General features: G+C 69.5%; 47 protein-coding genes and 2 pseudogenes (1 of these 49 running past the window's edge). 18 read left to right on the forward strand and 31 right to left on the reverse strand.

What is annotated here, in order from left to right; all coding sequences use genetic code 11:
* Positions 1 to 150 precede the first annotated feature (150 nt).
* The 5 genes from AC5P09_RS30320 (at position 151) to AC5P09_RS30340 (ending at position 5,279) form a co-directional block, all read left to right on the forward strand.
* Positions 151 to 768 (forward strand): response regulator, encoded by a 618-nt coding sequence (locus tag AC5P09_RS30320; RefSeq protein WP_493876933.1) that lies wholly within the window; start codon positions 151 to 153, stop codon positions 766 to 768.
* 137 nt (positions 769 to 905) lie between these two features.
* Positions 906 to 1,841, forward strand: coding sequence for an SGNH/GDSL hydrolase family protein (locus tag AC5P09_RS30325; protein ID WP_493876934.1), 936 nt, complete (start codon positions 906 to 908; stop codon positions 1,839 to 1,841).
* 113 nt (positions 1,842 to 1,954) lie between these two features.
* Positions 1,955 to 2,713 carry a response regulator transcription factor gene (locus AC5P09_RS30330; protein WP_493876935.1) on the forward strand — a complete coding sequence of 253 codons (759 nt, stop codon included), beginning with the start codon at positions 1,955 to 1,957 and terminating at the stop codon, positions 2,711 to 2,713.
* Positions 2,714 to 3,393: 680 nt separating this feature from the next.
* Positions 3,394 to 4,626, forward strand: a complete 1,233-nt coding sequence (locus AC5P09_RS30335) for a sensor histidine kinase (RefSeq protein ID WP_493876936.1) — start codon at positions 3,394 to 3,396, stop codon at positions 4,624 to 4,626.
* Complete coding sequence (locus tag AC5P09_RS30340) at positions 4,623 to 5,279, forward strand: response regulator (RefSeq protein ID WP_493876937.1); 657 nt, start codon at positions 4,623 to 4,625, stop codon at positions 5,277 to 5,279. Before AC5P09_RS30335 ends, AC5P09_RS30340 begins: the two co-directional genes overlap by 4 nt.
* Here the strand turns inward: AC5P09_RS30340 and AC5P09_RS30345 are convergent.
* Positions 5,266 to 5,928 carry a DedA family protein gene (locus AC5P09_RS30345; RefSeq protein WP_493876938.1) on the reverse strand — a complete coding sequence of 221 codons (663 nt, stop codon included), beginning with the start codon at positions 5,926 to 5,928 and terminating at the stop codon, positions 5,266 to 5,268. The two genes, AC5P09_RS30340 and AC5P09_RS30345, sit on opposite strands and share 14 nt — an antisense overlap.
* Positions 5,925 to 6,653, reverse strand: coding sequence for a class I SAM-dependent methyltransferase (locus tag AC5P09_RS30350; RefSeq protein ID WP_493876939.1), 729 nt, complete (start codon positions 6,651 to 6,653; stop codon positions 5,925 to 5,927). Before AC5P09_RS30350 ends, AC5P09_RS30345 begins: the two co-directional genes overlap by 4 nt.
* A 132-nt stretch (positions 6,654 to 6,785) precedes the next feature.
* On the opposite strand from AC5P09_RS30350, the gene AC5P09_RS30355 reads away from it, so the two are divergent.
* Together AC5P09_RS30355 and AC5P09_RS30360 are read left to right on the forward strand one after the other, a co-directional pair.
* On the forward strand, positions 6,786 to 7,937 hold the full coding sequence (locus AC5P09_RS30355; RefSeq protein WP_493876940.1) for a sensor histidine kinase: 1,152 nt from the start codon (positions 6,786 to 6,788) through the stop codon (positions 7,935 to 7,937).
* Positions 7,934 to 8,584: a response regulator gene (locus tag AC5P09_RS30360; protein WP_493876941.1), complete on the forward strand. Its 651-nt coding sequence runs from the start codon at positions 7,934 to 7,936 to the stop codon at positions 8,582 to 8,584. Before AC5P09_RS30355 ends, AC5P09_RS30360 begins: the two co-directional genes overlap by 4 nt.
* A gap of 107 nt (positions 8,585 to 8,691) precedes the next feature.
* Here the strand turns inward: AC5P09_RS30360 and AC5P09_RS30365 are convergent, their stop codons facing one another.
* A complete protein-coding gene (locus tag AC5P09_RS30365) occupies positions 8,692 to 9,588 on the reverse strand; it encodes an AraC family transcriptional regulator (RefSeq protein WP_493876942.1) in 897 nt (298 codons plus the stop codon).
* 87 nt (positions 9,589 to 9,675) lie between these two features.
* On the opposite strand from AC5P09_RS30365, the gene AC5P09_RS30370 reads away from it, so the two are divergent.
* Together AC5P09_RS30370 and AC5P09_RS30375 are read left to right on the forward strand one after the other, a co-directional pair.
* Positions 9,676 to 10,686 (forward strand): aldo/keto reductase, encoded by a 1,011-nt coding sequence (locus tag AC5P09_RS30370; RefSeq protein ID WP_493876943.1) that lies wholly within the window; start codon positions 9,676 to 9,678, stop codon positions 10,684 to 10,686.
* Positions 10,687 to 11,066: 380 nt separating this feature from the next.
* Complete coding sequence (locus AC5P09_RS30375) at positions 11,067 to 11,888, forward strand: alpha/beta hydrolase (RefSeq protein WP_493876944.1); 822 nt, start codon at positions 11,067 to 11,069, stop codon at positions 11,886 to 11,888.
* A 144-nt stretch (positions 11,889 to 12,032) separates the two neighbouring features.
* Here AC5P09_RS30375 and AC5P09_RS30380 read toward each other — a convergent pair whose 3' ends face one another.
* From AC5P09_RS30380 to AC5P09_RS30415, 8 genes and pseudogenes are all read right to left on the reverse strand, one after another.
* Positions 12,033 to 13,505: an MFS transporter gene (locus AC5P09_RS30380; RefSeq protein WP_493876945.1), complete on the reverse strand. Its 1,473-nt coding sequence runs from the start codon at positions 13,503 to 13,505 to the stop codon at positions 12,033 to 12,035.
* A 678-nt stretch (positions 13,506 to 14,183) separates the two neighbouring features.
* On the reverse strand, positions 14,184 to 14,864 hold the full coding sequence (locus AC5P09_RS30385; RefSeq protein WP_493876946.1) for a DedA family protein: 681 nt from the start codon (positions 14,862 to 14,864) through the stop codon (positions 14,184 to 14,186).
* Positions 14,865 to 14,994: 130 nt separating this feature from the next.
* A pseudogene (locus tag AC5P09_RS30390) lies at positions 14,995 to 16,374 on the reverse strand (MFS transporter).
* 139 nt (positions 16,375 to 16,513) lie between these two features.
* Entirely contained in the window at positions 16,514 to 17,689 is a 1,176-nt protein-coding gene (locus AC5P09_RS30395; RefSeq protein WP_493876947.1) for an NAD(P)/FAD-dependent oxidoreductase, read from the reverse strand.
* A complete protein-coding gene (locus tag AC5P09_RS30400; RefSeq protein WP_493876948.1) occupies positions 17,686 to 17,883 on the reverse strand; it encodes a ferredoxin in 198 nt (65 codons plus the stop codon). The genes AC5P09_RS30395 and AC5P09_RS30400 overlap by 4 nt, the downstream gene beginning before the upstream one ends.
* A gap of 85 nt (positions 17,884 to 17,968) precedes the next feature.
* On the reverse strand, positions 17,969 to 19,195 hold the full coding sequence (locus AC5P09_RS30405) for a cytochrome P450 (RefSeq protein WP_493876949.1): 1,227 nt from the start codon (positions 19,193 to 19,195) through the stop codon (positions 17,969 to 17,971).
* Positions 19,196 to 19,259: 64 nt separating this feature from the next.
* Positions 19,260 to 20,225 carry an SDR family NAD(P)-dependent oxidoreductase gene (locus AC5P09_RS30410; protein ID WP_493876950.1) on the reverse strand — a complete coding sequence of 322 codons (966 nt, stop codon included), beginning with the start codon at positions 20,223 to 20,225 and terminating at the stop codon, positions 19,260 to 19,262.
* A 143-nt stretch (positions 20,226 to 20,368) separates the two neighbouring features.
* Positions 20,369 to 21,574 (reverse strand): cytochrome P450, encoded by a 1,206-nt coding sequence (locus AC5P09_RS30415; protein ID WP_493876951.1) that lies wholly within the window; start codon positions 21,572 to 21,574, stop codon positions 20,369 to 20,371.
* A gap of 237 nt (positions 21,575 to 21,811) precedes the next feature.
* Here AC5P09_RS30415 and AC5P09_RS30420 point away from each other — a divergent pair, with 237 nt between their 5' ends.
* Entirely contained in the window at positions 21,812 to 22,441 is a 630-nt protein-coding gene (locus tag AC5P09_RS30420) for a TetR/AcrR family transcriptional regulator (RefSeq protein ID WP_493876952.1), read from the forward strand.
* A 237-nt stretch (positions 22,442 to 22,678) separates the two neighbouring features.
* Here the strand turns inward: AC5P09_RS30420 and AC5P09_RS30425 are convergent, their stop codons facing one another.
* The 12 genes and pseudogenes from AC5P09_RS30425 to AC5P09_RS30480 all read right to left on the reverse strand — a co-directional run bounded on the left by AC5P09_RS30425 (position 22,679) and on the right by AC5P09_RS30480 (position 40,348).
* Positions 22,679 to 23,185, reverse strand: a complete 507-nt coding sequence (locus tag AC5P09_RS30425) for a nitroreductase family deazaflavin-dependent oxidoreductase (protein ID WP_493876953.1) — start codon at positions 23,183 to 23,185, stop codon at positions 22,679 to 22,681.
* Positions 23,186 to 23,547: 362 nt separating this feature from the next.
* Positions 23,548 to 23,832 carry a glutamate synthase-related protein gene (locus tag AC5P09_RS30430; RefSeq protein ID WP_493876954.1) on the reverse strand — a complete coding sequence of 95 codons (285 nt, stop codon included), beginning with the start codon at positions 23,830 to 23,832 and terminating at the stop codon, positions 23,548 to 23,550.
* Positions 23,833 to 23,880: 48 nt separating this feature from the next.
* A pseudogene (locus AC5P09_RS30435) lies at positions 23,881 to 24,903 on the reverse strand (glycoside hydrolase family 43 protein); the annotation flags it as partial.
* Between the two features lie 12 nt (positions 24,904 to 24,915).
* Positions 24,916 to 27,297 (reverse strand): glycosyl hydrolase family 95 catalytic domain-containing protein, encoded by a 2,382-nt coding sequence (locus AC5P09_RS30440; protein WP_493876955.1) that lies wholly within the window; start codon positions 27,295 to 27,297, stop codon positions 24,916 to 24,918.
* Between the two features lie 75 nt (positions 27,298 to 27,372).
* The gene (locus AC5P09_RS30445) at positions 27,373 to 29,151 is read right to left on the reverse strand and encodes a putative Ig domain-containing protein (protein ID WP_493876956.1); all 1,779 of its coding nucleotides are present in this window, start codon (positions 29,149 to 29,151) and stop codon (positions 27,373 to 27,375) included.
* A gap of 53 nt (positions 29,152 to 29,204) precedes the next feature.
* Positions 29,205 to 31,181, reverse strand: coding sequence for a glycoside hydrolase family 31 protein (locus tag AC5P09_RS30450; protein WP_493876957.1), 1,977 nt, complete (start codon positions 31,179 to 31,181; stop codon positions 29,205 to 29,207).
* A 101-nt stretch (positions 31,182 to 31,282) separates the two neighbouring features.
* Positions 31,283 to 32,956 (reverse strand): type 2 periplasmic-binding domain-containing protein, encoded by a 1,674-nt coding sequence (locus AC5P09_RS30455; protein ID WP_493876958.1) that lies wholly within the window; start codon positions 32,954 to 32,956, stop codon positions 31,283 to 31,285.
* A gap of 55 nt (positions 32,957 to 33,011) precedes the next feature.
* Positions 33,012 to 34,016, reverse strand: coding sequence for a carbohydrate ABC transporter permease (locus AC5P09_RS30460; protein WP_493876959.1), 1,005 nt, complete (start codon positions 34,014 to 34,016; stop codon positions 33,012 to 33,014).
* Positions 34,013 to 34,924: an ABC transporter permease gene (locus tag AC5P09_RS30465; RefSeq protein ID WP_493876991.1), complete on the reverse strand. Its 912-nt coding sequence runs from the start codon at positions 34,922 to 34,924 to the stop codon at positions 34,013 to 34,015. Before AC5P09_RS30465 ends, AC5P09_RS30460 begins: the two co-directional genes overlap by 4 nt.
* Positions 34,925 to 35,193: 269 nt before the next feature.
* On the reverse strand, positions 35,194 to 37,734 hold the full coding sequence (locus tag AC5P09_RS30470; RefSeq protein ID WP_493876960.1) for a glycoside hydrolase family 2 protein: 2,541 nt from the start codon (positions 37,732 to 37,734) through the stop codon (positions 35,194 to 35,196).
* Between the two features lie 249 nt (positions 37,735 to 37,983).
* Positions 37,984 to 38,970: a LacI family DNA-binding transcriptional regulator gene (locus AC5P09_RS30475; protein ID WP_493876961.1), complete on the reverse strand. Its 987-nt coding sequence runs from the start codon at positions 38,968 to 38,970 to the stop codon at positions 37,984 to 37,986.
* A 280-nt stretch (positions 38,971 to 39,250) separates the two neighbouring features.
* A complete protein-coding gene (locus AC5P09_RS30480) occupies positions 39,251 to 40,348 on the reverse strand; it encodes an integrase core domain-containing protein (RefSeq protein ID WP_493876962.1) in 1,098 nt (365 codons plus the stop codon).
* An 86-nt stretch (positions 40,349 to 40,434) separates the two neighbouring features.
* Between AC5P09_RS30480 and AC5P09_RS30485 the strand changes: the two genes are divergently transcribed.
* The 5 genes from AC5P09_RS30485 (at position 40,435) to AC5P09_RS30505 (ending at position 46,021) form a co-directional block, all read left to right on the forward strand.
* Positions 40,435 to 42,915 (forward strand): hypothetical protein, encoded by a 2,481-nt coding sequence (locus AC5P09_RS30485; protein WP_493876963.1) that lies wholly within the window; start codon positions 40,435 to 40,437, stop codon positions 42,913 to 42,915.
* Positions 42,916 to 42,974: 59 nt separating this feature from the next.
* Positions 42,975 to 43,742, forward strand: coding sequence for a hypothetical protein (locus AC5P09_RS30490; protein WP_493876964.1), 768 nt, complete (start codon positions 42,975 to 42,977; stop codon positions 43,740 to 43,742).
* Between the two features lie 63 nt (positions 43,743 to 43,805).
* A complete protein-coding gene (locus tag AC5P09_RS30495; protein ID WP_493876965.1) occupies positions 43,806 to 44,642 on the forward strand; it encodes a hypothetical protein in 837 nt (278 codons plus the stop codon).
* Between the two features lie 134 nt (positions 44,643 to 44,776).
* A complete protein-coding gene (locus AC5P09_RS30500) occupies positions 44,777 to 45,481 on the forward strand; it encodes a PE-PGRS family protein (RefSeq protein WP_493876966.1) in 705 nt (234 codons plus the stop codon).
* 237 nt (positions 45,482 to 45,718) lie between these two features.
* Entirely contained in the window at positions 45,719 to 46,021 is a 303-nt protein-coding gene (locus AC5P09_RS30505; RefSeq protein WP_493876967.1) for a hypothetical protein, read from the forward strand.
* On the opposite strand, the gene AC5P09_RS30510 is transcribed toward AC5P09_RS30505, so the two are convergent.
* Genes AC5P09_RS30510 through AC5P09_RS30520 form a run of 3 tightly spaced genes read right to left on the reverse strand, consistent with a single transcriptional unit; the run spans position 45,988 to position 48,003 of the window.
* A complete protein-coding gene (locus AC5P09_RS30510; protein WP_493876968.1) occupies positions 45,988 to 46,611 on the reverse strand; it encodes a hypothetical protein in 624 nt (207 codons plus the stop codon). The two genes, AC5P09_RS30505 and AC5P09_RS30510, sit on opposite strands and share 34 nt — an antisense overlap.
* 9 nt (positions 46,612 to 46,620) lie before the next feature.
* Positions 46,621 to 47,271, reverse strand: coding sequence for an MBL fold metallo-hydrolase (locus tag AC5P09_RS30515; RefSeq protein WP_493876969.1), 651 nt, complete (start codon positions 47,269 to 47,271; stop codon positions 46,621 to 46,623).
* Between the two features lie 45 nt (positions 47,272 to 47,316).
* Positions 47,317 to 48,003, reverse strand: coding sequence for a maleylpyruvate isomerase family mycothiol-dependent enzyme (locus AC5P09_RS30520; protein WP_493876970.1), 687 nt, complete (start codon positions 48,001 to 48,003; stop codon positions 47,317 to 47,319).
* A 224-nt stretch (positions 48,004 to 48,227) separates the two neighbouring features.
* Here AC5P09_RS30520 and uvrA point away from each other — a divergent pair, with 224 nt between their 5' ends.
* From uvrA to AC5P09_RS30535, 3 genes are all read left to right on the forward strand, one after another.
* Positions 48,228 to 51,281 carry an excinuclease ABC subunit UvrA gene (gene uvrA / locus AC5P09_RS30525; RefSeq protein ID WP_493876971.1) on the forward strand — a complete coding sequence of 1,018 codons (3,054 nt, stop codon included), beginning with the start codon at positions 48,228 to 48,230 and terminating at the stop codon, positions 51,279 to 51,281.
* A gap of 210 nt (positions 51,282 to 51,491) precedes the next feature.
* The gene (locus AC5P09_RS30530; RefSeq protein ID WP_493876992.1) at positions 51,492 to 51,959 is read left to right on the forward strand and encodes a DUF4231 domain-containing protein; all 468 of its coding nucleotides are present in this window, start codon (positions 51,492 to 51,494) and stop codon (positions 51,957 to 51,959) included.
* The gene (locus tag AC5P09_RS30535; RefSeq protein WP_493876972.1) at positions 51,956 to 53,908 is read left to right on the forward strand and encodes a tetratricopeptide repeat-containing protein; all 1,953 of its coding nucleotides are present in this window, start codon (positions 51,956 to 51,958) and stop codon (positions 53,906 to 53,908) included. Before AC5P09_RS30530 ends, AC5P09_RS30535 begins: the two co-directional genes overlap by 4 nt.
* Before the next feature lie 33 nt (positions 53,909 to 53,941).
* On the opposite strand, the gene AC5P09_RS30540 is transcribed toward AC5P09_RS30535, so the two are convergent.
* The 5 genes from AC5P09_RS30540 to AC5P09_RS30560 form a co-directional block, all read right to left on the reverse strand.
* Positions 53,942 to 54,847: a carbohydrate kinase family protein gene (locus AC5P09_RS30540; protein WP_493876973.1), complete on the reverse strand. Its 906-nt coding sequence runs from the start codon at positions 54,845 to 54,847 to the stop codon at positions 53,942 to 53,944.
* Positions 54,844 to 55,989 carry a LacI family DNA-binding transcriptional regulator gene (locus tag AC5P09_RS30545; protein WP_493876974.1) on the reverse strand — a complete coding sequence of 382 codons (1,146 nt, stop codon included), beginning with the start codon at positions 55,987 to 55,989 and terminating at the stop codon, positions 54,844 to 54,846. The genes AC5P09_RS30540 and AC5P09_RS30545 overlap by 4 nt, the downstream gene beginning before the upstream one ends.
* A gap of 192 nt (positions 55,990 to 56,181) precedes the next feature.
* Positions 56,182 to 57,138 carry a hypothetical protein gene (locus AC5P09_RS30550; RefSeq protein ID WP_493876975.1) on the reverse strand — a complete coding sequence of 319 codons (957 nt, stop codon included), beginning with the start codon at positions 57,136 to 57,138 and terminating at the stop codon, positions 56,182 to 56,184.
* 201 nt (positions 57,139 to 57,339) lie between these two features.
* Positions 57,340 to 57,486: a hypothetical protein gene (locus AC5P09_RS30555; protein WP_493876976.1), complete on the reverse strand. Its 147-nt coding sequence runs from the start codon at positions 57,484 to 57,486 to the stop codon at positions 57,340 to 57,342.
* Positions 57,483 to 57,671: the 3' portion of a response regulator transcription factor gene (locus AC5P09_RS30560; RefSeq protein WP_493876977.1), read on the reverse strand. It continues 12 nt past the right edge of the window; 189 of the gene's 201 nt are visible here — the last part of the coding sequence; its start codon lies beyond the right edge, outside the window; its stop codon occupies positions 57,483 to 57,485. Before AC5P09_RS30560 ends, AC5P09_RS30555 begins: the two co-directional genes overlap by 4 nt.

Raw genomic sequence — 57,671 nt, forward strand, 5'->3', positions numbered from 1 at the left:
GACGAAGCGACCGCATGGTCGCACCACGCACACCTCCAAGCCGCTTGACCTCTAACGGCATGGAGTGTCTGACACCGTTCTCATCGCCGGCGACCAGGCCCTGCAGCGGCCTGGGCTTCAGCATGCTGCTGGAGGCCCAGCCCGACCTCAGTGTCGTCGGCGAGGCCGCGGGCGGCAGCGCAGCAGTCCGTACGGCCGCCGAACTCCGCCGATGTCGTCCTGCCGGATGTCCGCATGCCCGGCATGGACGGTATCGAGACCACACGGCACATCGTCGAGTCCGGCGGACCTCCCGGGTCCCTGGTGCTGACCATTTCGGAACTGCACGAGTACGCCTACAGCGCGGTGCGCACCGGAGCCGGCGGGTTCCGGCTCGCGGACGCCCGCTCGGACGAACTCCTGGTGGGGATCAGGTCGGTCGCGCGCGGCTACGCCGTGGACGCGCCCGCCATCCCGCGCCGCCTGCTGGATACCTCATCGCGCGGATCGCCTGGCCCGGGCTCGGCACCGCCCCGACCCGCGTCTGACCGGCCTGCCCGGCGCGAGCGCGAGGCCCTGGCCGATATCGCCGCCTGGCTCGGATCGGCGTACGACCCACAACACGGGACTCGCCCGGCCGACCTGACCGCACCTCCGCCCCGAGTCGACGCGCCTTCCTACCGCGGTACTACTCGGCGCTGCCGTACTCGGTCCCGTGGTGCCGACGACAAGCGCGTTTTCCCGCCTAGTTTGACGGCAGGGTCGCAAACGGCCTCGTCCCCGCCGTGATCCGGACGAGCCCTCTTCCTCCCCAAGCCGGCCCTGCCGGTCCCGCTCCCGACACCGCCGCCCACCGTGCACAGCCCCCTGCGCGCCGCGGTGCCCGCCCAGCAGTTGGTCATCTGTGACGACGACAGGAGAAACCCATGGGACCGTATGCACGCGGAGGTCTGGCCGGGATCATGAGCTGCGGTGTTCTACTCACCGCCGTCCTCATCGGACGGCCGGACGGCAACGACGACAGCTCCAGGGACGAGCGACCGCAGCCGGGGCCCTACGCCGCTCTCGGTGACTCCTACACCTCCGGCCCGAAAATCCCCCGACAGTCCGGGACACCGGCCGGCTGCGACCGCTCCGACCACAACTACCCCGCACTGGTGGCACGCCAACTCGGCGTCAAAGCCTCCCACTTCCGTGATGTCAGCTGCAGCGGCGCCACCATCACCGACCTCACCGCGCCGCAGAAGACGTCCAACGGCACCAACCCCGCCCAGCTTTCGGCCCTCTCGAAACGGACCCGGCTGGTCACCCTCGGCATCGGCGGCAACGACATCGGCTTCGGCTCGACGGTCACGAAATGCGTCACGAGGGGGGCGATGTACCGCGCGACCGGCAGCGGCCGCCTCTTCTCCGACAACGCGCCCTGCAAGAAGCAGTACGTCGACGGGAGCGCCGACGAAGTGAGACAGAAGATCCAGGCGACCGGACGGCAGCTTTCCGTGGCGCTGGCCGAGATCGAACGGCGTGCGCCGAAGGCCCGGGTCTACGTCGTCGGCTATCCGGCGATCCTGCCCGCCGAAGGGAAAGGCTGCGGCGGGGAGCTGCCCCTCGCGCCCGGTGACGCGACCTACCTGCACGACAAGGAGAAGCAGCTCAACACCATGCTGCGCGAGCAGGCCGAGGCCGCCGGAGCGACGTACGTCGACACATACTCCCCGTCCGTCGGCCACGACGCCTGCTCCGCAGAGAACACCCGCTGGATCGAGCCCCTGCGGCCCAGCAGCCCGGCCGCCGCCGTACACCCGAACGTGCGCGGCGAGCAAGGCATGGCCAACGCCGTGCTCCGCGCGATCGGCGACTGAACGCCCGGAGGACACGGGGGACTTCCAGCCGCCGGCGACCGGCCCATCCGATCAACCCCGCCCCATCGCGCTCGTCGCCGGCATGGCCCCCACACAGGAAGAACCCCGGCAGCATGCCCACCGTTCTCATCGTCAACGACCAGGAGCTGCAACGCCTCGGCTACCGCCTCCTGCTGGATTCCGAGCCCGACCTGAGCCCGGTCGGCGAGGCGGCCGGCTGTGCCGAGGCGGTCCGAATGGCGGCCGCGCTCCGCCCGGACGTCGTCCTCATGGACATCCTCAAGCCCAGCGCAGACTCGATCGAGACCCTCCGCCGCATCGCGCACGGCGACGGCCCGCCCCGCCCCCGCGTACTGGTGCTTTCCCCTGTCGGGCTCGACGGGTACGCCTGGGCCGCGCTGGCGGCAGGCGCCGACGCCCTGCTCCCGGAAGACACCGCCCCGCACGAGCTGACTGCGGCCATCCGCGCGGTGGCGGCCGGAGGCGCCGTCATCCCAGCGGCTCTCACCTGTCGGCTCATCGACACCATCCGACGACGGCCGCCTACCTTCGCCCCCCTTCCGACGGAGCGGCTCGGCGTGCTCACCGAGCGTGAACGCCAGGTCCTTGCCGCCGTGGCCTCCGGCTGGAGCACCACCGAGATAGCCGAACACCTGTCTCTCGCCCCGACCACCGTGAAGTCCCACGTCAGCCGCATCCTGACCAAGATCGGCGCCCGCAGCCGGGTCCAGGCCGTTGCCTTCGCCTACGAGTCGGGCCTGACCGCGCCGCACACCACTCGCTCGCCGCTTCCTCCGCCCGGCCGCGCTCGCACCGACCCCGTGAGGCAGACCGTGGACCCCTCCTCACGCCGCGAGGAGGATGAACCCTAGTACCCCGGTACTAGCCGGTGTCGCCGCATTCCCTCCCGCAGTGCCGTAGCGCCAGTCGATACCGCTTCTAGGTTGAAGCCCGGGCCGGGTCAGGCCCGTCCACGCATTGACCTCTTCTCCTGGCGGGAGCAATTCCGTGGCCACCGTCCTCCACCGACTCAAGCCGGTCAGCGTTTCACTCACGATCACTGGTCGTCACGTTGTGGATCACCGTCCTGGCATCCGCGATCGTGCGCTCGGCGCCTGGCGCCCTGGTCGGCCATCGTGGCCGTCTTGAGACTCGCCGTGGCATCGGACTCCGCCTCGCCTCCGCCGTGTTCGAGGGCGAGAACCCGCGCCACCCACTCGAAGCCCAGCACGACGCCCACCCCACGGCCGCCTTCTCCCCGGATTCGGCCCTCGGCTCCGGCGGCGCGGGCGCTGACCAGGGCAAGACGACCCCCGAACCGAGCCGTTGTCAGCCGTACGATCACGGAAGAGCGGTCGGCCCCGGTCGGTGCTCTCCCCCAGTCGCCGCTCGTCGGTCCATTCCCCCGGAATCGGCGAGCGGCTCGCCTGCACCGCGAAGGGCACAGACCTTGACTCCCACGCCCCCACGGGATTCCCGGCCCGGTCGACACGTCCCCAGCCGGCCCGAGCTGCCCGAGGCACTGACGAGCGATGCTGAGCAGCGTGTGATTGTGTCCATCATCGCCCGGCTGTCTTCCTGGCGGTGGGCGGACCGGGCCCACCCACAGGTCCGGCGGTGGGGCGTACCACTGTTCTGCGCCGCCCTGGGTCTGCCATCCATACTCAATGCCGCCGGCGAATCCGGGGTCGCCGAAGAGCTGGTCCTCACCGTCGCCCTAGCTGTTCCCCTGCTGTGGCGGGAGCGCAGGCCCATGCTGGTTTTCGCGCTCACCACTGCCACCGCCGTGCTGACGACCTACACAGGGTCCCTCCACGGCGCCAACGCCAGTGCCGACGTCGCCCGCCTCGTGGCCCTGTTCAACGTGGGCCGCTTCGGCACCCCCCGTCAGCTGCTCCTCGCCGTCGCCATCGCCCTGGCACAACTGGTCGCCTGGGTCGCCACGTCCTGGAGCAGCGGTCAGCTGAAATACGTCACACACCCGGAACCCGCCATGCTGCTGGGGATGGTAACGGTGACGGCCGTGGCCGGCCTCGGCCTGGCCACCCGCCTGGTCAACGTCGTCATCGCCGCCCTGCAGAAGGAGAAGGAGCAGCAGGCCCGCCTCGCCGTCGCCCAGGAACGCACCCGTGTCTCGAAGGAGATGCACGACATCCTCGGCCACACCCTCGCCGTGATCGTCGGTCTCGCCGACGGCGCCGCGGGCCTGACCGAGACAAAGCCCAAGCGCGGCGCCGAGACCCTGCAGATCATCGCCGACAGCGGGCGCGGCGCCCTCGCCGAACTGCGCCGCCTTCTCGCCGTCATCGGCGACGACAACGACCGGCCGCACGATGCCCCGCTCGCCCCGCAGCCCGGCCTGGCCGACCTCGATCCGCTGATCGAACGCGTCCGTGCCGCCGGCCCGGCCGTCGCCCTCAGCACCGAGGGCGACCTCACCGCGCTGGCCCCCGGTCTCCAGCTCGCCGTCTACCGCATTGTCCAGGAAGCCCTAACCAACACCCTCAAATACGTCGCCGCCGACACCTCCATCAGCGTCCGGGTAACCGTCGGCTCCGGCACGGTCCACGTCGTCGTCGAGGACACCGGCCCTCTCCGTGCACCCCGCTCGCGGAGACGGAGCGCCAGAAGCAGCCGCGGTCTGGTCGGCATGCGCGAGCGCGCGGCCATCTACCAGGGCCAGGTCACCGCCGGACCCAACCGCGAAGGCGGCTGGAGTGTCCACGCCCGCCTCCTGACCACCCCGCCCGTCACCACGAGGAAACCGGAGAACCCCCGCACATGACCACCGTCCTCATCGTCGACGACCAGGCCCTGCAACGCCTCGGCTTCAGCATGCTCCTGGAACAGCACCCCGACCTCACCCTCATCGGTGAAGCCACCCACGGCGCCGAAGCCGTCCGCAAGGCCGCCGAGCTCAAGCCCGACGTCGTCCTCATGGACGTCCGCATGCCCGGCATGGACGGCATCGAGGCCACCAGACGCATCGTCGAGTCCGGCGGCCGCTCCCGCATCTTGGTGCTGACCACCTTCGACCTCGACGAATACGCCTACGACGCCCTGCGCGCCGGAGCATCCGGGTTCCTGCTCAAAGACGCCCTGCCCGACGAACTCGTCGCCGGCATCCGCGCGGTGGCCGCCGGAGACGCCGTCATCTCCCCCGGCCTGACCCGCAAGCTCATCGACGCCTTCGGCAGCCGTCTGCCGGGCCACACACCCGAACAGCAACGGCAGCTGGCCCGCCTCACCAACCGCGAACGCGAGGTCCTCACCGCCATCGCGACCGGCTGGAGCAACACCGAGATCGCCGAGCGCCTCTCCCTCGCCGAGTCCACCGTCAAGTCACATGTGAGCAGCATCCTCACCAAGATCGGAGTCCGGGACCGGGTCCAAGCCGTGATCTTCGCCTACGACACCGGCCTCGTCAGACCTGCCTGAACATGGCGGAGGGCTGCGTAGCGGGCTCGGGCGCCGGTTCCTGGGCTTCAGGAAGCGGGCGGCGCTTCCTTCGCCACAGCAGCGCGCCCCCGATCGTCATCAGAGCGGCCAGGGCGAAGGCCGGGCCGCCCAGCGTGAGGACGCGCTGGAGAGAGGTCGCGGCGACGTATCCGACACCTGCTTCCGCTGTGGCCCACACGCAGGCGGCGACGACGCTGTACGGGGCGATGCGTCGGTAGGGCAGGCGGGTGACGCCCGCGGAGTGCGGGGCGAGGGTGCGCACCACCGGCAGGAAGCGGGCCAAGAAGACCGCTCGGCCGCCGTGGCGGGTCATCAGCGTCTCGGCCCGGCCCCAGGCGGCACCCGGAATGCGACGGCCCATGCGGCCTCCGCGCAGCCGGTCACCGAGGAACCTACCGGTGCGATGGGCGAGGAAGTCACCCGCCACTACGGCGCCGGCCGCGGCAGCAATGAGGAAGAGAAGGCTGATGTGGCCGGTGCGGGCCAGCGCGCCGGCGGTCAGGAGCAGGGTGAGCGTGGGGACGAAAGCGCCGACGAGAAGGATCGACTCGGCCAGGACCGCAGCAATCACCACCGCGTACGCCGCGGTCGGCGGGAGGTGGCCGAGGATGTCGGAGAGCGCGTTCACCGCCTCGCCCCGTCGAACTGCGGCTCGGGGTGGTCCGCGGAGACGAGGAGGGGTCGTTGCAGGTGCCAGACGCAGGCGGGGGGAAGGTTGGCCCATACCGTCCAGCGGCCTGTGGCGTAGGTGCGCTGGTAGGCGGCCATGATCTCGTCCACGGCGGCGTGGCGGCGGGCTTCGGCCCGCGAAGCCGTGAAAGCGCGGGCTTTACGCGTGCCCAGGTAGGCGAAGTAGGTGAGTATGCCGCCGGGGTGGAGGAGTTCCATGTAGTGGGCCATGATGCGCTCGACCTGCACGGGCGTGAAGTTGGTCAGCGGCAGCCCCGAGACGATCACGTCGTAGCGCTGGTCGGTGTCGAATTGCTCGACGTAAGTCTGGCGCACGGTCACCTGACCGGGCCTGCCTGCCAGGTGCGGGTGCGTGGTGACGAGATGGCGCAGTCGCGAGGCGAAACGCGGGTTGGCCTCGACGATGTCCAGGCGGCTGCCCCGGGAAAGCTGCGGTATCAGGGCCCGAGTGACCGGACCGGTGCCGGCACCGGCTTCCAGCACTGCCAGTGGACGGGACGCCTGGGCACGTACGGGGTCGGTGAGCATGCGGGCCAGGGCCTTGCCGCTGGGGGCTATAGCGCCCGTGGTGCGCAGATCACGGGCCGCTTCGATCAGGAACGTCCAGCCTTCGGCATTGCGCTGCGCCAGGACACGGTCGTGGGAGGTGGTCCAGTCGTTCATGGAATTGACGCTAGAAAGCGGCGCCCGGTATCGGATCCTCCGTTCTGCGACGGCTTCCCCCTACGAAAGTCGGGGGTGGACATCGCCGATCGTCGGACGGAAAGGAGCAGGAGTCTGCCTAGGATCACGAAGGTGAACAGGAGCAGGGCCCCGAGGTGGGCAGCGGTCGTCGGACGCGTAGGACTCGTGGCGTTTCTCGCGCTGGCCGCCGCGGTGAACGGCGCATCGATCAGCGGCGGTCAGTACCTGGTGCCGGTCATCGCCTCGGCAATGGTGTGCGCGGTGGCCCTGCTCGTGCCGCGGCTGCGATGGCCTCTCGCGCCGTTCCTGGTCACCGCGGTCACCACGTGGTGGGGATGGCTCACGGTGCCGCTGCTGGGAATCGTCATGTTCGACCTGGCCGTGGCCCGCCGGATGCAGGTGGCGGTGGGCTGCGCCGTCGTTGCGCTGGGCGCCAATCTGCTCGGCTGGCCGGAAACCCGGGTGTGGGCTGAACAGCGGTACGTGTCCGCGCTGTTGGTGCTGCTCTTCGCCGTCGTCGTCGGACTGTGGCTCGGTAACCGTCGGCGTCTGGTCCAGGCACTGGCCTCCGACGTGGAGCATCTGCGCGTCGAGGCGCAGCTGCGCGAAGAGGCCGCACGGGTCTCGGAACGATCCCGTATCGCCGCCGAGATGCATGACGTTCTCGCGCACCGGCTCAGTCTGATCGCCCTGCACACCGGTGTGCTGACCACCAGGAGCGACACGCTGCCCCCGCCGGTCGCCGAGCGACTCGGCCTGCTGCGGACGACGTCCGTCGAAGCCCTCGCCGACCTGCGCGATGTGCTCGGTGCCCTGCGCGAGCCCGACGCCACGCAGACACGTGCCGCACTCACACCGGTCGTGAGAGAAGTACGGGAGCTGGTCGAAGAAGCCCGTGCCGCCGGCCAGCACGTCGAGCTGACCTCCGACGGCCTTTCGGGTCAGGCGCCCACCACCCACCGGCTGGCCGTGTACCGCATCGTCCAGGAAGCACTGACCAACGCCCGCAAGCACGCCGACGGGGCCGCGGTGACGGTACGCGTCGACTACCGGCCGCCGGCCACACGCGTCGAGGTCACCAACACCCCCGGCACTCCCCGCACGGACACCGTCGGCAGCGGCTACGGACTCATCGGCCTGCGGGAACGCGTCACCACCCTCGGCGGCCACCTGAGCGCCGGACCGGCCGGCGCGGGCGCCTGGCGCGTGGCCGCCCGCATCCCCCAACCCGCCGCCATCGAACAGAACGGCACCCGCACATGATCCGCGCCATGATCGTCGACGACGATGCCCTGGTCCGCCTCGGCCTAGCCGACCTCCTCGACGGCGACCCGGGCATCGAAGTGGTCGCCCAGGCGGCAGATGGCCTCCAGGCCATCGAGCAGGCCACCGCCCACCGCATCGATGTCGCCCTCGTCGACGTACGCATGCCCCGCATGGACGGCATCACCGCCACCACCCGGCTACGAGCCCTGCCCCACCCTCCGAAGGTGATCACCCTGACCACCTTCGACCTCGACGAGTACGTCTACGACGCCCTCGCCGCCGGAGCCGACGGATTCCTGCTCAAGGACACCGACCCCGCCGAAATCCTGCGCGCCATACACCTGGTGGCCGCCGGCTCGGCCATGCTCCACCCCACCGCGGCCCGCCGCCTCATCGACCGCTACCACGCCACCAACCAACCCCAGGCCACCGCCGCCCAGGCCCGCCTCGACCGGCTCACCCCCCGCGAACGCGACGTACTCGCCCTGCTCGCCCAGGGCGACACCAACGCCGACATCGCCAGCCGCCTCGCCATGCGCGAGAGCACCGTCAAGGCCCACGTCAGCCGCATCCTGACCGTGCTGGAGGTCACCAACCGCGTCCAAGCCGCCCTCGTGGCCCGCGACGCCGGCCTCGCCACCTGACTGCCTTGCCGGGCCGTATGACGTCGAGCCGATCCCTGGCGCAAGCCTGGCTACGCCCTTGGAATGACCCCGCCCTGTACTCACACTCGGTGTCTGGCTTCCTGGACCTATGCCAGCCGTGTTGTGGCCGTGCGGTTGTGGGTGAGTCGAGTGCGTAGCCGGGCGGCGTCCTGGCCCGGCGGGAGGCCGTAGGTGCTGCGGTACTCGCGGTTGAACTGGGTGGCGCTCACGTATCCGACCGCCTGAGCGATCTGGGCCGCGGTGGCGTCGCCGGCGACCAGGCGCCGCCGCGCCTCCTGGAGCCGCAGGTTTTTCTGGTACTTGAGCGGGCTCATGCCGGTGGCCGCTTTGAAGTGCCGGTGCAGGCTGGCGGGGCTCATGCGCGCCGCGGCGGCGATCGCGTCGATGCTGAGCGGCTCGGTGTAGTGCTCGCATATCCATCGGGCCACCTCGCGCACCCGGGTCGTAGCCGAGTCTGACAGCGACCACTGGCGCAGGACGGGGCCGAGGGAGCTGCGCAGCAGCCGGTAGAGGATCTCGCTTTCGATCCGGGCGGCGAGGGGGCGGATGTCTTCGGGGCTGTCGAGGAGCTGGACCCAGCGGGTGACCGCGTCGACGAGTTCCGGTGTCATCGGCGCGTGGACCTGGCCCCCGGCGGACAGCGGGGCGCTCTGACCGGTCTCGTCGAGCTCGACGAGCAGCTCGGTGAGTGCCTGGTCGTCGGGTTGCATGACGGCGGCCCGGTAGGGCACCTGCTCCAGCTCGACGGTGACGGGCAGGTCGATCGTGGTGAGGTGCATCTCGCCGGGGTGCGCCACCTGGCTGAGTTCTCCCGCAGTGGTGCGTTTCACGCCGCCGGCGACGAAGCAGATCATCGGTTCGTACAGCACGTCGAAGGGCTCGACGGGCTCTTCGACCGAGGCCAGGAAGAGCCGGGGGACAGCGGTGTCCGAACCCAGTCCCACGCAGTGACGGTCGATTGCCGCGGCGAGTCGGTCCAGCACGACGCACTCCTTCACTGACAGGATCAGGCAATTCTATGCGATTGGTGCCCCATGACCTCCGGGTGCCGTGTCCCTAGCGTTGAGGGCATGGCACAGCACACCACGAACCTGCCCTTGCGCGCCCTCGGCGGCCAGGGCCTCAAGGCCGGGACGATCGGCCTGGGCACGATGGGCATGACGATGGCCTACGGGGCTTCGGACGATCAGAGCAGCATCGCCACCATCAACCGGGCCTACGAACTCGGGGTGACCCTCTTCGACACGACTGAGCTGTACGGCTTGGGCAGCGGCAGTAACGAGCAGCTCCTCGGGCGCGCCGTGAAGAGCTTCCGCGGCGACATCCTGATCGCGACCAAGTTCGGTTTCGATCTCTCCGATCCAACCAGGCTCGGAGCTGCCCTGGATAGCCGCCCCGAGCACATCCGCGAGGTCACCGAGAACAGCTTGCGCCACCTGGGCACCGACCACATCGACGTGCTGTACCAGCACCGCGTCGACCCGGATGTCCCCATCGAGGACGTGGCGGGTACGGTCGGCGAGCTGATCGCCGAAGGCAAGGTCCGCTACCTCGGCCTGAGCGAGGCCGGCCCCGAAACCATCCGCCGCGCCCACGCCGTCCACCCGGTCTCGGTGCTCCAGACCGAGTACTCGGTGTTCGAGCGAGCCGTGGAGGCCGACGTCCTGCCGGTCGTCCGGGAACTGGGCATCGGCTTCGTGCCCTGTTCTCCGCTGGGCCGCGGCTTCCTCACCGGCGCCGTCAAGCCGGCCGCCGAATACTCCGCCTACGACATGCGCGGCAAGGACGACCGCTGGCAGCCCGGCAACTACGAGAAGAACCTCGCCGCGATCCGCGAGCTGACCGCGCTGGCGAAGAGCAAGGGCATCACGGTCACCCAGCTGGCACTGGCCTGGCTGCTCGCACAGGGCGACGACATCGTGCCCATCCCGGGCACCCGCAGCCCGCGGCGTCTGGCAGAGAACGTGGCCGCCGCGCAGGTCACGCTCACGTCCGAGGACCTCGCCCGCATCCAGGAGATCCTTCCGCACGGAGCGGCCGGCTCCCGCTACCCGGCGGCAATGATGCCGACCTGGCAGTAACCCGCGACAAGGGGCTCACACCAGTCGACCGCGAGGCCCGCCCGAACCAGAGGCCCCCGTGCCCCACCGAGCATGGGGACGGGAGCGGTTCTGGAGCCCCGGCCGCCCTGGCTTTTCGAGTTACCCGTACTCCGATGTCCAGAAAATACGATCGCTGGTGGGTCGTGCCAACGAAGAGTCGTCAGCACAGCAGGTAGGTGTTGAGACACGACGTGCGTGACGAACCTCCAGCGCCACTCACAAAGCAAGGCGCAAACATGTCATCTTCTTGGGACCCCGAGGTAGTCGAAATCTTCGGTGCACCGGGAGAATTCCCCTCTGTCCATAGGCCCGTCGGGGATGTCGCGGCACGTCGCAGCACGATGGAACCCGTTCACGCCATGATCGACGCGGCGCAGCCCAGGCCGGACGATGTGGTGGTCAAGGACTTCGAGACCACAACCGGTGACGGTGCCAAGCTGCTGCTGCGCTGGTATGCCAAGGAAGGCGCCCAGCCTGGGGCCGCCGTGCTCTTCCTTCACGGCGGCGGCATGATATTCAGCAGCGTCTCGCTCTACGACGGAACCGTGTCCCGTTATGTGTCGTCCAGCGGTGTTCCGTTCCTGTCGGTGGAGTACCGCCTCGCCCCCGAGTATCCCCACCCCACTCCCGTCGAAGACGCTTACGCCGGATTGACCTGGCTGGCGGAACACGCCGGGGAACTCGGTGTCGACCCGGCACGCATCGCGGTCATGGGGGACAGTGGCGGCGGCGGGGTGGCGGCCGGCCTGGCCTTGCTGGCACGTGACCGGAGCGGCCCGGCGATCGCCCAGCAGATCCTGCTCTACCCCATGCTGGATGACCGCACCACGACTCCTGACCTGGCACTCGCCGGCCTGACCACCTGGAGCTACGAGGACAACGCGACCGCATGGGAGGCACTGCTCGGCCCCGCGTGCGGCGGCCCCGACGTGTCACCCTATGCGGCGCCGGCACGGATGAAGGATGCCACGGGCATGCCTCCGCTCTACATGGAGGCCCTCGAACTCGATATCCTCCGGGATGAGGACATCGACTACGCGCGGCGGACCGCAGCAGCGGGAGTGAGCACCGAACTCCACGTCCACCCCTCCATTCCGCACGCCTTCGAAGCCATCGCCTTCGACACCGCCGTCGCCCGGCGCATGAAGGCGGACCGCATTCGCGTTCTCAAGGGACTGTAACCAGTGAGCGCATAGAGACCGGACCAGAAGTGAAGGCACCGGTGCGCGCCGATGATGAAAGCGGTGCCCACACGCCCACGGAGCACGGTGTGCAGGCGTGTGGGCACCGAACATGCAGCTTCCTACTTGCTGGCAGCAGCGTCCTTACTCCGCACCCGCGGTCTTCACGGCGGCCGACTCCGCCGGGGCAGTGGCATCCGTCGGCGGTCTGCGGGGGATGAGGCTCGCGAAGGTGAAGGTGAGGGCACCGGCGCCGACGCCGAGGGCCAGGACGGCCCTCAGGCCGTTCTCCGTCGGGATGTGCACGCCGTGGAAGTCGGCGGTCATGTGGGCCAGGATCAGGCCGGCGACGGCGCTGGAGACGGTCGTGCCGACGGAACGCATGAGGGCGTTGAGGCCGTTGGCGGCGGCGGTCTCGGACACCGGCACGGCTTCCATGATCAGCGCGGGCAGCGCGCCGTAGGCGAAACCCACTCCGGTCGCCACGATGCAGGAGGCCACGATGACCTGCCAGACCCCGGACATCATCACCATGGTGAGGAGGTAGCCCGCACCCACGATCACGGACCCGATCATGAGCGTCACCTTCGGCCCCTTGGCCTTGGTGATGCGCGCTCCGTACGGAGAGACCGCCATCATCATCAGACCCTGCGGAGCCATGACCAGGCCGGTGACGACCAGGGACTTGCCCAGACCGTAGCCGGTGGCCTCAGGCATTGTGAGCAACTGTGGCAACACCAGGTTCATCGCGAACAGGGCGAGGCCCAGCGCCAGCCCGGCGAGGTTGGTGAGCAGTACCTGCGGTCGTGCGGTGGTGCGCAGGTCCACCATGGGCTGCGGGGCGCGCAGTTCGAACCAGCCCCACAGCGGCAGCACGATCACGGCCACGGCGAACAGGGAGAGGACCGTGCCGCTTCCCCATCCCCAGTCGTGGCCCTTGGAGACTGCGAGCAGCAGGCAGACCAGGCCCACCGCCATGCCGACCGCACCCGTCAGATCGAAGCGCCCGCCCGTACGCACCCTCGACTCGGGCACCAGCAGGACCACGAGCCCGGCGGCGACCGCGCCGAGGGCGGCGGACACCCAGAACAGCACGTGCCAGTCGAAGTTGTCGGCGATGACCGCCGCGGCGGGCAGGCCCATGGCAGCGCCGACGCCGAGCGAGCCGAGCATCGCCGCCGTCGCCGCGGGCAGTTTCTCGGCGGGCAGGACGTCACGCATGATGCTCACGCCCAGCGGCACCACGCCCGCCGCCAGGCCCTGCAACGCCCGGCCGACGAGCAGCGGAGCGAGGGAGTCGCTCAGCGCGCAGATCACCGAGCCCAGCACCATCAGGCCGACGCCGAGCAGGAGTATGCGCCGCTTGCCGTACATGTCGCCGAGCCGGCCCGTCACGGGGGTGGCGACAGCGCCGCACAGCAGTGTGGCCGTGAGGGCCCAGGCGGTGTCCGAAGCCTGGGCGTCCAGCAGCCGGGGCAGAAGGGGGACGATCGGGATCACCAGGGTCTGCGTCAACGCGCCGGCGATCCCGGTGAAGGCGAGGACCGCCACCACGGCACTCAGCCGGGGTGGAGGGGAATTCACCGCCTGGGCGGCCGGCGGGTGTGTTCTGGACATGAGTGGGCCTCCGTGTGGGGGTGCGGGGCTGAGAGCGGCCGCAACGGACTGAGGTGACGTCGGGATGGTCAGGGAGCTGGAGGAGCGGGTGGGGGCGGCTCCTGATTCGGGCAGTAGGTCCGTGCGCGCCGGGCTGGAGGGCGTGGGGCGCCAGAGGGCGCGAGTGGCGGTGGCCGGGCGCCAGGGGCGGATGGCCTTGGGTGGCATGCCGACCGCGAGGACTCCGGTCAGTGTCTCGCCGGTGCGGATAGACGGCCACGAACTGACGCTCAATCACATTGCCTTCCACAATGGCGACTTCGTCATGTCCGCGCAGATGTCCGTACGACTGGATTCTCATGTCGTACTGGTCGGACCGGAAGTACGGCACCGGTGCGAACGGCTTGCGGGTCTCGGGGTGGAGCAGGTTGCGGGCGGCGGCCACGCACTGATCGGCCGCGTACACGTTCAGTGGGCACTGCAGTACTCGTCACACCGCACGCCGTCGGCTACCAGCAGGCCGCGCCGTCCAGCCTTCCCCTCACGTGTGGCTCCCCGATGGCCGGGGCGCTCTTGGGCCTGAACGCTCGGCTTACGTGGTGCGACTTCGTGTCGCACACTGCAAGACAGTTGTCGTCTTTGCGCGCCCCTGCGGACCTCGCGGCCGGCTGAGGGGCGTGTGCCTCCCCCCAGGTCACCTCACCTGGATGCGCTCGTTTCGACGATCGCGGTCGCTGCTTTCTTCCGGCGTCGGTGGCGGCGCTTGATGAAGAAGGGGATACCCACGGCGAGGGCGCCGAGGAGGATGTACGGGAGATAACCCACGATGTCGACCACCCGGTGCCAGTTCTCGCCGAGCAGGTATCCGGAGCCCAGCAGAGTGGCGTTCCACATCAGGCTGCCGATCGCGGTGAGTACCACGAACTTCGGCAGCGCCATCCGCTCGACCCCGGCCGGTATGGAGATGAGGGGACGGATGACGGGCAGCGCCCGGCCGAACAACACCGCCTTGGCACCGTGCCGCGCGAACCATGCCTCGGCGCGGTCGACGGTCTCCGGCTTGATGCCCGGGATCTTCACCAGCAGCGCTCGCGCGCGGTCACGGCCGAGCCGCGCACCGAGCGTGTACTGGACGAGACTGCCCACGACCACTCCCGCGGCGGCGCAGACGATGGCGACGCCGATGTTGATGGCGCCCTGGCTGGCGGAGTACCCGATCAGCGGCAGCAGCACGTCGACGGGGAGGGCCCCGAAAAGCATGCTGTCCAGGGTGGTGAGCAACGTGAGCCCCGGCCCGCCGAGTGCGTCGATCACATCGACGGCCCAGCCGGCCAGGCCCCCTGTCGGTTCGCCGGTGGCCTGGGCGAGGTACAGCATCATGCGTTTCCTCCGGGAGATCTCGGCCTGCAATGTGCGCTGAGGGACTGGTGAGGTGCTGGAAAGAGAGGTGAGTGCGCTCGAAGCAGGGATGTATGAGGGTGCTGACATGAGAGCCGCTGCTCCGTGGCCCCTACTCGGCGTCAGTGGCGGGCTTTCCCGCGGCCGTGCCCGCCATCACGGGTGCTTCCGCGGAGTTGGCGTCCGACCGCTGGCGGGGGATGAAGGACACGCAGGCCAGGGAGACGACGGCGGCACCCACCGATCGCCAGGACGGCACGCAGGCCGTTCCGGGACGGCAGCGTCACGCCGCCGAAGTCGACGGTGTGGTGGGCGAGGATCACGCCTGCCACGGCGCTGGAGACGGAGGTGCCGATGGATCGCATGAGGGTGTTGAAACTGATGGTGGTGGCGGTCCTGGACACGGGCACAGCGTCCATGAAGAGCGCCGGCAAGGCGCCCGGGGCGAAGCAGACTCCGATGGCGAGGGCGCAGGACGCGACGACGATCTGCCAGACCTCGGACATCATCACCATGGCCAGGAGATAGCCGACCCCCACGACCACGGAGCCGGTCAAGAGGGTCATCTTGGGGCCCTTCGCCTTGGTGAGCCAGGCAGACAGCGGAGAGACCGCCATCATCGTCAGACCCTGCGGGGCCATCAACGGGCCGGTGACGACCAGGGACTCGCTCAGTCCGTGCCGGTGGCCTCCGGGGTCTGGAACAGTTGCGGCAGGACCAGGTTCCTGACGAACAGGGCGAACCCGCGTCCCAGCGCGGCGAGGTGGGTGAACAGCACCTGCGGGCGTGCTGTGGCGTGCAGGTCCACCATGAGCTGCGGGGAGCGCGGCTGGAACCAGCCCCACAGAGGCAGGATGATCGCGGCCGTGGCGAACAGGGTGAGGGTGGTGGCGCCGGCCCAGCCCCAGTCCTCGGCCTTGGACACCGGGAGCAGCAGGCAGACCAGGCCGGCCGTCAGGCCGACGGCGCCGGTGAGGTCGAAGCGTCCGCCGTGCGTACCTTCGACTCGGGCACGAGCAGCACGACGAGGACGGCCACGACGGTGCCGAAGGCGGCGGCGGTCCAGCACGTGCCAGTCGTACTTGTCGGCGACGAGCGCGGCGATTGTGGAGGCCCAGGGACGAACCACTGACGCCGAAGGACCCGTACATCACGGCGATGGACGTGGCCAGCCTGTCCGCGGGCAGAACGTCCCGCATGATGCTGACGCCCACCACCATGAAGGCGACCCCTGCCAGGAGCATGCGGCGTTTGCCGTACATGTCACCGAGCCGTCCCGTCACCGGTGTGGCGACGGCGGCGCACAGCAGGGTGCGATGACCGCCCAAGCGGTGTCCGCCGGCGAGGCGTCCAGCAACCGGGGCAGAAGGGGAACGATCGGGAACAGCAAGCTTTGTACGAACGCGACCGCCGTCCCGGCGAGCGTGAGGACCGCCACGACGGTGCTCACTCGTGGGGGTACGGAATTCCCGGCCTCGGTAGTGGGGGGGATGGGGCGGGGACATGGACGAGGGCCTCCGTGTGGGGGAGCCGGCGGGGACGGCGATACGGAAAGGGGGCCTTGTGGCGGTCACAGGGCTGGGGGCGCCTTGCGAGGCTCCTCAGCCCTGCGTCGCGTACGCGCGTGTCGCCTACGGCCGGTTCGGAACGGCTTCGTGCCAGGCAGCGCGGACGGCGATGACCTGCCGCCATTGCCGGATGGCCTTGGGCTGCATGCCGACCGCGAGGACTCCGGTGATCCGGTCGCCGGTGCGGTAGGCGGCCAGGAAGCAGCGCTCGGCCAAGTCCCCTTCGACGACGGCGACTTCGTCGTGGCCGCGAAGGTAGCCGTATGCCTGGATCTTCATGTCGTACTGGTCGGACCAGAAGTAGGGCACCGGCGCGAACGGTTTGCGCGCCTCGGGAGCGGCGAGCAGGTTGCGGGCAGCGGCCATGCCCTGCTCGGCCGCGTTGGTGCGGTGCTCGATCCGCATCGAGGTGCCGAACAGCGGGTTGTACCAGCGGGCGACGTCCCCGGCCGCGAAGACATCCGGGGTGGCCTGGCAGTACTCGTCGCAGACCACACCGTCGCCCACCGGCACACCGCTGTCGCCCAGCCAGTCGGTGTTCGGCAGTGAGCCGATCGAGACCAGGATCTCGTCGCCCTCCACGACCTCGCCGTCCGCCAGCCGCACCCCGTCCTCGGTCACCTCGGTGACGGTGACCCCGCACCGCAGCTCCACGCCCCGCTCCCGGTGGGCTCCTGCCAACGCCTGCCCCACCTCCAGGCCCACCGCATGCGCCAGCGGTACCGGCGCCGGCTCCAGCAGGACGACCTCCACGCCGAGCCCCCATGCCACGGCGGCGGCCTCGGCACCGAGGAACCCGGCACCGACCACCACCAGGCGGCTGCCCGGCTTCAGTCTCTCCCGCAGGGCGAGCGCGTCGTCGAGGGTGCGCAGGACGTGGGCGTCGCCGTCACCGGGAAGGCGCCGTGGTCGTACGCCGGCCGCGATGACCAGCCGGTCGTAGGGCACCGTGGAGCCGTCCGTCAGCCGCACCAGACGCGTGGCGGGGTCGAGGCCGGTCGCGGCGATGCCGAGCCGCAGGTCGAGGCCGAGGGCGGCGAGGTCCTCCTGCGTGCGCAGGGCCACCCTGTCGGCGTCCCACTGACCGGACAGGACGTGTTTGGACAGCGGCGGCCGGTCGTAGGGCGGGTGGGGTTCGTCGCCGACCAGGGTCAGCGTGCCGTCGTAGCCCTCCCGGCGCAGGGTCTCGGCCGCCGCCAGACCGGCGGCCGAGGCACCGACGACCACGATCCGTTTCACCGTTCGGCCAGGCGGATCGCCGCGGCCGGGCAGACGGCCACGGCCTCCCGCACACCGTCCAGGAGTTCGGCGGCGGGATGCTCCTCCAGCACCACGGCGACGCCGTCCTCGTCCCGTTGGTCGAACACGTCGGGGGCGACCACCACACACTGGCCGGCCGCGACGCATTTGGGTTCGTCCAGCTCCACACGCATGGTTCTTGTCCTCGGTTCTTCAGGGGGTGGGGACTTCAGGAAGTGTTCTTCGGGGAGTGGTTCGTCAGGAGTGGCGGCCTTGCGGCTACCAGGCGACCGGCAGCTCGTGCACGCCGTAGACCACCATGTCGTGCCGGAAACGCACCTCTTCCAGCGGTACGGCCAGACGCAGGTCCGGCAGCCTGCGCAGCAGCGCGGGCAGGGCCTCCTGCAGTTCCACGCGCGCCAGAGACTGGCCGAGACACTGGTGGACGCCGTATCCGAAGGCCACGTGTCCGCGGGCGTCGCGGTCGAGGTCCAGGGCGTCGGCGCTCTCGAAGACGTCGTCCCGGTTGGCGGAGGGCACACCAAAGACCAGCATCTCGCCCTCCCGCACGAGGTGACCGCCGACGACGAGGTCCTCGGTTGCCACGCGCACGAGCATGTCCTGGGCGATCGACAGGTACCGCAGCAGTTCGTCGACGGCGGCGGCGACCACCTTGGGATCATCGGTGTCACGGATCCGGTCGGCCTGCCGGGGGTTCTCCAGCAGGGCCAGCGTCCCCAGCGCGATCATGTTGGCCGTGGTCTCATGCCCAGCGAACAGGATGACCATGCTGTTCATGGCCACGTCGAGATGAGTGAGCTCTCCGGTGACCACCCGCTCGGCGATCAGCCGGCTGATGAGGTCGTCCCCCGGCTCGCTTTCCTTGCGCTTGACCAGGTCCAGGAGGTAGCCGAACAGTTCGCCGCTCGCTGCCTTCCTCTCCTCCTGTGGGGTTCCCTTGCGCATCAGCGTGGCGCTGCGCGTCTGGAAGAAGGCGTGGTCGTCGTAGGGCACCCCGAGCAGCAACGAGATCACCAGGGACGGAATCGGCAGGGCGTACGCGTGCACGAGGTCCGCCGGCGATCCTGCGGCGATCATCTCCTCCAGGAACCGGTTGACCAGCGACCGGACGTGCGGCCGCATCGCCTCGACCCGCTTGACCGTGAATTCGCCGGTGAGGGTGCGCCGGATGCGGGTGTGCTCGGGGTCGTCCATCCGCGGGAACGCCTGCGGCTGGCCGTGCTGCTGGGTCTCCATCAGCTGCGGGTAGCGATGTCCGTCGGCACTGAGCCGCGGATCGCCCAGTAGCTGCTTGACATCGTCGTACCGGGTGACCGCCCAGGCGATGCGGCCATTGCCCAGCCGCACCTGGGGCAGCCCGTCGGCACCCCGCCAACCGGCCTGTACGGGGGGCGGGTCGAAGGGGCAGCGGGGGGAACGCGTGCCGGGGTAGTCGGGAAGGCCGGTGCCGTCGTTCGGCTGGGTCTGGTCGGTCGCCGTAGTCATGGTTGCTCCTGTGGGGGGTATGGACGAGCAGTGATCCGCCGGAGCAGGCGTGCAGGGCGCCTGCTCATGGGTGGTGCGTGGTGCTCCGCAGCAGGTGGGCCATCTCCACGCCGGGGTCCGCGGGGACGAAGGAGTCGGTCTCGTCCCGGATCCGGTCGAGGTGGTCGCGTACGTCCTCGGCCGTCAGCGCCGGGTTGTGGTAGCCCCGCGTCCGGCCGACGAAGAACCGCGCGACCTGTCCGGCACCCGCGCTGTAGACCTCACCTGACACCGGGCAGTCCTCGTGGGCCAGGAAGGCGACCACGGGCGAGACCAGCGCCGGGTCGAGGCTGGAGGTGAGGGTGTTCATCATCTCCAGGGCCGCCGGATCGGCGGGGCGGCCGTTCGCGCCGCCGGTCCGCGCGTCCGCCAGGGATCCCGCGAGCATGCGCGTGGCGGCGACCGGGGCGACGGCGTTGGCCCTGATGCCGTGTGCGGCGCCCTCGACGGCGAGGACCCGGGTGAGGCCGAGGAGTCCCGCCTTGGCGGCGCCGTAGCCGCTCTTGCGGGCAGAGCCCATCAGGCCCGCCGCGGAGGTGGTGTTGACGACGCGGCCATAGCCCTGTTCCCGCATGACGGACCACGCCGGAACGGTCACGTGGAAGGCGCCTTTGAGGTGCACGTCGATGACCGGGTCGAGCTGGTCCGGGGTCATCTCGTGGAAGGGCGTGTCGCGCAGGATGCCGGCGTTGTTGACGACGATGTCGATCCGGCCGTATGCGTCGAGCGCGGTGCGCACGACGTCCCGCCCGCCTTCGGGGGTCGCCACGCTGTGGCTGTCCGCCACCGCCTGCCCGCCGCGCTCGCGGATCTCATGTACGACGGCCGCGGCAGGAGCGTCGTCCGTCCCCTCGCCCGTCATGGAACCGCCGATGTCGTTGACCACGACACGTGCGCCGCGGGACGCCAGGAGCAGGGCGTGCTCCCGGCCCAGCCCGCCGCCGGCTCCGGTGACGATCGCGACCCTGCCGTCGAATCTCAGGTCCGTCATGCCGGCTCCCAGGCCATCGGGCGTGCAGGCCGGGTGCGGGCAGCCGGGAGGGAGGGGCCGGGGGTCGGTGGGGTCATGCTCGGTCTCCTGTGAGGGGGAATGGGGTGACCGTGATCCTCGTGCGGCAGGGCGCCCGGGTCGTGTCACCAGGCGATCGGCAGCGCGTGGACGCCGTAGATGCTCATGTCGTTGCGGAACCTGATCTCCTCCGGCGGCACCGCGAGCCGCAGGCCGGGCAGCCGGCGCAGGAGCACGGGCAGGGCGATCTCGAGTTCGGCACGGGCCAGGACCTGTCCGAGGCACTGGTGCACGCCGTGTCCGAAGGCCACGTGTCCGCGGGCGTCGCGGTCGATGTCGAGGCGGTCGGGGTCGCTGACGAAGCCGGGATCCCAGTTGGCTGCCGGGAGGTTCATGACCAGGAGGTCACCGGCGCGGACGAGTTGGCCGCCGATCTCGACGTCCTCCTTGGCCACGCGGGTGACCAGGCTGTGCACGATCGTGAGGTGGCGCAGGAGCTCCTCCACCGCGCCCGAAACCACCTTCGGGTCGTCCGTGTCACGGATCCGCGCGAGCGCGTCCGGGTTCTCCAGCAGCGCGAGGGTGCCCAGCGCGATCATGTTCGCGGATGTCTCGTGCCCGGCGTTGAGGAGGATGAAGCCGTTCACCGCCACGGTCTCGCGGCTCAGCTGCCCCTCCTGGAGGTGCTCGCGCACGACGCGGCTGATCAGGGCGTCGTCCGGCTCGCGTTCCTTCTTCCCGATGAGGTCGAGCAGGTAGACGAAGATCGACTGCCTGGCCTTCTGCCTCTCCTCCTCCGCGGCGGTGCGGCTCATCAGGACGGCGGTGATGTCCTGGAAGAAGGCGTGGTCGTCGTAGGGCACCCCGAGCAGCATCGAGATCACCAGGGAGGGAATGGGCAGCGCGTACGCCTGGACCAGATCCGCGGGGCTGCCGGAGGCGACCATGGCGTCGATGAACTCGTTCGCCATCTCCTCGATCCGTGGGCGCATGGCCTGGACCCGCTTGACCGTGAAGTCCTTGGTCAGCATGCGGCGCAGCCGGGCGTGTTCGGGGTCGTCCATCCGGGGAAACATCTGGGCGCCGGGGCCCATGCTGATCTGCTGCATCGGCACCTCGGCGCTGATCCGCGGATCCGTCATCGCGGCCGTCACGTCCTCGTACCGGCTCACGGCCCAGGCGGCGTGGCCCCTGAAGTTCACCCGGCGCAGACCACCCGTCTCACGCCACTCCCGGTACTCGGGAGCGGGGGCCAAAGGGCAGCGCGCGTCGCGGTCAGCAGGGAACTCGGGAAGACCGATGGCGTCACCGGTGTCGGTCGTGGTGGACATGAAACCTCCTGGAGCGTCTTGGGGGGAAGGCGCCGAGGTACTGGTGAGCAAGCTGTCGTGACTACTCGAAGAACGCGGAGGCACTACGCGCGTCCTGTACTGCGCACCGCGCTCGGCGTTCGCCACTCACCGGATCATCCGCGAGCCGACGTGCGGCAGTAACTGGCAGCTGACTGCCAGTTCCATGGTGCCTGTGATGCAAGTGGCAGTCAACTGCCTGTTTGTTACTCTGTCCTCGTGGCCACCGATTCCGAGCGACTCCTGCGGACCGACGCAGCCCGCAACGCCGAGCGGATCCTGCGCTCCGCCCGCGAGGTCTTCGCCGAGAGCGGCCCCGAAGCGCAGCTGGAGGAGATCGCCCAACATGCCGGGGTCGGCAACAGAACGCTCTACCGGCGCTTTCCCAACAAGGCCGTCCTCGCGAAGGCCGCCTTGGAGCAGGGCATCGCCGAGTACATCGCTCCCGCCATCGAACAGGCACTCCTCGATGACGACCCGCTACGCGCCCTCACCTCCGTCATCGACGCCGCCATGTCGATGGGCGCCCGTGAGCGCAACACCCTGGCCGCCGCGAGAAACGCCGGGGCCGTCATCTCGGACGCCATCGGCCCGTACTACGCATCGCTGACCCTGCTCGCCCGGCGTGCCCAGGAGGCCGGACGCATCCGCTCCGACCTCGTCCCGGACGACCTGCCCAGGATCATGGCCATGCTCTTCAGCCTGCTGTGGACCATGGACCCGGACAGCGACGGCTGGCGCCGCTACCTCTCTCTCATCCTCGACGGCCTGTCACCGGCGGCGGCGACCCCGCTTCCCGAGCCCGTTCCGCTACGGTCGTCATCACGACCGAGAAACTGGCAGATCTGACGCGAGGGCCGAACGGCGCCCCTCGGCAGGGCTTCGCACGGAGGGACCCTCGCTCCTGGGCGTGAGTCACGAGCCAGCGCCGGCACCGGCGCGGTCACTCGCACCCCGATACCCCAACTGCCCCGGGGCAGCCGCCTGGACATCGTCGAGGCCAATCCACTGAGACGCCTTGCCCAATGCCGCCGTGAGTGTTCTCTTTGTCGAAGTCACGCGCGGGAGAAACACCTTTGGGGTCGCCTACGGGGCCGGCTCGCAGATGACAACGGGGATCTGCCGGTCGGTCCACGCCTGGTACTTGTCGAAGTCGGCGTACATTGCGACAAGTCGCGGCCAGAGCACTGCGCGCTCGACAGGATCGGCAGTACGGGCGAGCATGCGACGCACGCTGCTGCGGATCTGGACGGTGATCTGCGGATCTGCTTGAAGATTCCGATACCACAAGGGGTTTTTCGGCAGCCCGCCCTGTGATGCCACGAGAATCACACGATCACCATCGCCCAAACAGAGCAGAGGCTGGGTCCGTGGCAAGCCGCTTTTGCGCCCCCTGGTGGTCACGAGGCAGACGGGCACGCCGCGAGGGAAGGCGCTCCCGATCCTCCACTTGCCGCCGATCCGCCCGCCCGTGGCGCGATAGACGGCGACATTGAGCCGGGACGCCAGTTTGATGATCTTCGGCACGATTGGCGAATCGAGCCCTTGTGGGCGATCGAAGGGCGTCGGCGTGGTGGGTGGAGTGTCGGTCATGTCATCTCACTCTCCAGTGGCTTTTCACGGAACCGCCCGTCTCGCTTCCGGAACCCGTCGCCTCAGCAAGGCGTTAGTGAGCGCAGCGCAGCCCGACACGATGGGGTGCGCTGCATCCGGACAGCACGAAACCAAGAACCAGAAGACGCGCACAGTGAAATGGAAGGCATCAAAGACCGCAAGAGGCGTGCCACTGGTCAAGGGCGGCGCCGTACCGGCGCAGTCGATCCGCTGGCGGACGCGTGCCCCAAGCCGACGTTCTCTGTGTACGGCTCGGCAAGGCGACGTGGCAGCGGCGTGGATAGTCGTCGTGCCCGCCCGCTCCGTGTTCGCCGACGGCGATCACCTGACCGAGGCCGACGTCAGCGACGCCCCCTGGCTCCCCACCGCCCTCGCCCATCCCGAAGGGGCAGGCGGCAGGTCGTCGAGGTGCCGACCTCAGAGGCACCGCGCCCCAGTGCCTCCTTGGCCTGCGCGGACAGCGCGGACAGCGCGCCGAAGCTCATGCCCGCGATGGTGACGGGCGTCTTCAGACGCAGCGGGTACTTGGCGTGGCGGGCGCCGAGGACCACGTGTCGAGCAGGGCGAGGGGCGAGGACTTGGCCTTCATCCTGCATGCCGAGTCCAGCGGAGCTGCGCAGCGTCATGTCTTCGGCAACTCTGCCGCGCGGCGATGACCGCTTCCCTTACCTGCCGTAAGCGCTCAGCAGCCGGTCGTACTCCGCCCGGGTGACGGGAAGCACTGAGCCGTGCTTGGTTCTGGGCGGCAGCCGGTAGTTCTTCGACTGGCTCCACCTGCCCGAGTCGAGGTCGGTGGTCTCGAACGGAACATAGTTGCGGCCACCGAACCCGAACTCGTCGAGGAACATGTACCACTTCTGCTCCGTGTTCGACTTGAACACAGCAGGCCCCTCACCGCGGTCGATCTCGCCCACGCCGATGCGGTCGGACAAGAAGTCGTAGGCGGTGGAGACCAGTTCGCAGGACTTCTCGGCGGTGATGAAGTTCGCGTTGGGCGAGGAGGACATCGGGTCCCGCTCGTCCTTCGTATAGCGGTAGTACACGCCGTCGTGCTTGATCACAGCCGAGTCGATCACCGCGTGGCCTGGATCGTGCCAGACCTGGGGCGCACCGAACGTGCGGAAGTCAGCGGTGGTGGCGTACAGCATCCTGTTGTAGGTCGTGCCGGTGTGGTCCGGGTCGTCCTCGGCGTAGAGCTTGGAGGCCCAGAAGACGGCGTACATGCCGAGTTCGTCGGCGTGACACGCCTTCGGTGCCCACGTGTTGCCGGCGGTGTCGGGGGACACCCTGATGAGGCGCTGGTCGGTCCAGGTGACCAGGTCGGTGGAGTCCCAGACCAGGATGGACTGGCTGCCGGTGCGCTGTGCCCGGTCCCAGGTGTGCGTCGTCTGCTCCGCGCTGCCGCCGGACGTCCGTAGGTCCGTGGCGAGCAGGTGGAATGTGTCGCCCTCGGCGGAACGGATCACGAACGGGTCGCGGATTCCCTTGGTGCCGAGTCGTGAGGCCAGGACGGGTTTTCCGGCGTTCAGTTCCCGGTAGCGCAACGGGTCGTTGCCGCAACTGAGCGCCATATGGATGCGTTCGTCGTCTGCGATTCCGTCCCCGGTGAAGTAGACGAGCAGGTACCCGGCGTACTCCGGCTTCGGCTGTTGCACGTGTGCTCCTGTGGGGGCGGGTCGGGAGGGGGCTGCGGCGAGGGCTCACGAGCCTCACGCAGGGAGGGTGACCGTGATGCGTGTCCGATGTCCGGCGGCGAGGGTGACACTCCTGGCGTGCGGGCCCAGCGCTGAAGGACCGATGCGCGCCGCGGTGGTGATGGAGGTCATGCCGCGGCGGCTGATCAGCGTGACGTCCTGGGTCGTGTCCGAGGTGACGGTCACGGTCGTGCTACCGCCGGACAGGTCCCAGTCCAGGCTGTGCACGCGGATTCCGCCCCGGCCCCTGAGGCCGCTGATCGTGCCCTTGTCCCACTGCTCGGGCAGCGCGGGAAGGACCTCCAGAACGCCGGGCTTGGTGTAGAGCAGCGCTTCGGCCAGCACAGCGGGGAGTGCGTTCGCGGCGTCCGCGTTGTAGATCTCCAGACCGGGGTTGTGGGAGGTCATCAGCGACCGGAAGAGCATGTCATTGCCGAGGATCTTCCTGAGATTGTCGTAGACCTTGGCGCCGTCCTTGAGTCGGGCGGCCGCCAGGGCGCGGTGCAGGCTGCCGTGGGCGGAGAGGTTCTCGTCTCCGCGCAGCTCAAGAGCCCTGAGCGCCGGGGGCACGATGTCCGGCCGTTCCTCCGGGTTGATCTCGTGCAGGGGCCAGGCGGCGTACAGGTGGTGGACGTGCCGGTGGTCGTAGTGGTCGGTCAGGCCGGGCCAGGACCATTCGGCGAGCGCGCCGTCCTCGCCCACGCGGTAGTCGGGGATCTTGTCGAGCAGTGCCGACCAGCGTTCGACTCCCTGGCCGGCGCCTTGTTCGACGCCGAGGGTGTTGGCGGCGTCGATGGCGGCTTTCAGGGCGTGCTTGCCCGCGGCGATGTCACCGGTGGCGTTGACCGAGAAGTGCACGCCGGTGTTGCCCGGGGTGTTCTCCATGGAGAAGGACGGTACGAACACCGCCTTGCCGTCGGGATCCGTACGGGTAAGGAAGTCCTCGTAGAACAGGGCCAGTTCCATCAGGACGGGACCGAGTTTGTCGTGCAGGAAGGTCTGGTCGCCGGTGACCTCGTAGTACTCCAGCAGCGGGTGGAGCAGCCAGTCGGCGCCGCCGGTCCAGGTGTGGCCGGGGAAGTCAGCACCGTTGAAGTGGAGCATGTGGCCGTACTCCCCGTCGGTGCGGGAGGGGGCGAGGAAGCCGCGGGCCCCGTAGAGGTTCTCGGCGTTGGTGCGCCACTGGTCGAGCCGGCCGAGAACCAGGTCGAAGTACCCCTGCATGGCCTCCGTCAGGTCGAGGATGTTGCCGCCGGCCACCTGGAGGTTGACGTTGGCGTCGGTGGTGAAGTCACCGGCCCAGGCGGCGGTCCACGCTCCGGTCCAGATGCCGGTCAGGCGGGGCGGCAGGACACCGCTGGAGCTGAGGAAGAGGTAGCGCCCGGAGTCGTAGAGCCGCTCCAGCAGGGCGCGGTCGATGACGCTCCGGTCGGCGTTCTGACGCGCGACGAGGTCGGTGGTCGACAGCCGGCGGTCGGCCTCGGGGACGTTCAGGTCGAGACGGGAACGGTCGTACAGTGCGGAGTGGATCTCGGTGTGCCGACTGAGCAGTTCCTCGTAGTCGGCTCCCAGGACGGCCAGTTGGGACTGGAGGGGCCGGGCGTCCCAGGCCGCCGGGTCCTCGTAGCGGTCCAGTCGGGTGAGCAGGGTCAGCCTGGCGGCCCCTGTGACCACGATGGTCGAGCCGCTGACGGCGACCGTGCCGCCGGTGGGCACGACACGGGTGACGCCCTCGTAGCCGTACGCGCCCAGGCCGTCCGGGTAGGTACCGCGCAGGTTCAGCCACCCGGAGCCGCCCCCGGCCGTGGCCAGGGTGGTGAAGCGCACCTGGGTGTGCAGGTCGTCGCGTGCCCCGTGGACGCTCGGCGCGTCGTCGAGTGCCGTGTGCACGCTCAGCGTGACGTCGACGGTACGGCCCGCGGCGGGCGCCAGTTCTTGGACGATGACCCGGTCGGCACGGGAGACGAAGGTCCGGCGCGAACAGGTGCCGTGGCCGTCCGTCCAGGTGGAGGTGACCTCACCCGTACGGAAATCGGTGATCCGGGTGTACCGGTCGGCGACGGTCGGGTCCGCGGTGGCGACCCGGAGCTCGTACGCGGGGTGGTACGTCTGTGTCCAGCGCAGCTCCCAGCCGGCGGCGAAGTCGCGGCTCGCTCCGGCGTAGTCCCCGGCCAACGCCTTGTCCCGGACGGCCTCCAGCCGCTCGGAGAGTACGGGCGGGGTGAGGTCGCGGGTGCCGTTCGGCAGGACGAGGCGATGGTGGTTGAAGATCACTTTCTCCAGCGCGGGGTCCCCGTACAGTACGGCCCCGTACTCGCCGTTGCCGGTGAGGAAGCCGTCGGTCCACGACGTTGCGGGTGCGGTGTCATGGATGCCCCGGTCGGGCATGTGGTGCATCGTTTTCTCTTCCCTCGTGCAGGGTGCTTCGGAAACTGTGGCCCGGTTCGGTGGCAGTCGAACCGGGCCGTTCTCCTATCGGGGTACGACCGTGAGCGTGAGGGTCTGCGTCGCCGTGCCGGCGGAGTTGGTGGCGGAGACGGTGACCGTGTAGGTCCCCGGCGTCTTGGGACGGCCGGAGATGAGACCGGTGGCCGTGTCGAAGCTGAGTCCGTCCGGCAGGCCGGCCGTGCCGAAGCTCGTCGGGATGCCGCTCACGGTGATCAGGTGGTTGAAGACGCTGCGGTGGGTCGCCTTGGCCGTGTCCGCGCTGGTGATCTCGGGCTTGGTGCTGGAGGCAGGGGTGGCCGCGTCGAGGAACCGCAGGTTGCTGACGTGCTCGTTGACGAACATCGGGACGAAGTCGGAGGTGAGGAACCAGCGCGGCTTCTGCATCGTGTCGGCGATGACCGTGCCGTTGATCTCAAGGTTCTGGAAAGTGACGTTCTTGATGCCGCGGTCCGCGTCGTAGCCCACCATGATCGCCGTGTTGGCGCCCATGCCGTTGTACGACAGATTGTTGATGTAGACACCGTCGATACCGCGCCCGGGCGAGGTGTTGTACGAGCGGTTGAACATCACCTTCATGTTGATGAGCTGGCCCCAGCGGAAGTCCTCGACCCGCACGTCCTGGATGCGGACGTTGCGGACCAGGTTGCTGTCACCGGGGTTGATGGAGATGCAGCCCTGGTAGCCCATCTGCGGTTCACGGTGGTCGAGGATGTCGATATTGCTGAGAACCAGGTTCTCCAGGACCTCCGGGTCCTGGGTGTTGCCGTGCGTGCCGATGTTGACGGGGTGTGCCACGTCGGCCCACAGGACGGAGTCGCGGACGACGACGTTGCGGGTGTCGCCGTAGAGGTCCCCGCGGTGGGTGTAGAGGGCGACGCTGTCGTCGGAGCTGCGCACGAAGACCCGGTCGATCAGCACGTCCTCGGAGCAGAACACGTCGATGCCGTCGCCCCAGGTCGCCGAGGTGTAGCCGTGCAGCCGGCTGATCGTGACCTGCCGGCTCTCGTCCACCCTGGCCGTGTGCCCCTGGGGGTTGAGCGAGGTGAGGCCGTCGATCAGGATGTTCTTGGACCTCAGGACGCCGAAGGCGCCCCAGGGCGCGTTCCACACCACCCCGCGGCCGACGGCGCGGGCATTGGTCACGCCGTTGAAGCTGACCCTGGCCTTGAGGACCGCGCCGCCCTCCAGGTACAGCGTCTTGCCGCTGGGCACTTCGAGGATGTTGCCGCTGACCGTGTGCAGGCCCGGCCCGTAGTGGATGACGTCGGGGTCGTCGGGGTCGGGGCGGTTGGTCTCGATGGGGTTGGCGTGCAGGTGCAGGTTGTCGAAGATCTCGCCGTCGAGCTCGATGGACACATCGCGCGGCTCGGTGAGGGTGAAGGTGAGAGTGTCGCCGTCGGCCGTGTGCTCGATGCCGTACGACAGCGGGCGTATCCGCGCCGAGCCGAAAGCGCCCTTGGACGAGGTGACGGCTACCTCGACGGTGCCGGAGAAGTCGAAGAAGGCCATCGAGGACCTCTTGACGGCGCCCGAGCCCGTCTTCTCGTTGATGATCTTCAAGGTGGCGAGGTAGACGCCGACCGGCTGCCACTCGCCCTGGGGGGTGCGGACCTTGACGGAGAAACTGGTGTTGACCGGTGCTCCGGCCGGGATGGGGTAGGTGACCACTCTGTCGGGGACCGGGTGGTCGTCGGCCGCTCTCGCGGTGCCCGACGCGCCCATGGTGGCGTACGCGGCGAGCGCGGTGGCGCCCGCGGCCTGCAGCAGGGTGCGGCGGGACAGCCCGGAGTCGGGTGCGGACATGGTGATGCTCCTTCACGGTGGAGAGGGACGGCTGGGGGGGGTGGTGATTGAGGTCAGCTGAGGAGGGGCGCGTCGGTCGCGCCGGCGCGTACTAAGACGGGGATGCGGTCCAGGGGCGCCTGAGCGTCGAGCGTCGTACCGCCCTCGAAGGTGCGCCCGGTGACCGGGTCAAGCCAGTGCGCCCCGTGCGGCAGATACACCTGGCGGGACCGCGCGCCCGCTTCGTACACGGGCGCCACCAGCACATCGGGGCCGAGCAGGAACTGGTCGTCCACGTCCCAGGCGCGCTCGTCGGCCGGGAAGTCGAAGAACAGCGGGCGCATCGGCGGGGTGCCGGTGCGGTGGGCGTCCTCGGACAGCCGCGTCAGGTACGGACGCAGGCGCTCGCGCAGCAGCAGATGGTCCCGCAGGATGTCGTACGCCTGCTCCCCGAACGACCACACCTCGTTCGGACCGCCGGTCATCGCGGCGGAGAAGGGCTGGTTGGGCGCCCGGTCCCCGTGCAGCCGCATCACGGGGCTGAAGGTGCCGTACTGGAACCACCGGATCAGCAGCTCCCGGTAGGCGGGGTCGTCCGGGTCGCCGCCGGCGAAGCCGCCGATGTCGGTGTTCCACCAGGGGATGCCGCTCATCGCGACGTTCAGCCCGGCCCTGATCTGACGCGCGAGGGAGTCGAAGGTGGCGGGGATGTCGCCGGACCACAGCAGGGCCCCGTAGCGCTGGCTGCCCGCCCACGCGGACCGGACCAGGGCCAGCGGCCGGTCCTCGCCTGCCGCACGCAGGCCCTCGGCGACGGCACGGACGTGCATCAGGGGGTAGAGGTTTCCCACCTCGGCGGCCGGCCCGGCAGCGTAGACGGCGCGGGCCGCGACCTCGCGCGGCAGGTCGGGTTCGCAGGCGTCCAGCCAGAAGCAACCCACGCCCATTGGACGGTAGTTGGCGTCCAGTCGCTGCCAGAGCTCGGCACGCGCTCCGGGGTGTGTGGCGTCGTAGTACGCCATCGGACGCATCGGCGCCTCCGCACTCCGGGACGGCCAGGGGAAGGTGAGCAGGCCGCCGTCCGCGTCCCGTACGAGGTGCCCGGCCGAGCGCAGCGCGTCGTAGGTGTCACTGCCGGGTTCGACGGTCGGCCACACCGAGACGGCGAGCTTCACCCCGAGGTCCGCCAGCTCCTTCACCATCGCGGCCGGGTCGGGCCACTCGTTGTCCTCGAAGCGCCAGTCGCCCATCCGCGGCCAGTGGAAGAAGTCGCACACGATGACGGACAGCGGCAGCCCGCGCTCCTTGTACTGCCGTGCCACCGCCAGGAGTTCGTCCTGGGTGCGGTAGCGCAGCTTCGACTGCCAGAAACCGGACGCCCACTCGGGGAGGCGGGGCGGGCGTCCGGTGGCCAGGGTGTAGGAGGCCAGGATCTCGGCCGGGGTGTCGCCCGCGGTGACCCAGTAGTCGATGCGGCCGCCCGCGTCCGCGGTCCACCGGGTCGTGTCGGCGCCCAGTTCCACGCGGCCCGTGGCGGGGTTGTTCCACAGCAGTCCGTAGCCCCGCGAGGAGTGCAGGAAGGGGATGGCGGCCACGGTGTTGCCCTGGACGAGGTCGATCACACAGCCCTTCTGGTCCAGGCGTCCGTGCAGATGCTGCCCGAGGCCGTGCAACCGCTCACCGTCGTACGCCTCGAAGTGCTGTTCCGTCCGGCCGCCCGCCGCATGGACACGGGGGCCGGCGTGGTGGGTGTACGGGTCTTTGTCGGCGAGGAGTTCACGGCCCGAGGCGGCCTGGAGGAACGTCAGCCGGCCGTTCGCGGCGGCCTCGACGGCGAGCCGGCCGTTGACCAGGTGCGCGGAGCCGTCGTCCGGTACGGACAGTTCGGCGTGCGGGGAGGGCGCGGGGCTCTCCAGCGCGCTGGGGGCGGCGGGGTCGATCGCCCCAGACGAGGCCCGGACACGGACGGCGTGGGGTCCCCAGGGCTCGATGCGGAGAATCTCTTCGGGAGTGTGCCGTTCCAGACCGCCCGCGCGGATGCTGTAGGGCAAGGGAGCTCCTCTGTTGGTCTTGAGAGCCGGCGCACGTTCGGGCAGCGAGCTCGGGGCGGGGGGTGCCGCCGGCCGCGGCAGGCGGCACCCCTCCAGCCTGGTCAGTGCGTCTTGTCGTAGGACTGCTGGTAGATCTGCAGGAAGCGCTTCAGCCCCAGCTTGTCGAGCTGGCTGACGTAGGAGTCCCAGTCGGAGTCGAGGGACTTCTTCCCGGTGATGAACTGCACCGCGCTCTGCTGCACGAAGCTGCCGATGTTGGTCTGCAGTTGGGCGAGTTCGTTCGCCTGCGAGGGATCGACCCACACCTCGCCCAGCGGGAACGTCTGCGGCGACTTGGGCGCGTGCCCCGCGTACAGCTCGGTGGCCTGGAACAGCCGGCGCTCATACCCGTCCTGCGACAGGGGGTTGGTGGCCACTGCCTGGGCGTTGCGGAACGACGCGGGGTTCCAGTACTGCGCCAGCGCGTCCCAGAGGTCATTGGGGACGTCGGTCCGGTAAAACCTCTTGTAACGGGGCTTCACCTTGTCGTCCAGCGCCACGTCCTTCTTGCCGGGCCTCACCCAGCCCTTGCCCTCCGGGCCGAACATGGCCTCCAGCGTGCCCTCTTCGTTGTAGAAGTAGTTCAGCATCTTGATGGCCTGGATCTGCTCGGTCTGCGAAGCCTTGGTGGTGAGGACGAAGGACGCCCCGGCCCCTGTCTGCGGAGGGGCGTAGGTGGTGCCGCTCTTGCCGTCCGGACCGGTCAGCGGAGGCGCGGCGACATACTTCTTGTCGCGGCCGTCCTTCTGGTCGAGTGTGACGAAGACGCCGGGATGCATGGTGGGTACGGCGCCCAGGATCATCCCGCCCGCGTTGTCTCCCTGCTTCCTCAGGGCGTCCGCGTTCTGGGTGAAGGCACTGCTGTCGATAAGCCCCTCGTCGTAGAGGGACTTGATGTACTTCAGGCCCTCGCGCCAGCCCTCCTTGTTCGCCTGGATGTCGGCCTTGCCGTTGTTCAGGACCAGGGTGGGATTGGTGTCGGGAGTGGTGATGTGCGGCGGCGCGTACGTGAACGCGTTCATCAGGTACGGAATGACCTGGTCACCGGTGTCCCCGCTCAGCGGGATCTCGTCGGCCCTGCCGTTGCCGTTGGGGTCCTTCGTCTTGAAGGCCCGCAGTACGTCGCGGAACTCTTCCGTGGTCCTGGGCGTCTTCAGACCCAGCTTCTTCAGCCAGGTGCCGTTGATCCACAGCTTGGACGGGTAGGAGCAGTGGAAGCAGTCATTCCACTGGGGCATCCCGTAGATCTTGCCGTCGGGAGCGGTGGCCATCCGCTGGTAGGCGGGCTCCTCGGCGAAGGCCTTCTTGATGTTCGGGGCGTACTGGTCGATCAGCTCGTTCACGGGCTGGATGACGCCCTGCTGGGAGAACTTGAGCAGGTCGGTCTGGCTGAACTGATCGACCCAGGGGATCAGCAGGTAGAGATCGGGGAGATCACCGCCGGCCAGCGATATCTGACGCTTCTCCTTGGCGGCGGCGGAGTCCCAGGTCGTCGTCTGCCACTTGATGGTGATGTTGAACTTCTGCTTGATCAGCTGGGTGAACTTGTTGGTGCTGAGGTTGGAGTCCGGGCCCTGCGGGGCGAAGACGGTGAGGGTCACCGGCGGGTTGCCGGCGACCTTGGGCAGCGGCTTGGAAGTGTCGGTGCCACCGGACGAGCCACCGGTGCAGGCGGCCAGGGTCGCGAGCAGCGTCCCTGCGACCGCCGTTCTGGCGGTCAGGTGTGAGCGAGGCATGGCTGTTCCTTCTGTTACGGCTCTTGGGGAGAAGGGGGGAATGGGAGGGAGCGGTTCAGCCCTTGATCGCGCCGATCATGATTCCCTTGGTGAAGTAGCGGGCGACGAAGGGGTAGATGAGCAGGACGGGCACGCTCGCGATGACGATCAGGGAGTACTTGAGCAGGTCGGCGAGCTGCTGACGCTCCAGCATCTGCGTGGCGTCCGTGGCGCCGGCGGTGTTGGTGTTGAGGATGAGGATGTTCCGCAGCACCAGCTGGATCGGATAGAGGTCGGCGTCCTTGAGGTAGAGCAGGGCGTCGAAGTAGGAGTTCCACTGGGTGATGGCGTACATCAAGGCCACCACCGCGATCATGGGTTTGGCCAGGGGAAGAGCGACCTTCCACAGGAAGCGCAGGTCCCCGCAGCCGTCGAGCTGGGCGGCCTCGTACAGCTCGTCGGGAATCATCGTCCGGAAGTAGGTGCTGGCGATGACGACCTGCCAGACGCCGATGGCCTGCGGGAGGACCATGGACCAGCGGGTGTCGATCAGGCCGAGTTCCTGGACCACCATGAAGGTGGGGATCAGGCCGCCGGAGAACAGCATGGTGAAGATCACGGCGCCCATCACCGGGCCCCGCCCGAACAGCTCCCTGCGGGACAGCGGGTAGGCGAGGGCGATGGTGAGGGTGACGCTGATCAGTGTGCCGACGACCGTGTAGAAGAGGGAGTTGACGAATCCGGTGATGATCTGCGGGTTGCTGAGGGCGACCTCGTAGCCGCGCAGGGAGAAGTCCACGGGCCAGAACAGCACCTGGCCGGAGGAGACCGCGATCGGGCTGCTGAGGGAGCTGGCGACGATGTTCAGCAGGGGCAGCAGCACGACGGCCAGGAGGGTGCACAGCAGCAGGTACGTGCAGAACAGGAATATCCGGTCGACCCGGGTCTCCTGGATCCGCTGGGTCTTTCGCCGTCGGCGAGGGAACGGCGGCCGTGCCCCGGGAGCCTCGTGGGCGGCCTGTGACAACAGGCGGTCGTGGCTCTCCGGTTCTGCGAGCGCCGTTGTCTGCGGCCGGCTCATGACCACACCCCGCTTCCGGTGAGCCGCTTGGCGGCGAAGTTCACAAGGACGAGCAGGACGAGGTTGACCGCGGAGTTGAGCAGCCCCACGGCCGTCGCCTGGCTGAAGTCGGCGTTGATCAGGCCGGTCTTGTAGACGTACGTCGCGATGATCTCCGAGGCGCCGAGATTCATCGGGTTCTGCAGCAGGAAGGCCTTCTCGAACCCGATCGCCATGATGTTGCCGACGGCCAGGACGAGGATGATCACCGCGGTGGGCATGATGCTCGGCAGGTCGACGTGCCAGATCTTCTGCAACCGCGAGGCGCCGTCGACGCGTGCCGCCTCGTACTGCGACGGGTCGACGCCGGAGAGGGCGGCCAGGTAGATCACAGCCGAGTAGCCCGCCGTCTGCCAGATGTCCGACCAGACGTAGATGTGCCGGAAGTAGGCCGGATCCGCGAGGAGGTCGACGTGCTCGACGCCGAAGAAGCCGTAGACGTGGCTGATCAGGCCGAGTTTGGGCGAGAGGATCATGATGATCATCGAGATGACCACGACCGTGGAGATGAAGTACGGCGCGTACGTCACCATCTGCACGGTGCGCTTGAAGAAGCCCTGGCGGATCTCGTTCAGCGCCAGCGCCAGAATGATGGGGACCGGAAAGCTCGCGATCACCGCGTAGAGCGACAGCCGGAAGGTGTTCTCCAGCAGCTGCCAGAAGACCGGGTTGTCGAAGATCTGCTGGAAGTTGCGCAGCCCCACCCAGTCGCTGCCCCAGACGCCCGTGACAACGTTGTAGTCCTTGAAGGCGATAACCGCGTTGGTCATGGGGACGTACTTGAAGACCGCGAGCTGCACGAGCGGCACCAGCATCAGCAGGTACAGCGTCCAGTGGCGGGTGAAGCTCCGTTTCGCTCTGTGACGCATGCTCACGCGCGGCACTGCGCTCGGTTTGCGGCGCACGGCCCGCGCGCGACCTGGTCTTGCCGTGCTCATCATTGACATCTCCACGCTCCCGGTGTCCCGCAACGGGATGGCAACAGCAGCCGCGCTCGTGAACCGGGCAGCGGCGCGCAGGAGCGGGGAGTTGGGGGTTCCGGACCGTCCCTGGCCCGCGTCACTATCCTGATTTTGACCGGTCAAATCAAGGGTTCGGACAGAATTCATTTGACCGGTCAAATGGAGGGGGCACAGCCCTACATCTGTCCCAGTACCGACAACTCGGTGACGCCGGGCGGCAGTTCGTGAGCGGGCCGCAGCCGCAGGCGCACCTGGAGCGCGACCACCGGGGCGACATCGACGAGCCGCACCCGCGCGGGGCCAGCCCCCTCCCCGTCGGTCCAGTCCGCGATCACTGTCCAGGTGATGCGGTCGCTCGTGGCCTCGACGACGAATCTGTGGCAACCCGCTGTGGAGAACGTCACCTGGACTTGGTGCACTTCGACCAGCCGCTCCAGGTCGACGGCCACCCAGGGCGCACGATCGCCCTCCACCGGGGCCCAGTACGTCAGGGCGGAACCGTCGTTGACATGCCGAGCCGGGTACTGCGGCCGGCTGCTGCTGGCCCTGGTCGGGTTGTCCCTGCCGAAGTGCGTCAGCACGGCGGGGGCGGGGTTCCTCGGTCCGTCGGTGGCAGCGAGCGGTGACGGCCGGTCGAGCGGTACCGGAGAAGGGCCGTCGAGCGGCGGCCCACCGAGAATGACCACCTCGAGCACCGCGTCCTGAAGTCCAGGAGACGCGGCCCGGATCCGGGTCGTACCCGAGTGATAGGAGCGGAAGAAGGCCGCGGCCATGCCGTCGCGGACCACGCACGCCTCACCTGCCTCGTTGCCTGCTTCTTGGGCGGCCCAGAAACGGATTCCGCGGCCCGTCGCGAACTCCCCGGGCCCGCTCTCGATCTTCAGCGTGACCGGGGCCGTGGACGACACCGGCTCTCCGCGAGCGTCGGCGAGGGTGACGACGATGTGCAGGTCGTCGGTCCCGTCCGCGCGTTCCAGCGTCGTACGGTCCGCGCCGAGCAGCAGCCTGGCCGGCTGCCCGGGGCCGGGCCAGGGCGGGGGTGGCACGTCGCGGTAGGCCTGGCGGTACCAGTACCAGGCGCGCTTCGGCAGCCGCGCGTAGTCGACCAGGCCCATCGACCCGAACCGGCGACCAGCGATGCTGCCATGGTCGAAGCCGCACCAGACCGCCTCTCCGCTCCGCCAGGGATGGCGCCAGGGGAACGGGTCCTCCTCGGTCGGCGCGGCGTCGTCGGCGAGGTGCCCCCAACCCGGCGCGAAGGAACCGGGCCGGTCCTCCATCACGGAGCCGTACTCGGAGACCATGTTCGGCACGCCCGGGTCCGGGAACAACCGGGCGCCGTCGCCGTTGTAGCCGGCTACATCGCCGATGCCGTCGAGGTCGCCGCGCTGGACGCCGCCGACCGCGGCCGGTCGGATCGGGTCCAACTCGTGGCTGAGAGCGACGAGTTCCCCGAGCAGGCGGCGGACCTGCGGCAACACCTCGGGGTCACAGAAGAACGCCTCGTTGCCCATGCTCCAGACCACCACCGAGGGGTTGTTCCGGTTGATCCGGATCATCTCGGCGAGCTGCCGCTTCACGCTGCCTTCGAACCCGGCTCGGCATCGTTCGTCGACGGGATAGGACCCGCCGCCCCACGGGGACGACCCCCCGGGGCCGGTCCCCCAGAAGACGCCTTCGGACCAGACGAGCAGGCCCAGCTCGTCGGCATGGGCGGTGAAGGCGGAGTGATGCGGGTAGTGGGACCCGCGGACGAGGTCGAACCCGGCTTCCTTGACCAGTTCCAGGTCTCTGCGGATGGACCGGCTGGTGACCGCGTCTCCCCAGCCCGCCTGGTCCTGGTGCACATTGACTCCCCGGAGGTAGCGGTGCTCTCCGTTGAGGAAGAAGCCCTGGTCGGCCGTCCACGCGAAGTGGCGGAACCCGAACGGTGTTTCGTATCGGTCGAGGACCTCGCCCTGCGGAGAGACGAGGGTGGAGACGGCTCGGTAGAGCACCGGCGCCTCCGGGCTCCACGTCCGCACGTCCCGGATGGCCTCGGTCGTCTGTGTCCTCGTGAGGACGCCGGGCGCGTATGCGGACTCCGGCGACTCGACGCAGGCGACGAGCAGGCCGTCCGGGTCGAGGATGCGGGTGATCAGCTTCGCCCGTACGGGGCGCTGCCCGGCGTTCCTCACCTCCGTTTCCACGCACACCGTCGGCCGGCCCTGCTCCAGCCCTGGCGTGGTCAGCCGGGTTCCGTACCAGTCCACGTGCAGGGGGCTCATGGTCGTCAGCCACACGTCCCGGTACAGACCTCCAGAAAAGACGTGCTCGCCGGCCAGAGGCGCGATCTCGGGGTTCCAGGTGTTGTCGACACGGACCGCGATGACGTTGGCGCCCTGGCGGGCGTGCGGAGTGATGTCCACGGGGAACCCCGTGTAGCCACCCTCGTGCCGGCCCGCGAGGACCCCGTTGACGTAGATCTCGGCCACCTGGAAGGCACCTTCGAAGTCCAGCCGCACCACCCCGGACGACTGCCTTTCGTCAAGCACGAGGCGTCGGCGGTACCAGCCAGGGCCGACAGGGAAGTCGGGCTCCTGGAAGTAGGGAAGGCTGAAGGAGTGGGGCAGGCCGACTCGCTGCCATGCGCTGTCGTCGAAATCCCCGAGCGACGCGCCCGGGGAGTCGCCCAGGGCGAAGCGCCAGTCGCTGTTGATAGTGCTGCGGTGTCGCACGTCGGCGGCTCCAGGAAGTTTGTGGGGGCCGGCCGGACGCGGGAATTCGCGCGGATCAACCAACCCGACCTTTGACCGGTCAAATAGCGTTCGGTGAGGCTAATGAGCGGTGGCGGAACACGTCAACAGTCCGCAAGACACAGCGACCTGCGTCCCTCGCAGTGGGACGCAGGCGTCAGCTGTCGAACCGCTGTGGTTCTTGAGGTCGGGGCTGTGATCGCTCCCGGACGGTGGCGGGCGGGGGCGTGGTCACTTCCCCGACGGTGGTGCCGTGGTCTCCCGGACGACGAGTTCCGGGCTGAGCGAGGTCACGCCGGGACGCTGCCGACCGGTCTTGAGGGCGCGGACGAGGAATTCCGTCGTCTTGCGGGCCATCCTCTGCTTCGCGAAGGCCACCGTCGTCAGCGGCGGATGCGACTGCCGGGCCGCGGCGATGTCGTCGATACTGACGAGCGACAGGTCACCCGGGACCGTACGGCCGAGTTCGGCAGCCGCCTGCAGTACCCCGAGGGCGAGCAGGTCGTGCGTCGCCATCACGGCGGTCACTTCGGGATTCGCGGTCAGCACACTCACGGCGGCTTCGAACCCGCCGAGCTGTGACGAGACCGTGGTCGCCCGGACTCGTGAGGGCGCGATCGTGATGGATGCCTCCGCCAGCGCCCGCTGTGCGCCCTCCAGACGCACCCTGTGCGGGGGAAGGTCGCCGACCACGGCGATCTCCCGGTGTCCCAGGTCGCGCAGGTGCTGAGCGGCGAGATAGCCGGCCTGCCCGTGGTCGAAGGTCACCACGGTGGTGCCGACGGGGTTCTCGGTCTCGGAGGCACACAGCACGAAGGGGATGCCGCTCTCGGCCAGCAGATCGACGTGGTGGCCCACGTTGCCGTCGTCGGCGAGGATGAGCCCGTCGATGTAACGCCGCTTGAATATCTCCAGCTGCTTGCGGGCGCGCTCCGGATCGCCGTACGTGGTGCAGAGGGCGATGCTGTAACCGTCCGCCTCGAGGCAGCGCTCCAGGTCCTCCACCAGCTCGGCGTAGAACGGGTTGGCGATGGTGGGTACGACGAGGCCGACCATCATGGTCTGCCCGGTCGCGAGGCCGCGGGCCAGGAGGTTCGGGGTGAAACCGAGTTCGGCTATGGCGCGCTCGACTCGCTCCCGCGTGTGGGGGCTGACCACCGGACGCTTGTTGATCACGTTGGACACGGTCTGCTTGGTCACTCCCGCACGGAGTGCCACGTCCTTGATCGTGACCACAGACGCCCTCGTAATCATCTCGACGAATGCGTCCATGTTAGTCCGAGCCCGTTTATCGTTCACTCGTTCGAGTCGGGCAGGCGGTGCGGTGTCCTGCGGAGGAGAGATCCGCCGCCGCCCACGCCTCGTGGCGGACGCGGCCATCACCGGTCGCCGGCCGCCTCGGGGCCGTAGCGGCGAGGAGCCGCTGTTCGTGTGTCGGGTAGGTGCGGCGCATTGCTGCGCCGCACCCTGCTCTTGCCGGAAAACTCGTCCGCGCAGGTCACGCGGCATGTTCGTACTCGTGGAGGATTCCGCCGAGGCGGTCGCGTCGTCGTATGCCGAGGTGGGCGATGGCGTCCGGGTCGGTGATCGGTGTGGGGAGCGGTTGCAGCGGGCGGGTGTTGGTGATGCCCTGGTGGGGCCGGTGGGAGTTGTAGTGCTGTTCGAACTCCCGCAGGGCGTGGAGCAGGTGGCGCCGGTTCCAGATCAGTGTGCGGTCCAGGAGCTCCCGTCGGCAGGTCTGCGCCCAGCGTTCCATGATCGAGTTCATGCGTGGCATGCGGATGCCGCTGAGTACGACCTCGATCCAGGCGTCTTCCAGGACGGTATCGAACAGCTGGGGGAACTTGCCGTCTCTGTCCCGGATCAGGAACCTGGCCCGGCAGCCGGCGTCCTCAAGGTCCATGACGAGGTTCCGCGCGGCCTGGACGACCCAGGAGGCGGTCGGGTGCGCGGTGGCACCCAGGACCCGGATCCGGCGGGTGGCGTGCTCGATCACCGCGAACACGTACAGCCGCGCCCCGGTCAGGGTGACCGTCTCGAAGAAGTCGCAGGCCACAAGGGCGTCGGCCTGGGAGCGCAGGAAGTCGGCCCACGTGCTGGAACTCCGTTCGGGCGCAGGATCGATCCCGGCCTCCTTCAGGATCTGCCATACCGTGGAAGCGGCCACCTCGATCCCCAGCACGAGCAGTTCGCCGTGCACTCTGCGGTAGCCCCAACCGGGATTCTCCCGGGCCAGGCGCAGCACCAGGACGCGGATGGAGCGGACGGTGCGGGGCCGGCCCGGGCCCCTGGGCCGGGAACAGGCCGCGTGCCGGCGCGCGAGCAGCTCGCGGTGCCAGCGCAGCACCGTGTCCGGGCGCACCAGCAGCCGCACCTGACGCAGCACGCCGCGCGGGAGACGGTGCAGCAGCGCGGCCAGGAACGCCCGGTCGCCCGGGGCGAACCGTGCTCTCTCCTTGCCGAGTTGGCGTTCCAGCACCATGAGCTGATGGCGCAGGGCGAGGATCTCGATGTCCTTGCCGTGGTCGCTCATAGGCAGCAGGCGCAGCATCGCGAACGCGTTCGTCACGGCGAGATACGTCAGTCGCAGCAGCACGGTCGGTCATGTTCCCGCAGTTCCCGGCACGCCGCCACACCGCCTCCCACCAGGACGGATGAGGTTTTCGGCAGGGGCAAGGTGAAATGCCCACATCCCAGTGGGCGTTCACCTCACCGTCGGGCCCGGCAATGATCACCCTCTACAGCCACGCCGCGTCGGCCGCCCTGAACGACACTCAGACGGATGCCGAACAACTGCTCCCCGCCTCCCTGCGACCACCGGCTCAGGGCACCGGCCACAGCTACGACCAGAACACCGGCAAGCGCGAAGACTGGCTGAAGCGGGTCGACCCGCTGATCACCGCTGGCCTTCTCCACGTTCGGGCCGTCCTGGGCCAGGCCCAAGCCGGTGACGTGGAGGCGTTCTGCACGGCGGGTCTGCAGACGCGCACCGACCGCACCAAGTACCGCTGGTTCACCTACGACCGAGAGTTCCGCGCCTGGGCGACAATGGTGGCCTGCGCCGCCATCGAGACGGGTGCCCCTGCGGTCGTCATCGACCACTTGGCAGACGCGGCCCCAGGGCTGCTGCGCGGCGGGGCGCCCACCCTGTGGCTGGACCTGGCGGACGTGCTGGCCGAGCGCGGAGCCCATCCGAACACGGCAGCCGACCTGTGCCTCAAGGCCGCGCAAGCCGCCCGCGGCGACGGATACGACGCCGCGGACCGCCTGGAGCTTCTGGCCCGGAGCGCCGGCATCGCGGGCACCCTCCACGCGGACCTCGGCCGAAACCTGTTCGACCAGGCCGTCGACGCGGCCGCCGGCATCAACGACGAGTCGGCCCGGCTGCTCAGCGTCTACGCCGACCTGGCGCAGCGCGCCGACCTGTCCGCGCCGGACCGCGCTGTAACAGCCTCGCGCCTGGTCGCGGCCGTGGAAGCCGTCACCCCGCACGTCACCGACGCCAGTGTCATCCCGTACGAGCAGGTGCTGAAGGCCGCGGCCGGGCTCGACTGCCGCCTCGGTCTGGCCACGGCGAGCCGCTGGGACGACGAGGACCGCATCGCACTCGCGCAGGCCTTGCCGGCCGCACTCGAAGGGGCGGTCACCACGGGAGCGCTGCCTGGCGGGCAAGCACTCGCTCTCGACCACCTGATCGACGACGACGCGCGGCGCCTCGCCTTCCAGATCACCGTGGCGCGGCACCTCGCCTCCGCAGGGTCGGCGAGCAGCCGGGCGGCCGCGCGGACAACTCTGGTCCGCGCCGCCACGTGGCTGCGGCTCCGAGTCCCCGTTCGATCGCAACCCCGGCTCGCTTCGCAGCTGCTCGGCGCGGCACACTCCCTCGACCAGGAAGCGGCCGTCCAACCGGAACTCGAACCGGTCATCGCTCTGGCTCCGCAGGGCCGGGCCGGCGAATCAGAGGGGGTCTCGGTCACCTGGATCGGGGACACCGAGGATTCCCCCAGCGAGGAGGCGCCCGCGGCGCCGGTGTCCGCGGCCAGTTGGCGCACGCTCGCCCCGGACATCGAAGCCATGGGAACAGCTGCGCCGTACGGTCACGCGCTGGTGCAGCACCTCACCCGTGTCGTTGAAGCCGCGCCGATGACCGAGCGGTTGTCTGCCCTCGACGCAGCCGTGTCCCTGGCCTCCACCAACGCGCCGGCCGTGATCGAGGCCCTGGCCGGCCTCGTCGAGCAGTGGCGTCAATGGCCGGGCGTCGAAACGTGGGACAAGGCCACTGTGACCGCCCTCCTCGCAGAGCATCTGCCTGACCTGGTCTGGACGTACGATCCCCCACGCCTGGCACGGCAGTTGCGCAGCCTCGGCGACGACGCCACGATCCGCAGCGCGATCCTGCGCGCACTGCCGCGTGCGCAGACGCGCCTGACCGCCTTCGGCTGGCAGACCGTCGCCGTCGTGCTCGGTCGCCTGTGCGAGCCCGCTGCCGCAGCCGACGCCCTCACCGGCCTTCTCGCCCCCTACCCTGCCACCACCCCGGCACATCCCGAGCCGGACGAGAGTCCGCTGCCCGCGCTGCTGTGGAGCGCCTTCGGTCACCCCCGGCGGGAGATCCGGTGGCGGGCCGCGCACGCGGCAAGGGAACTGCTCAGCCATCAGGACCACGCCACGGCACGGCCGCTGGCGGCGGCGCTGGTTGCCTGCCTCGACCGCGCCGATGCCGCCCCGTACCGGGCACCGGCCCTTTACTTCTACCGGCTCTCGGCTGTCACGGGGCTGCTCACCGCCCTGCACCGGGTCGCCTGGGACAAGCCTGCGCTGCTGCGAGAGCATCTCGCCGTCTTCGTCCGGCACGCCACCAGCACCGACTTGCCGCACGCGCAGATCCGCGAACTCGCGCGACGTACCGCCCTCGCCCTGGCGGCTCCGGACGACCCTTCCCGTGACCAGCTCGAGGCCGCGAACCGCCCCGACCGCTGCAGCATCGACCGGACCTCAAGAACGAGCACGGCGGCGGCCTCAGCGATGCCGGCGACCGCTACCGCTTCGACTCGCTCGACACCGTCCCCTACTGGTTCCGGCCGCTCGCGAGGGTCTTCAGCCTCCCCGTCGACACGATCGCGCACAAGGCCGAGACCTGGATCCTGGACAAGTGGGGCCTGAGCGAGAAGGACTGGTGGACCGACACGCGTGAACTCCGCAGCGATCGGGTCTCGGCCCGCATGGGCCACCGCCACGGCTCCATCCCACCGGAGGAGAGTCTGCGGCTCTACCTGGAGTACCACTCCATGCTGGCCGCGGCCGGCGAACTCGTCGACGAGCACCATCCCCTGCTGATCGAGAAATGGACCGAGAACGAGAACCCCTGGGACGAGTGGCTGGCCCGGCACGTGCTGCCCGACGGACCATGGCTGGCCGACCTCAGCGAGCCCGCGCCCGCACAGCCCTACCTGTTCCTCGGTTCCGACCCGGACGACAGCGCCTGGGCCGCCCCCCAGCTCACGGACAGCAAGGAGATCTTCGGCCTGGCGCACGACGACCTGCCCCCGTCCGTGCTCGTCGCCGCCTCCATGAACACCACCTGGGCAGGCGGCTCCGAGAACGTCTACGTCACCTCGGCACTCGTACGCCCTGACCGGGCAGAAGACCTCCAACGAGCCCTGGCCGCAGCGACGGAACCCTGGGACTGGAAACTCCCCGACGAGGACGAAACCGAGCACGAGGTCGACCACGGGCTCTTCGAGCTGCGCGGCTGGCTGCGCGACCCGCGAACCTCGACGAGCACGACCCCTACGCGCGGGGACTGCGCGCCGAAGGCCCCTTGCCCGGACACGCCTTCCGGCGGCAGACCTACGCCCACCCGGACCAGGACGGCGTCCGGCTCCTCGCAGCCGACGAGGCCGTCCTCGCCCAGTGGACGCAGTGGTCGGACGGCGACCCTGACGACAGCCGCGCAGGCAGGACAACCAACGGATCACGCGTCCACGTGACCCGCGACGCGCTCCTGAAGTACCTCTCGACCACCGGATACAGCCTCATCGTGGAGGTCCAAATTGGACGACGCCGCAACAGAACAGCCGCCCGCCACGACGACCGCCGAAGCTGGCTCTACCTCATCCACGCAGACGGCCGGGCAACAGTCCGCTGATCCGCTCGGCGAGCTCGGCGAGCGGATCCTCGCGGAACTCGGCGAAGAACGCACCAACAACACGCTCATCCGCTGGCTCAGCCACCACACCGCCCGACTCATGCAGGCCGCCGACGACGCCGCCCGCGCCGGCGACGTCAGCGCTCCCGCACGGGCGGAGGAAGCCAGGACCGCCATCCTGCAACTGTGGCAGGCCCGCTCCGCCTGGCCCGAAGGCTGGCCACCGCCAAGGGCCGCCGCCCTGGCCGAGACCCTGGCCGGCATCCCCGAGCCGACGGCGGACACCTGGCCCGGCCAGTCACTCCCCGCACGCCTCAGCGCCGTACACCAGGTGATCCTCGCCGCGTTCACTGACAAGGCCGCAGCGAGCGCTCCCGACGGCAACGAGGAGGACTGGCTCAATGCCTCGGGGGAACACCTCACGGACGCCGAGACCCTGATTCTGCGCCGAGCCGCCGACGCACCGCAGCACAGCGAAGCCCTCGGCGAGCTGGCAACGCTCATTGAGCAGTTCAACGCCCCGAAGACCGGCGAACCGAGCGGTCCACCCGCGGACGAGGTCATGCAGCACCCCCTGGTACGGCTGGCCGACACCTACCGAAAGATCATCATCGACCGCGTCGCGCGAACAGCCCCTCCCGCACAAGCCGACCGAGCGGCCGACCAGTCGCACGGCACCGACGAAGGCACTGAACAGACGAGCGTCGGAGAGCCGACCGCCGACGACGGTGGCAATCCCTGAGCAGCGGCAGGCCCTGGGCGCCGAGTAGCTGCCCGGCGGCCTGCATCGGGAGGCCGCGGTGCACCGCCACAGGCTCTCGGCGAGAGCCGTCCCAACGCCCACCGGAGACGGGAAGCAGAGCCAGACTGTCCGCCATGGACACTTCCTCAGCCCACCAGGACCGTGAAGAAGCAGAGCGGCTGAGCACCGCCGTGGGGGTCCTCGCCGGCTTCCTGAGCCGCCAGCCGCTCACCCAGGTCCTGGCCTCGCTGGAGCGCCGATTGGAGGGCGCCGACGGGATGAATGTCATGCGGATCGCGGAGGACGGCCAGGTCGTGCCGGAGCTGCTTGCCTCAGCGCTCACGGTCCGCGAGAGCCTGGGCCGGATCAACGACTTGATCCACGCCTGCGGCATCCTCCTCGTACTGCCCCACATCCTCGGGGATGAAGAACGCATCACAGTCCGCCCCTCCCTCGGTGCCGGCAACGACCCGAGCCGCCCGTACGACGTGGAAACAGACCAGCGCATCGCGGAGTTCAAGCTCGCTCGTTGGCGCGGCGCGGACGCCATGCGCAAGCGCCAGGCCTTCAAGGACCTCGTGATGCTGGCCGCCGACACCTCCGGCCGCCGGGCTGAGCTGTTCGTGATCGGCCCCGAGCCCTGCCGCTTCCTGACCACCAGCACTTCAACCGCGGCCTGGGCCCTGGACCGCAGCCCAGGGGCGCTGCGGACCTTCACCACCGTCTTCGGCACGCCGAACATGTCCGTCGCCCAGTTCACCGCGACCCATGCCGCCCACGTTCAGATCACCGATCTGCGGGATCTTCTCCCCGCGTCCGTCGCAGCCCTCCTGCAGTGAGCTGTTCTCGGCATGAGGCGCCAGCCTTGCGAAGAGCCCCACACTCACGCCCCCCAAGCCGCGGCGGCGCGTTCCGCCACTAGCGCGGCGCCAGTGAACAGGTGGCGACGCGGCGTTTTGCCTGGTCACAGGGGGACCGCATGCGAGGTATCACTAGTCACTTGCGCTAGCCACCCGGTGACCGCAGAAACTCCGGCCGTCCACCGGCGGCCGGCCAACCCGAAGGAGAAGTGCCTCGTGATGTTGACCAGCGACGAGAAGAAGACCATCCGCGTCCAACTCCGCGAGCTGCGCGGCGACCTGAAGAGTGGACGCTCAAGGCACCCGGCCTCCACATCGACCAGGCCCTCGTCTGCCCGGAGCCGACGCATCGCCTACGTGGCTTGCAGGGTCCTCCGAGGCGAAACCGGCGCGGCCTCCCTACGGAAGTTCTCCGCCGTCGCCTGGGTCACCCTCGAACAGATCCCCGAGTATGTGCCGCGCCTGCTCTACGCGCCCGCCCTGGCCTATGTAGCGGAGGGCGCAGCGCCGGGCGTCTGAAAGCTGTCGAGGTGGTTGCCGACCCCGTCCAGATTCAATGCCGCAGACGCCATCACGGAGAACCGCGTCAGCTCCCGGACGAGATTGACACGAATGTCGACGGCCGACTGCAGCGCCTGCTGCCTGCCGTCGTCGTCCAAGGACTCGTCGTAGATCGCCGACACGGCGCTCGCAAGTCTGTACGGGATGCGGCACAGCTCCGAGGCCTGGCCAGCGACTGCCTGCGGCCCGTCGATCGTCACCATGTTGCGGGCCGTATCGATCTCGCCAGCGGCTTCGGCCATCTCCGCGAGGTGCTGGACGATTTGGCCGGTCAACCGGGCGCCGTCAATTCTGTCGTCTCGCGTCGCCTGGACCAGTGTCGACACCGCCTGCATGAAGGTGATGTACGTCGCTCGACGGTTCTCCAGGCGCCTGCCCACGTGATCCACGTACAGCTGCGTGCGGGCCTGTTCCTTCGACTGATCCAGCTCCTGGCGCTTGCTGCGCGCCGCTATTCGCGCTTGCCAGGTCGTACCTATCAGCGCCAGGGAGGCGCCGAGGCCAGTGCCAACGACGCCTACTACGGCCGTGACGATCTGAGTTCTCATTGCCTGCGACTACCAGCCCCGAGCCCACCACTCCTGAATGTGTGGGCGCTCCGCCCCGAGGGTGCTGTCGTTGCCGTGCCCGGGGTAGATCCAGGCCTCATCTGGCAGGCTGAACACCTTCTCCTCGAGCCCGCTCATCAGGCTCTGGAAGTCCTCGGGCCGTGTTGTCCGGCCAGGACCACCCGGGAACAGACAGTCGCCGGTGAACACATGGGGATGCCCGTGCGGGTCGTCGTAGACGAGGGCGATCGAGCCCGGCGTGTGGCCGACCAGATGGCGCGCGGTGAACTCCACGCGCCCCACGCGGATGGTGTCGCCGTCGTCGACCAGGACGTCGGTCGGTACGGGGATGCCGTCGGCGTCGTCCCGTCCCGCGTACGTGCGCGCGCCCGTGGCGGCGACGACCTCGGCGAGCGCCTGCCAGTGGTCGCCGTGCTGATGCGTGGTGACGACCGAGGCGATGCCGTCGTCGCCGATGCTGCCGAGCAGAGTGCCCGCGTCGTTGGCGGCGTCGATCAGCAGCTGCTCGTCCGTGGCCCGGCAGCGAAGCAGATAGGCGTTGTTGTCCATCGGGCCGACCGCGATCTTCGTGATGATCAGGTCCGGCAGTTCATGCACATCGGCCGGGCCGCCGACCTTCACCGCTCCGCTGTACGTCATGACGTTCAGCCTATAGCGGGGGAGGGGCCCGGCCGAGGGGAGCGACTACAGCGGGGGAAGGTCCGGCAGCGGGCCGCCGACCACGGTCAGAGCGGATCCGTCGCGGCGGCCGGCGAGCCAGCCCAGCAGGTCGGCCCGGCGGCCCGTCACGGTGACCTCCACCCCACCCTCGCGGCCGGTCGGGGTCCGGCGTCGGTCGTCCTGCTCGATCAGCACGGCGGGTACGTCGGGATGCCCCCGGAAGCGGTCGGCCAGGACGTCGATCTCGCGCTGGGCGAACTCCTCGGGGAGGTCCTCCAGCTCGTACCCGATCCCGAGGTCCACACGGTGCAGCTCCACCTCGATCCACCGCCGGAACGGCACCCGGGACGCCGAGTCGGTGACCCCGCCCCGCAGCTCCACCGTGCGCGACCAGTCCGCCGGGGCCGCCCCCGCCTCCTGGAAGCGCGCCGCACTGTCGCGCAGGTCGGCGAGGTGGACGGCGAGGGGGCGGGGGGCGTCCCGCTCGATGTCGGTGTCCCGGGCGTCCGCGGAGACGTACATGGGACGGCCTTCGAGGACGTTCACCAGGGCGTCCGCGTTGCGGGCGAGGTGGGCGAGGACGTGGCCGCGGGTCCAGCCGGGCAGTCGTGACGGCTCGGTCACAGCCGCGTCGTCCAGTTTGGCGACTGCGATGAGCAAGCGGTCGGTCGCGTCACGTACAGACGCCAGGTCATGCGCGTGATCAATCATGGTGCTGACCTTAGCTCCGCCACACCTTCGGGTGAAGGTGGTGAAGGTGTGCCGTAAATCGAATGCACGTGCTATATGGTCGGGCGTGGCGTCGGGCATGCTGGATGGTCGGGGATTGTTATGCACTCCGGGAATCCGACCGGCGTTGTCAGTGGCTCCCCCTAGTCTGAGAAAGCACGGGGGCCTCGCCCCTGTCACTTCTCTCAAGAAAGGTGCGGACCGGCGTGGCCGACCGTCTCATCGTCCGTGGCGCGCGCGAGCACAACCTGAAGAACGTCTCGCTCGACCTGCCTCGCGACTCGCTCATCGTCTTCACGGGCCTGTCCGGGTCGGGCAAGTCCTCCCTGGCCTTCGACACCATCTTCGCCGAGGGCCAGCGGCGCTATGTGGAATCGCTCTCCTCGTACGCCCGCCAGTTCCTCGGCCAGATGGACAAGCCGGACGTCGACTTCATCGAGGGACTCTCGCCCGCGGTCTCCATCGACCAGAAGTCGACCTCGCGCAACCCGCGCTCGACGGTCGGCACCATCACCGAGGTCTACGACTATCTGCGCCTGCTCTTCGCGCGCATCGGCAAGCCGCACTGCCCCGAGTGCGGCCGCCCGATCTCGCGCCAGTCGCCGCAGGCCATCGTCGACAGAGTCCTGGAGCTGCCGGAGGGGAGCCGCTTCCAGGTGCTGTCGCCGCTGGTGCGTGAGCGCAAGGGCGAGTTCGTCGACCTCTTCGCCGACCTGCAGACCAAGGGCTACTCCCGCGCGCGGGTGGACGGCGAGACGATCCAGCTCTCCAACCCGCCCGTCCTGAAGAAGCAGGAGAAGCACACCATCGAGGTGGTCGTCGACCGCCTCACGGTGAAGGACTCCGCCAAGCGCCGCCTCACCGACTCCGTCGAGACCGCACTCGGCCTGTCCGCCGGCATGGTCGTGCTCGACTTCGTCGACCTCCCCGAGGACGACCCCGAGCGCGAGCGCATGTTCTCGGAGCACCTGTACTGCGCGTACGACGACCTGTCCTTCGAAGAGCTGGAGCCCCGCTCCTTCTCCTTCAACTCGCCCTTCGGCGCCTGCCCCGAGTGCACCGGCATCGGCACGCGCATGGAGGTCGACCCGGAGCTGATCGTCCCGGACGAGGACAAGTCCCTCGACGAGGGCGCCATCCACCCCTGGTCGCACGGCCACACCAAGGACTACTTCGGCCGCCTGATCGGCGCCCTCGCGGACGCGCTGGGATTCCGTACGGACATCCCCTTCGCCGGTCTGCCGCAGCGCGCCAAGAAGGCCCTCATGTACGGCCACAAGACCCAGATCGAGGTCCGCTACCGCAACCGGTACGGCCGCGAGCGCGTCTACACGACCCCGTTCGAAGGCGCCGTCCCCTTCGTCAAGCGCCGGCACAGCGAGTCCGAGAGCGACGCCGGCCGGGAGCGCTTCGAGGGCTACATGCGCGAGGTGCCCTGCCCCACCTGTGAGGGCACGCGCCTCAAGCCGGTCGTCCTCGCGGTCACCGTCATGGGGAAGTCGATCGCCGAGGTCGCCGCGATGTCCATCAGCGACTGTGCGGACTTCCTGGGCGAGCTGAAGCTGACCGCCCGCGACAAGAAGATCGCCGAGCGCGTGCTGAAGGAGGTCAACGAGCGGCTCAAGTTCCTGGTCGACGTCGGCCTGGACTACCTCTCGCTGAACCGCGCGGCCGGCACGCTGTCCGGCGGCGAGGCCCAGCGCATCCGCCTCGCCACCCAGATCGGCTCCGGCCTCGTCGGCGTCCTGTACGTCCTCGACGAGCCGTCCATCGGCCTGCACCAGCGCGACAACCACCGGCTCATCGAGACCCTGGTCCGGCTGCGCGACATGGGCAACACGCTGATCGTCGTCGAGCACGACGAGGACACCATCAAGGTCGCCGACTGGATCGTCGACATCGGCCCCGGCGCGGGCGAGCACGGCGGCAAGGTCGTGCACAGCGGCTCCCTCAAGGAGCTGCTCGACAACGCCGAGTCGATGACCGGCCAGTACCTGTCCGGCAAGAAGGCCATCCCGCTGCCCGACATCAGGCGCCCGCAGGACCCGTCCCGCCGGCTCACGGTGCACGGCGCCCGCGAGAACAACCTCCAGGACATCGACGTGTCCTTCCCGCTGGGCGTCTTCACAGCAGTCACGGGCGTGTCCGGCTCCGGCAAGTCGACGCTGGTCAACGACATCCTGTACACGCACCTGGCCCGCGAGCTCAACGGCGCCCGGAGCGTCCCGGGACGCCACACGCGCGTGGACGGCGACGACCTCGTCGACAAGGTCGTGCACGTCGACCAGTCGCCCATCGGCCGCACGCCCCGGTCGAACCCGGCGACCTACACCGGCGTCTTCGATCACGTCCGCAAGCTGTTCGCCGAGACCACCGAGGCGAAGGTCCGCGGCTACATGCCCGGCCGCTTCTCCTTCAACGTCAAGGGCGGCCGCTGCGAGAACTGCGCGGGCGACGGCACGATCAAGATCGAGATGAACTTCCTCCCTGACGTGTACGTCCCGTGCGAGGTCTGCCACGGCGCCCGCTACAACCGGGAGACTCTGGACGTCCACTACAAGGGCAAGTCCATCGCCGACGTCCTGAACATGCCGATCGAAGAAGCCATGCACTTCTTCGAGGCCGTGCCGGCGATCTCCCGCCACCTCAGGACGCTGAACGACGTCGGTCTCGGCTACGTCCGCCTCGGACAGTCCGCGACCACCCTGTCCGGCGGCGAGGCCCAGCGGGTGAAGCTCGCCAGCGAGCTCCAGAAGCGCTCCACCGGACGCACGGTCTACGTCCTGGACGAGCCGACCACCGGCCTGCACTTCGAGGACATCAGCAAGCTGCTGACGGTCCTGGCCGGGCTCGTCGACAAGGGCAACACGGTCATCGTCATCGAGCACAACCTCGACGTGATCAAGACCGCCGACTGGGTCGTCGACATGGGCCCCGAGGGCGGCGCGGGCGGCGGCCTGGTCGTCGCCGAGGGCACGCCCGAGCAGGTCGCGGGCGTCCCGGCCAGCCACACCGGCAAGTTCCTCCAGGAGGTCCTCGGCGCCGACCGGATCAGCGACGCGGCCCCGGTGCCGGCCCCGCGCAAGACGGCGGCCAAGAAGGCGGTGGCGGCCGCATCGGCGGCGAAGAAGACGGCAACGGCGAGGGCGACCACCGCGAAGACGGCCAAGGCCGTCAACAACACGGCGGCAAAGAAGACGACCGGAGCCGTCAAGAAGGCCACGCCCGCGAAGAAGACGACCCGGGCCCCCAAGGCCTGACGAGGGAGCACTGCGCGAGGGAGCACTGAGCCAGGGGCCGCTGCGGGCCGATCACAAGAACCCGCCGCGGCCCAGGCTTCCCCAAGGACCGCCCCGGGCGTTCTTGCCCCGCCCGCGCGCTTACGTCATCGTGACCGTGGCGGAACAGTCCGTGACGACGCGGGCACGCACCGTCGACGACCACGGAGGGGGAGCCGGTGGTGGCCTGACATTCCGGCAGCTCGGGGCGGCCCGGCGGAACCACGTACGGCGAGGCCAGCCGATGTCACCTGGGACCGGCTCCAGAACCAGCTGGACTGGTTCGACCGGAAGAGTGCTCTCGCCCAACGGCGTTTCAAACAGCTGAAGTTGGCCACGCTGATGCTGGCGGCCGGGCTCCCGGTGACCGTCGCCGCCTCCGCGCCCAACTGGATCCCGGCGTTGATGGGTGCTCTCGTCGCGGTCATCGAGGGCGCGCAGCAGCTGTTCAAGTTCCAGGAGAACTGGATCAACTACCGGTCCGTGTGCGAGAGCCTGCGCCGCGAGCAGTACCTGTACCTGGCGCGTGCCGGGCACTACGGCGACACGGCCGACCCCGACACCCTGCTCGCCGAGATGGTGGAGCGGATCATCGGCCAGGAGACCACTCACTGGGTGGAGCAGGAGACCACTCACTGGGTGGAGAGGGAGGCCACATGATCGTCGTCTTCACCGGCCGGCGTCCGTCAGGGCCGGACGGGGTGTTTCCCGATGCCGCCGTGGACTGGCTCGAGGAGCGCCTGAAGCTCCTCTTCGGCGGACTGCGGCCGCGGCTCGCCGTGGGATCCGCCGCCGCGGGCACGGACCTACTGGCCGCCGGGGCGGCACTGAGCGTCGGCATCCCGGTCGACCTCGTGGTCACCGAGAACCCCGAGGAGTTCGTGGGCGCTTCCGTCGCCGACAAGGGACCCCAATGGGAGGAGCGCTTTCGCACGCTGACGGCACACACGAAGGCATCCCTCGTCCCCGTGCCGGGAGCGAAGGCCGACGATGACGGGTTCCGTGCCGTCAACCAGGCGCTTCTGAACCACGCCCGCGACAGCCTCCACACCCCGGGCCAGGAAGCAGACGAACCCGAGGAGCTCGTGGTGGTCGCGGTCACCGAAGGGCGCCGTGCGGGAGAGGACCATACCGAGTCCCTGGCCTTGTCGGCCAAGGCGCTCGGCCACCTCGTGCTGCGCCTGAACCCCTCGCAGAGCCGGTCCGCGGCACAGACGGCGTTCGTCGCCATGCCGTACGGCGGCAAGGCCGACTCCACCCGGGAACTCAAGCGGTTCGAGGCGGACGAGTCCTGGCACCGGGTGCTCGTGCCCGCCCTGCTCGACAGCGGATACCGGCCGATCCGCACGGACCTGGAAGCAGGCCTGAAGAGCATCGACGCCCGCATGCTGCACAGCATCAACACCGCCGATCTCTTCGTGGCGGATCTCGCCACGCTCAACCCCAACGTCCTGTGGGAACTGGGCGTGCGGCACGCCTGGCGGCCCTCCGCCACGCTCCTCATGGCGCCGCACTGGGTCACGCCGCCCTTCGACCTGGGGCATTCGACCATCCAGCGCTACGAGCGGGGGATGAAGAAGGTCAGCGACCGGCAGGCGGTCGCGGCCATCGGCAAGCTCAAGGACGCGCTGAACGCGACGCAACGGGGGGTCGACAGCCCGGTGTGGGCGGTCTTCCCCACGCTGGAGCCCGTAGAGCTGCCTCCCTACGCCGACGGGGAGCTCTACTCGCGGCTGACGCGCTACAGCGAGGAGATCTCCCTGGCGGCTGCCCTGCGTGACGCCGGGAAACTGCTCGACATCGCCGATCGGGTACGGCAGGACGGACTGTCCGTCGGCAACTGCCACACCCAGCTGGAGCAGATCGGTCTGGCCCTCGTGACGCTGGGCGACTTCGACGAGGGGCGGGAACTGCTCGAGCCGCTGGCCGCGGCCGACGTCTCCTGCGGCCGGGTCCGTATGCAGCAGCGGTACGCCCTCACGCTGATCCACCGTGACGGGACGCCCGAGGAACGGCTGACGTACCTCAAGGGGGCGGAGCGCAGATTACTGCTGCTCGACGACCGCCGCCCGGGCTCCTCCGAGACCTTGGGACTGCTCGGCAGCGCGGCCAAGAGGGCCTTCGAACTCGCCCTCCGGCTCGGACAGAAGAACGCCCTGCCCCATCTGGACCGCGCCATCGAGGCCTACCACAGCGGCATGGTGGCCGACCCCGGCGACTACTACCCGGGGATCAACGCGCTCGCCCTCGTGAGAGTGAGGGGACAGCACTTCGGCGGCGGTCAGGGCGACTTGGCGCTGGCGGAGTCCCTGCTCCCGGTGGTCCGCTTCGCCGTCGAGCGCCGAAAGATCGGCCCGAACGACACCTGGGAGCACGCCACCCTGGCCGAACTCGCCCTGCATCAGCACCTGCTGGACAAGGACATGGCTCCGGTGCCGCCCGTCGAAGCACTGCACCACTACACCGTGGCGGCCCACTCCGCCGACGGCGCCGAACTCTCCTCCATGCGCCGCCAACTCGAGTTCCTCCTGGCCGCGGGAGACCGGGCCGAGGTGATCGGACCACTGCTCGCGGCCCTCGCAGCGCCCGCCGAAGGGAACACGCTGTGACATCCGCCGTACGTGATTGCCGCCCGGCGTTTCTCAGACCAGTTCCGCCGCGTACGGCGGCTCCGCGCCCGCGCGTGAGCAGGTGATCGCCGCAGCGCGCGCGGCGAACCTCAGCAACTGGGCCCAGCCGTCCGGGCCCAGGCCGGCGAGGGCTTCCAAGGACAGGGCGGCACGGGCGGACAGGCCGTGCAGCAGGGCCGCGTTCACGGTGTCGCCGGCCCCGATCGTGTCGACGACGTCGACCTTCTCGCCGGGCACGGAGTGCACCGCGCCGTCCCGGGTGAAGGCGGTCAGCCCGTCGCCGCCGTGGGTGATCACGACGGCGGAGGGCCCCGCGGCCAGCCACTCCCGCGGGGTGCCGCCCAGCCACAGCGCGTCCTCCTCGGAGAGCTTGAGCAGTGACACCGACGGCAGCCAGCTCTTGAAGCGGGCCCGGTAGGCGTCCGCGTCGGGGATCAGGCCCGCCCGGATGTTCGGGTCGAGCAGGGTGAAGACGCCCTGCGCGGCCGCGGTCCGCATCAGCTCCTCGTAGGCGCTCGCGCCCGGCTCCAGGACCAGCGAGCAGGTGCCGAAGGAGACCGCCCGGGCGCCCGCGGGAAGTTCCGTGGGCGCCGTGAACAGCCGGTCCGCGGTGCCGTCGACGTAGAAGGAGTAGGCGGCCGAGCCGTGCGTGTCGATCGTGGCGACCGCGAGGGTGGTCGGCTCCTTGCCACGCTGTACGGCCGTCACGTCCACCCCCGCCTCCCGCAGCCCGTCGAGCAGCGCCTCGCCGAAGGCGTCGTACGAGACGCGGGAGCAGAAGGCCGTGGGGGAGCCGAGGCGGCCGAGGGCCAGGGCCGTGTTGTACGGGCCGCCTCCGAGCGCCGGCTTGAGGCCCGCGAGGGCGCCCGTGCCCTGCGGTACCAGGTCGATCAGGGCCTCTCCGGCGACGACGATCACGAGACGGTTCCTCTCTCGGACTGCGGAAGTTGCGAGGGTTGCGAGATCTGCAACGGCTGCAAGGAGCCAGGTGGCTGCAAGGGCTGAGGGCGCTGCGAGGCCTGAGGGCTCTGCGAGCGCTCCGGCTCGTCGGCGCAGCCGCAGGAGGCGCGGTGGACGAAGGCGCAGGGGAGCCGCACGGTCCGGGCGGGCCGGTCCGGCGCGGCGAGACGTTCCAGGAGCACCCGGACCGCCTGGGCGCCGATCTCCCTGCTGGGCTGGGCGATCGCGGTGAGCCGGGGCGTGAACAGATCCGCCCAGGCGAAGTCGTCGAAGCAGCACAGCGCGATGTCGTCCGGCACGGACAGGCCGTGCTCGCGCAGTGCGCGCAGGGCGCCGATGGTCATCGCGTTGTTGGCGGTGACGAGCGCGGTGGGTGGCGCGGCGAGCGACAGCAGGGCCGCCGTGGCCCGTTCACCGCCGGCCGACTCGGAGTCGCCGTGCACGACGAGGCGTTCGTCGTAGGGGAACCCGGCGGCGGCGAGGCCGTGCCGGTAACCGGTGATCCGCTCGCCGGTGGTGCTCAGCCCGGGCCGGCCCGCGACCAGGGCGATCCGCCGGTGGCCGAGCCCGGCGAGATGCGTGACCAGCCGGGCCGTCGGTTCGGCACTGTCGGCGCAGACCTGGTCGAAGCGCGGTGCGCGGTCCTCGGCGGAGTCGATCACCCGGTCGAGGAACACGGCCGGTACCTCGTGACGCGTGAGGTAGGCGACGAGTTCGCGCGGGTCGGCGGAGGGCGCGACGATCATGCCGTCCACCCGCCGTTCGTGCAGGAGCTGGACGACCTTGCGCTCGTGCTCCGGATCGTCGTGCGGGTCGGCGATCAGCAGGCTGTAGCCGTGCTCCAGGGCGGCGGCCTCGACTCCCTGGAGGATCTCCGTGAAGTAGGGGTTGCTGATCGCCGACACCGCGAGGCCGATCGACCTGGTGCGGGAGGTCACCAAGGAGCGGGCGAGGGTGTTGGGCGTGTAGCCGAGCTCCTCGACGGCTTCCAGCACGGCCTGACGGGTGTGCGGCAGGACCGGCCGGGTGTCGTTCAGCACGTGGGAGACGGTCGCCACGGACACGCCGGCACTGCGTGCGACGTCGGCCATGGTCGGCATGAGGTCTCCTCCGGAACGACACCGGGATCGGATTCCCTCCCGGAACGGCACGGGGAACGTATCGCATGCGGCGGCAGACGTAAACGCTTGCGCAAGCGTTTACGTGCAGTCACCCGGCAAGGAACGCGGCCAGGATCACGTTGCAGGAGTACGCCCAGGTGCATGCGGAGGTACAGACCTGGGAACGGGGGCTCACTCCCAGTCCCACCCGATCCCCACGACCCCCGACCGCACCCGCGGCTCGACGAGGTGCACCGAGTGGTGCCGGCCGGTCAGCGCCAGCTCCTGGCGCCCGCTGCGCGGCGCCGCCGCCGAGTGCTGGGCGAACCGGTGGCAGCGCACCGGCAGCGCGTTCTCGTCGAAGCGCACCTGGAGCGCGTACTGGCCGCCGGCCGGCCCGAATCCGCGGACGTACTCCCGTGACGCGCCGGCCGTGCCGTCCTCGACGCCGTAGCGGAAGAGGAACGTGTCGCCGGCCCGCAGCCGCGTGTCGAAGAGCAGCTCGGCCACGAACACCCCGGTGTCGTGGTCCGAACGAACGCGTCCCGTGCGGCAGTTCTCCAAGGCGTGGACGCTCATGCGCTCCGGCGCGCACCCCGGGTCGCCGTGGTGGACGGCCACGAAGCGGTCGACGCCGTCCCGGTGGGCCCGCACGATGTGGTGCGACTCGCGTCCGGCCAGCTCGCGGCGCGCGCCGATCCGTACCCGCTCGTGGTGGCCGAGGGTGTGCAGCCCGCCGTCGAGCGGCGAGTCCAGCTCGGCCAGCAGCTGCTCCAGGACGCCGGAGGCCTCGACGAGGGAGCGGTAGGAACGGGCCGCGGGCCGGTGCGAGGCCGGATCCTCGTCGGCCTGGGCGAGCAGCCGGATCAGCGACTCCTGCGGCAACTGGAGGATCTCCTCCAGAGCCCGTACGGCCCGCAGCGACTCGGGGCGCTGCGGGCGCCGGGCGCCCTGCTGCCAGTAACTCAGGCTGGTCACACCGACCTTGACCCCGTGGCGCGACAGATGGTGCTGCACGCGCTGCAACGGCAGTCCGCGGGCGGCGATCGCGGCCCGCAGTGCGACGTGGAAGGGGCCGCCACGCAGGGCCGAGTCCAGTTCCGCGGTGGCGACGGTGGCGACGTCCGCGTGCTGTGTGGCGTGCGGCATGCAGGGGCCTTTCTGTGAATGTTCACAACGGCTGGTCAGACCGTTCGCGGGAGTCGTCGGGGCCCGCGTCGGCGCCGTGGGTCTTCACATCCGTACGCCGTCGTTCAGGGCCCCGAGCTCCCCCGCATTGAAGCGTGTTGACCAAGCCCCGACAACACCTGTTGCCCAACCGTGGCGGGCTCCCGGCCGACTTCACGTCCCTCACGCCGCGGCGGTGGGCCCGTCCTCGCCCAGCGCCTCCCGGATCGCCCGCGCGGACAGGGCCGACTTGGGCAGGAACCCGCGCGCGGGGCCGGCGGCGACGAGCTCCTGGAAGTCGTCCAGGGAGTGGGTCGAGATGAGGATCACGGGGGCCCGCGGTCGGTCAGCTGCCAGGCCATGTCGAAGCCGTTCGCGCCGTCCAGGTCGAGGTCGACGAGGGCGACGTCCACGCGAGTGTCCCGGACCCGTGCGAGGGCCTCGGCGCCGGTCGAGGCGAGGCCGACGACGCGGATCCCACCCTGCTCCAGCAGGGCGCGCGGCCTGCAGGAACC

Source organism: Streptomyces sp. a15, from assembly GCF_059026085.1.

What these genes read in the sequence shown, in the direction of transcription:
- AC5P09_RS30325 (WP_493876934.1), top strand. Translation starts at nt 906, where the DNA reads ATGGGACCGTATGCACGCGGAGGTCTGGCCGGGATCATGAGCTGCGGT.
- AC5P09_RS30330 (WP_493876935.1), top strand. Translation starts at nt 1,955, where the DNA reads ATGCCCACCGTTCTCATCGTCAACGACCAGGAGCTGCAACGCCTCGGC.
- AC5P09_RS30340 (WP_493876937.1), top strand. Translation starts at nt 4,623, where the DNA reads ATGACCACCGTCCTCATCGTCGACGACCAGGCCCTGCAACGCCTCGGC.
- AC5P09_RS30350 (WP_493876939.1), bottom strand. Translation starts at nt 6,653, where the DNA reads ATGAACGACTGGACCACCTCCCACGACCGTGTCCTGGCGCAGCGCAAT.
- AC5P09_RS30360 (WP_493876941.1), top strand. Translation starts at nt 7,934, where the DNA reads ATGATCCGCGCCATGATCGTCGACGACGATGCCCTGGTCCGCCTCGGC.
- AC5P09_RS30370 (WP_493876943.1), top strand. Translation starts at nt 9,676, where the DNA reads ATGGCACAGCACACCACGAACCTGCCCTTGCGCGCCCTCGGCGGCCAG.
- AC5P09_RS30375 (WP_493876944.1), top strand. Translation starts at nt 11,067, where the DNA reads ATGATCGACGCGGCGCAGCCCAGGCCGGACGATGTGGTGGTCAAGGAC.
- AC5P09_RS30380 (WP_493876945.1), bottom strand. Translation starts at nt 13,505, where the DNA reads ATGTCCAGAACACACCCGCCGGCCGCCCAGGCGGTGAATTCCCCTCCA.
- AC5P09_RS30385 (WP_493876946.1), bottom strand. Translation starts at nt 14,864, where the DNA reads ATGATGCTGTACCTCGCCCAGGCCACCGGCGAACCGACAGGGGGCCTG.
- AC5P09_RS30400 (WP_493876948.1), bottom strand. Translation starts at nt 17,883, where the DNA reads ATGCGTGTGGAGCTGGACGAACCCAAATGCGTCGCGGCCGGCCAGTGT.
- AC5P09_RS30405 (WP_493876949.1), bottom strand. Translation starts at nt 19,195, where the DNA reads ATGACTACGGCGACCGACCAGACCCAGCCGAACGACGGCACCGGCCTT.
- AC5P09_RS30410 (WP_493876950.1), bottom strand. Translation starts at nt 20,225, where the DNA reads ATGACGGACCTGAGATTCGACGGCAGGGTCGCGATCGTCACCGGAGCC.
- AC5P09_RS30415 (WP_493876951.1), bottom strand. Translation starts at nt 21,574, where the DNA reads ATGTCCACCACGACCGACACCGGTGACGCCATCGGTCTTCCCGAGTTC.
- AC5P09_RS30425 (WP_493876953.1), bottom strand. Translation starts at nt 23,185, where the DNA reads ATGACCGACACTCCACCCACCACGCCGACGCCCTTCGATCGCCCACAA.
- AC5P09_RS30430 (WP_493876954.1), bottom strand. Translation starts at nt 23,832, where the DNA reads ATGACGCTGCGCAGCTCCGCTGGACTCGGCATGCAGGATGAAGGCCAA.
- AC5P09_RS30440 (WP_493876955.1), bottom strand. Translation starts at nt 27,297, where the DNA reads ATGCACCACATGCCCGACCGGGGCATCCATGACACCGCACCCGCAACG.
- AC5P09_RS30445 (WP_493876956.1), bottom strand. Translation starts at nt 29,151, where the DNA reads ATGTCCGCACCCGACTCCGGGCTGTCCCGCCGCACCCTGCTGCAGGCC.
- AC5P09_RS30455 (WP_493876958.1), bottom strand. Translation starts at nt 32,956, where the DNA reads ATGCCTCGCTCACACCTGACCGCCAGAACGGCGGTCGCAGGGACGCTG.
- AC5P09_RS30460 (WP_493876959.1), bottom strand. Translation starts at nt 34,016, where the DNA reads ATGAGCCGGCCGCAGACAACGGCGCTCGCAGAACCGGAGAGCCACGAC.
- AC5P09_RS30465 (WP_493876991.1), bottom strand. Translation starts at nt 34,924, where the DNA reads ATGCGTCACAGAGCGAAACGGAGCTTCACCCGCCACTGGACGCTGTAC.
- AC5P09_RS30485 (WP_493876963.1), top strand. Translation starts at nt 40,435, where the DNA reads ATGCCCACATCCCAGTGGGCGTTCACCTCACCGTCGGGCCCGGCAATG.
- AC5P09_RS30490 (WP_493876964.1), top strand. Translation starts at nt 42,975, where the DNA reads ATGGGCCACCGCCACGGCTCCATCCCACCGGAGGAGAGTCTGCGGCTC.
- AC5P09_RS30500 (WP_493876966.1), top strand. Translation starts at nt 44,777, where the DNA reads ATGGACACTTCCTCAGCCCACCAGGACCGTGAAGAAGCAGAGCGGCTG.
- AC5P09_RS30510 (WP_493876968.1), bottom strand. Translation starts at nt 46,611, where the DNA reads ATGAGAACTCAGATCGTCACGGCCGTAGTAGGCGTCGTTGGCACTGGC.
- AC5P09_RS30515 (WP_493876969.1), bottom strand. Translation starts at nt 47,271, where the DNA reads ATGACGTACAGCGGAGCGGTGAAGGTCGGCGGCCCGGCCGATGTGCAT.
- AC5P09_RS30520 (WP_493876970.1), bottom strand. Translation starts at nt 48,003, where the DNA reads ATGATTGATCACGCGCATGACCTGGCGTCTGTACGTGACGCGACCGAC.
- AC5P09_RS30535 (WP_493876972.1), top strand. Translation starts at nt 51,956, where the DNA reads ATGATCGTCGTCTTCACCGGCCGGCGTCCGTCAGGGCCGGACGGGGTG.
- AC5P09_RS30545 (WP_493876974.1), bottom strand. Translation starts at nt 55,989, where the DNA reads ATGCCGACCATGGCCGACGTCGCACGCAGTGCCGGCGTGTCCGTGGCG.
- AC5P09_RS30550 (WP_493876975.1), bottom strand. Translation starts at nt 57,138, where the DNA reads ATGCCGCACGCCACACAGCACGCGGACGTCGCCACCGTCGCCACCGCG.